At 55.0% G+C, this 54,768-nt stretch carries 28 protein-coding genes and 1 pseudogene; 14 read left to right on the top strand and 15 right to left on the bottom strand.

Annotation, left to right across the window (positions count from 1 at the left end; genetic code table 11):
- Positions 1-215: 215 nt before the first annotated feature.
- The 3 genes from B2R48_RS03875 to wecB all read left to right on the top strand — a co-directional run bounded on the left by B2R48_RS03875 (position 216) and on the right by wecB (position 3,563).
- Positions 216-1,091 (top strand): LysR substrate-binding domain-containing protein, encoded by an 876-nt coding sequence (locus tag B2R48_RS03875; protein WP_296998021.1) that lies wholly within the window; start codon positions 216-218, stop codon positions 1,089-1,091.
- Positions 1,092-1,223: 132 nt separating this feature from the next.
- Positions 1,224-2,408 carry a glycosyltransferase family 4 protein gene (locus B2R48_RS03870; RefSeq protein WP_213473490.1) on the top strand — a complete coding sequence of 395 codons (1,185 nt, stop codon included), beginning with the start codon at positions 1,224-1,226 and terminating at the stop codon, positions 2,406-2,408.
- Complete coding sequence (gene wecB, locus B2R48_RS03865; RefSeq protein WP_296998017.1) at positions 2,409-3,563, top strand: non-hydrolyzing UDP-N-acetylglucosamine 2-epimerase; 1,155 nt, start codon at positions 2,409-2,411, stop codon at positions 3,561-3,563.
- Here wecB and B2R48_RS03860 read toward each other — a convergent pair.
- From B2R48_RS03860 to B2R48_RS03835, 6 genes are read right to left on the bottom strand one after another with little or no spacing between them, the layout of a single operon-like run.
- Positions 3,532-5,013 carry a lipopolysaccharide biosynthesis protein gene (locus B2R48_RS03860; RefSeq protein WP_296998014.1) on the bottom strand — a complete coding sequence of 494 codons (1,482 nt, stop codon included), beginning with the start codon at positions 5,011-5,013 and terminating at the stop codon, positions 3,532-3,534. The two genes, wecB and B2R48_RS03860, sit on opposite strands and share 32 nt — an antisense overlap.
- Positions 5,010-5,759 (bottom strand): class I SAM-dependent methyltransferase, encoded by a 750-nt coding sequence (locus tag B2R48_RS03855; protein ID WP_296998012.1) that lies wholly within the window; start codon positions 5,757-5,759, stop codon positions 5,010-5,012. The genes B2R48_RS03860 and B2R48_RS03855 overlap by 4 nt, the downstream gene beginning before the upstream one ends.
- Positions 5,756-6,826 (bottom strand): GNAT family N-acetyltransferase, encoded by a 1,071-nt coding sequence (locus tag B2R48_RS03850; protein ID WP_296998009.1) that lies wholly within the window; start codon positions 6,824-6,826, stop codon positions 5,756-5,758. The genes B2R48_RS03855 and B2R48_RS03850 overlap by 4 nt, the downstream gene beginning before the upstream one ends.
- The gene (locus B2R48_RS03845) at positions 6,819-8,126 is read right to left on the bottom strand and encodes an O-antigen ligase family protein (protein WP_296998007.1); all 1,308 of its coding nucleotides are present in this window, start codon (positions 8,124-8,126) and stop codon (positions 6,819-6,821) included. The genes B2R48_RS03850 and B2R48_RS03845 overlap by 8 nt, the downstream gene beginning before the upstream one ends.
- Complete coding sequence (locus tag B2R48_RS03840) at positions 8,116-9,351, bottom strand: hypothetical protein (protein ID WP_296998004.1); 1,236 nt, start codon at positions 9,349-9,351, stop codon at positions 8,116-8,118. Before B2R48_RS03840 ends, B2R48_RS03845 begins: the two co-directional genes overlap by 11 nt.
- A 6-nt stretch (positions 9,352-9,357) precedes the next feature.
- A complete protein-coding gene (locus tag B2R48_RS03835) occupies positions 9,358-10,230 on the bottom strand; it encodes a polysaccharide deacetylase family protein (protein WP_296998000.1) in 873 nt (290 codons plus the stop codon).
- 115 nt (positions 10,231-10,345) lie between these two features.
- On the opposite strand from B2R48_RS03835, the pseudogene B2R48_RS03830 reads away from it, so the two are divergent.
- Both B2R48_RS03830 and B2R48_RS03825 read left to right on the top strand, forming a co-directional pair.
- Positions 10,346-10,594: pseudogene (locus B2R48_RS03830) on the top strand (LysR substrate-binding domain-containing protein); the annotation flags it as partial.
- A 68-nt stretch (positions 10,595-10,662) separates the two neighbouring features.
- Positions 10,663-10,845 (top strand): YegP family protein, encoded by a 183-nt coding sequence (locus B2R48_RS03825; protein WP_044829619.1) that lies wholly within the window; start codon positions 10,663-10,665, stop codon positions 10,843-10,845.
- A gap of 77 nt (positions 10,846-10,922) precedes the next feature.
- Here the strand turns inward: B2R48_RS03825 and B2R48_RS03820 are convergent, their stop codons facing one another.
- Positions 10,923-11,705 (bottom strand): 3-hydroxybutyrate dehydrogenase, encoded by a 783-nt coding sequence (locus tag B2R48_RS03820; RefSeq protein ID WP_296997995.1) that lies wholly within the window; start codon positions 11,703-11,705, stop codon positions 10,923-10,925.
- Between the two features lie 105 nt (positions 11,706-11,810).
- Positions 11,811-13,436 carry a sigma 54-interacting transcriptional regulator gene (locus B2R48_RS03815; RefSeq protein WP_296997992.1) on the bottom strand — a complete coding sequence of 542 codons (1,626 nt, stop codon included), beginning with the start codon at positions 13,434-13,436 and terminating at the stop codon, positions 11,811-11,813.
- A gap of 225 nt (positions 13,437-13,661) precedes the next feature.
- Between B2R48_RS03815 and B2R48_RS03810 the strand changes: the two genes are divergently transcribed.
- Positions 13,662-14,888 (top strand): methionine gamma-lyase, encoded by a 1,227-nt coding sequence (locus B2R48_RS03810; protein WP_197146110.1) that lies wholly within the window; start codon positions 13,662-13,664, stop codon positions 14,886-14,888.
- A gap of 12 nt (positions 14,889-14,900) precedes the next feature.
- On the opposite strand, the gene B2R48_RS03805 is transcribed toward B2R48_RS03810, so the two are convergent.
- Positions 14,901-15,857, bottom strand: a complete 957-nt coding sequence (locus B2R48_RS03805) for a hypothetical protein (RefSeq protein ID WP_296997987.1) — start codon at positions 15,855-15,857, stop codon at positions 14,901-14,903.
- A gap of 475 nt (positions 15,858-16,332) precedes the next feature.
- Here B2R48_RS03805 and B2R48_RS03800 point away from each other — a divergent pair, with 475 nt between their 5' ends.
- The 3 genes from B2R48_RS03800 to B2R48_RS03790 all read left to right on the top strand — a co-directional run bounded on the left by B2R48_RS03800 (position 16,333) and on the right by B2R48_RS03790 (position 20,958).
- The gene (locus B2R48_RS03800) at positions 16,333-18,717 is read left to right on the top strand and encodes a transketolase (protein ID WP_296997984.1); all 2,385 of its coding nucleotides are present in this window, start codon (positions 16,333-16,335) and stop codon (positions 18,715-18,717) included.
- 148 nt (positions 18,718-18,865) lie between these two features.
- Positions 18,866-19,885 carry an Ldh family oxidoreductase gene (locus B2R48_RS03795; RefSeq protein ID WP_296997982.1) on the top strand — a complete coding sequence of 340 codons (1,020 nt, stop codon included), beginning with the start codon at positions 18,866-18,868 and terminating at the stop codon, positions 19,883-19,885.
- 155 nt (positions 19,886-20,040) lie between these two features.
- Positions 20,041-20,958, top strand: coding sequence for a calcium/sodium antiporter (locus tag B2R48_RS03790; RefSeq protein ID WP_296997979.1), 918 nt, complete (start codon positions 20,041-20,043; stop codon positions 20,956-20,958).
- Between the two features lie 37 nt (positions 20,959-20,995).
- On the opposite strand, the gene B2R48_RS03785 is transcribed toward B2R48_RS03790, so the two are convergent.
- The 3 genes from B2R48_RS03785 to B2R48_RS03775 form a co-directional block, all read right to left on the bottom strand.
- Entirely contained in the window at positions 20,996-21,712 is a 717-nt protein-coding gene (locus tag B2R48_RS03785; RefSeq protein WP_296997976.1) for a MarC family protein, read from the bottom strand.
- 389 nt (positions 21,713-22,101) lie between these two features.
- Positions 22,102-22,437 (bottom strand): HNH endonuclease, encoded by a 336-nt coding sequence (locus B2R48_RS03780; RefSeq protein ID WP_296997973.1) that lies wholly within the window; start codon positions 22,435-22,437, stop codon positions 22,102-22,104.
- Between the two features lie 6 nt (positions 22,438-22,443).
- Positions 22,444-23,337, bottom strand: a complete 894-nt coding sequence (locus B2R48_RS03775; protein ID WP_062956761.1) for a M48 family metalloprotease — start codon at positions 23,335-23,337, stop codon at positions 22,444-22,446.
- Between the two features lie 442 nt (positions 23,338-23,779).
- On the opposite strand from B2R48_RS03775, the gene B2R48_RS03770 reads away from it, so the two are divergent.
- The 3 genes from B2R48_RS03770 to B2R48_RS03760 all read left to right on the top strand — a co-directional run bounded on the left by B2R48_RS03770 (position 23,780) and on the right by B2R48_RS03760 (position 50,092).
- Positions 23,780-26,278 carry a type I secretion system permease/ATPase gene (locus B2R48_RS03770; RefSeq protein WP_296997968.1) on the top strand — a complete coding sequence of 833 codons (2,499 nt, stop codon included), beginning with the start codon at positions 23,780-23,782 and terminating at the stop codon, positions 26,276-26,278.
- On the top strand, positions 26,278-27,585 hold the full coding sequence (locus tag B2R48_RS03765) for an HlyD family type I secretion periplasmic adaptor subunit (RefSeq protein WP_296997965.1): 1,308 nt from the start codon (positions 26,278-26,280) through the stop codon (positions 27,583-27,585). The genes B2R48_RS03770 and B2R48_RS03765 overlap by 1 nt, the downstream gene beginning before the upstream one ends.
- A 244-nt stretch (positions 27,586-27,829) precedes the next feature.
- Positions 27,830-50,092, top strand: coding sequence for a hypothetical protein (locus B2R48_RS03760; protein WP_296997962.1), 22,263 nt, complete (start codon positions 27,830-27,832; stop codon positions 50,090-50,092).
- A gap of 86 nt (positions 50,093-50,178) precedes the next feature.
- Here the strand turns inward: B2R48_RS03760 and B2R48_RS03755 are convergent, their stop codons facing one another.
- Positions 50,179-51,177 (bottom strand): tRNA dihydrouridine synthase, encoded by a 999-nt coding sequence (locus tag B2R48_RS03755; RefSeq protein ID WP_296997959.1) that lies wholly within the window; start codon positions 51,175-51,177, stop codon positions 50,179-50,181.
- Between the two features lie 205 nt (positions 51,178-51,382).
- On the opposite strand from B2R48_RS03755, the gene B2R48_RS03750 reads away from it, so the two are divergent.
- On the top strand, positions 51,383-51,532 hold the full coding sequence (locus tag B2R48_RS03750; RefSeq protein WP_157088464.1) for a hypothetical protein: 150 nt from the start codon (positions 51,383-51,385) through the stop codon (positions 51,530-51,532).
- Positions 51,533-51,676: 144 nt separating this feature from the next.
- A complete protein-coding gene (locus B2R48_RS03745; RefSeq protein WP_157088462.1) occupies positions 51,677-51,829 on the top strand; it encodes a hypothetical protein in 153 nt (50 codons plus the stop codon).
- A 56-nt stretch (positions 51,830-51,885) separates the two neighbouring features.
- Here the strand turns inward: B2R48_RS03745 and meaB are convergent, their stop codons facing one another.
- Positions 51,886-52,941 (bottom strand): methylmalonyl Co-A mutase-associated GTPase MeaB, encoded by a 1,056-nt coding sequence (gene meaB, locus B2R48_RS03740; protein WP_296997955.1) that lies wholly within the window; start codon positions 52,939-52,941, stop codon positions 51,886-51,888.
- A gap of 69 nt (positions 52,942-53,010) precedes the next feature.
- On the bottom strand, positions 53,011-54,768 hold a 1,758-nt coding region (scpA, locus tag B2R48_RS03735), incomplete at its 5' end, for a methylmalonyl-CoA mutase (RefSeq protein ID WP_296997952.1).

The raw sequence follows: 54,768 nt of genomic DNA, 5'->3' as shown, positions 1-54,768 counted from the left end.
GCTTTCGGCGGGGCGACCTGAACTTCTTCGATCGACAGCGGTTTGCCCGCTTCCCAGGCGATGGCGGCTTTGCAGGTGATGGTTTCGGCGGTCATTACGCGTCTCCGATAGATTAAATGAACTGTAGCCAGTGTATTTATTTCATCCAGAATGATAATCCGCTATTTTGGTAATTCACTTTTACGCATGTGTAATAATCAAGATGGGGTCGGGCAATGAATGCCTGGGACGGGATCAGCGAATTTATCGCCGTGGCCGAACGGCAAAACTTTACCCATGCTGCCAGGCAGCTCGGTATCTCGGTCGCCCAGGTCAGCCGACAGGTCACAGCGCTTGAAGAAAAGCTCGGCACACAATTGTTTTACCGCACCACGCGCAAGGTCAGCGTGACCGAGGCCGGGCAGATTTACTATCAGCATTGCCGGCAGTTGTTGGACGGGCTGGATGAGGCAGAGCGCGCGATTGGCAACCTGACGGAACTGCCGCGCGGCAAGCTGAAACTCACCGCGCCGACGACCTATGGCGAGACGGTGATTGCGCCGTTGGTCAATGATTTCGTCACCCGCTATCCCGACCTCGAAGTGCAATGCCGCTTTACCAACCAGAAGCTTGATCTGGTGCTTGAAGGCTATGACATGGCGATCCGCCTTGGCCGGTTGGAAGGTACCACGGGCAGTCTGATGACCCAGCAGCTTTCAACGCGCCGCCTGTATGCCTGTGCCGCGCCCAGCTACATCGCCAAACGCGGGGAGCCCTATTCGCTTTCGGAGCTGCACCACCATAATTGTCTGGTCGGCACGCTCGATTACTGGCGCTTTGAAGAAGATGGCCGCGAACGCACCGTGCGCATTCATGGCTCCATCCACGCCAATAGCGGCCAGGCGCTGCTCGATGCGGCGCGCAAGGGCATCGGCATCGTGCAATTGCCCGACTATTACGTCGATCCCTGGATTGCCAGTGGCGACCTTGTGCCGGTCCTGACCAAATACCAACCATCCGATGAAGGCATCTGGGCGATCTATCCGACCAACCGACACCTCAGCCCGAAGATACGGATGCTGGTGGAGCATTTGGGAAGGTATTTGGGGTAAATGCTCGTGTTGCTTGCTTGATAAGCAGGCGAGCTCAGGTCAATATGTCTCCTAGCCTACTAGGAGATTTGAGCGAAAAGATTCTCGCAGTTTCTTGTTAATTTCAAATATCCCCTTATTCGAGTTCATGTTTTGACGAATACTTTGATTGTTGTCGTTGCAGCCAGAATATCTGAGTGGATCCAGAAGGGGGAGATTTCGTCCGGATACTTCAATCCTGACGACAGGTTCAAAAAAATACTGGTGGTATCTTTGCTGCCCGATCAGCCCGATAATGCAGCTGTTGGTGTGTTGTGTGGGACGCGAGAAGTTTCGTTCATATCATTAAACTTGCTGACGGCTTCTGGTTTGGTCTGTTCAGCCGGCTTTTCGCCTTGGTTCGTTGAAAGGTTGATCCAACGATCACTGCTTCCGCTTTTGCCCAGAGGTGAGAGCTTTGTAGTGCGCTCGTATGGTGACAGTTTTGCGGGAATGGTTGCTGCAATACTGGGGAAAGTGTTGGGCTGTCGCTCGATCGCAAGCATACACACAACTCATACACATATCCCGGATGGTGAACCAATATCACTCAAAGGCAGGCTGCTTGGATGGCTCGAAAACAAGAGCAGAACGTTTGCACACGAGCATATCGACGCTTTGGCACCTGTATACAGCCCGATTATGGCAGCTATTCCCAAGAAATATCATGGCAAAACGTATGTAATTGCAAACGCCGTGGCAATTGGGCCAGACAACATCAAATCTGACTACGGCAGATCAGGGGCGCTGAAAATCATTTCTGTTGGCCGCCTGGTCGTTGGTAAAAGTGTGATGCCCTTGTTGGAGGCGCTCAAGGATCTCGGGGGTTGGGAGCTTACGATCATCGGAGATGGACCATGTCGCGAGGAGATCAGAAATTGGCTCAGGCGTCAGGGTAAAGAGTCTCAGGTCCGGCTTATTCCTACAATGCGAAACGTTGAACTGGTGAGCTTTCTTCAACAGTTCGATGTTTTTGCTACTCACACGGCTTACGCTGAGATACCGAAGACGGTAATTGAAGCGGGCTTGGTCGGGTTGCCGATTGTTTTGAACGAACCTTCATCATTTTTTGCTCATGAATACAAAGGTGCGCCAGTTTGTTGGGTGAAAGGTGATGTGACAAGCTACCGAGAAGCTTTTCGAAAGCTTGGTTCAGATTCTGTTGACCTGCAAGAATTAGGAACTACAACAAGAAGTCACTTTGAAACGGTGTTCAGTCCTGATTCTTCTGGAAAAAAGATGGCTGACCTAATATCGCGGACCCCAAATGAAAACTTGCGTCCGTGGAACAAGGATTGAATGTTTGTGACTCACAGCCCGACAAAACAGATTGCAGTCGTAGCGGGAACGCGACCGGAATTTATCAAGATGGCCCCCGTTATTAGGGCGCTGAGATCCTTGGCAGGTGAGAACGCTGTTAAAGTTTACTCAACTGGACAGCACCGTAGTTTGATGGATCAGGCTATTCATAGCTTGCACCTCAAGGTCGACGTTGATTTCGACCTCATGACACATGCTCAGCCCGCTGCAGAAATTCAACGACGGGTAATTTCTGCACTAGACCGCGAGTTTAAGGCCAGAAGGCCAGACGTCGTTATCGTTCAAGGAGATACAGTTTCTGCGTTTGGCGGGGCGATGGCCGGTTTCCTTAACAATATCCCTGTTGCGCATGTTGAGGCAGGTCTTAGAAGTCACGATATCGGCAATCCCTGGCCGGAAGAGGGATTGCGGCAGATGATCGCTCGCATCGCCTCGGTGCACTTTGCTCCCACCGAGATTGCAAAGAACAATCTGATCAGCGAGGGAATTACAGAGGAGCGTATCCTCATTGTCGGAAATCCTGGTATCGACAGTCTGGTGGCTACCCAAGCCGAAAAAGCCGAAACATCAGTTCATCATGATAGCTACGACTTCGAAAGTGGTCGGCCGTTCGCCCTGATAACCATGCATCGCCGCGAAGCGTTGCATGGGGCACTGGATGTGTTCTGCGAGAATCTCAAGCACATCATTAGTGAGCACATGGAACTTGATTTTGTTTGGCCATTGCATCCTAATCCCGTGGTCCGGGAGATCGTCGAGCGGCATTTTATGACGGTTCCAAAGAACCTGCATTTTGTAGCACCGTTGCCCTATGACGAGATGGCTAAGGTTTTGCCTAAAACACGTATCGTCATAAGTGATTCAGGCGGCATGCAAGAAGAAGCCCCCTATTGTGGTGTTCCGATAATCGTCATGCGGGATGTTACGGAGCGACCTGAAATCATTGATCTTGGGCTGGGCAAGCTTGCGGGCGCGAATGGATGTTCACTCGTGTCAGATTTCAAAACCTTGATCACGGGCGGTATTGATGAGGCGGCCGTTGAAAAGTGGCGAGACATTCAGGGGCGGGGCTTTGCCGCGGTCAAGATTTCTGAGGCTCTCCTCAAATACTTGAATGGCGACCAGCTAACTTGAGCAGATATCGTCCTGTTCCGTATAGTGACAGGAATATCAGGGCGGGTATCACAATCTGGCCTATTGTCGACGTGCTGTAGGACAAGTAGTGCACACCTGCGTAAGTGATAGATACTGAAATTGCGTTGACCACGCAGAGAAGTGCAAGGTGCTTGGTGTGCCAGACTGCGCCGCCGAAACCATTGCGGTTTGCGCTGATGGCGTAGAATAGTCCCAGACCCAACTTTCCAGAGAGCATTCCGAAAGTAACACCGATCAATCCCCACTCTGGTGCAAAATGCCAAGCCACTGCAAACCCTGCGAGTGAACACGTAACCGTTGCAGTCATTAATCGCTTACCGGACGAGATGGTGACCAAATAGTACTCCCAGCCAGTCGTAATCTGCGAAGTGATGATGGCGCAACCAGCGATCAGAACCACTACTGTCATGTTCTCCGCTGGGCTATTTAGCAACAGCGATATAGCGGGATTGGCTGTAAGAACTACAAGTGCGAGTACTGGAAAAGCCAACTCTGCAAACAACATTGTATAATGTTTGATTGCGTCTTGGCATGCCTTCAAGTTTTGGTTTTTGATATGTTTGGCGACTGTCGGAAACAGCATCCACCAAACTGGAGCCCCCAATGCTGCAATGACTGACAACATCATAATGCCAGCTCCATAATGGGCGACTGCTTCAGCCCCTAGAAAGCGACCAACAATGAGTCTGTCGCCCAAGTTCGCTGCCCACTCTGCGAGGCCAGCCAGCATGAATGGTAAGCCGCCAAGCACGGTTTTAAGGGAAAGAGGTGTTGATCTCTGTTTGTCATTGCCCTGCAGGCGCAAAAACACGGGGCAAAGAACAAATCCAATAATAACCAGCTTTGAAATGGCAATCGATAGGAGCGCTGTTTCGAGCGAAAGTTCGTAAAGCCAGAGTACTCCACCCAGGCCAGCCATATGGAGCCCGAAACTGGCAATCTGAACGTACAACGATGCGCGGGCCTTTATCTGGGCCCGCAAATATTCCCCGACCAATGCTTCTGTTGCGAAGATCCAAGCCAGCACCGGGATGGTCCAGACAAGCCAGCTACTGTCTTCAAACATCGACAAAGCAAAATAGCTCACGATGTTATCTGCGAGTAGGCCAAGAACAGTCGCCAATAGTACGCAGAGCGTACTGATAATTCCTATGGAGATCGCCAGTAACTGTGGGGCTTTGGTGTCATTTCGCTGACCGGCCAGTTGCCTGATTACCGTGAAGCCCAAGCCAGCAGAAACCAGTGGAACGAAAGCAAAAGACAGACTCATGATCTGCAAATAGCCACCAAATACACTGGCACCTAATGACCACGATAACAAAGGTGTGATAATAAACGCACTGGAGCGCACAGCGCCCTCGGCAATGAAACGAATGCCAAGGTCACTTTTGAAGAACTGAACGAGGCTTCTGACTGTTTTGCCTCTCAAAGGCGATTGTCCTTCCTAAGAACAATGTATTCACGGTTTGCAAGGAGTGGAACTTTACCTGTGATTCTGCCGTCAAGATCAGGTGACTGTCCAGCAGCGTGTATAAACTCACGTAATTTGGTTCTACTTTCAACACGCGGAAGAAACAAAAGTTGACTGAGAAACCCTGTGGCGACTTTTTCCTCCAAGTGACACTTTAAGCCGCGAAATAATGTGTTTGTCCGCTTGAATGAGAGCGGATATATGCCGGGAAAGCCATGCTTTTTGTAATGGCGGCGCCAATAAATCCATCCAAGGTTCCAAGGGCGTGCTATGTCCAGAATTACGTATCCGCCAGGTCTTACGATCCGGACAAGTTCCGAGATTGCCTTTTCCTGATCAGGCATAAGCAACAGGGTAGCAAAGCAATACGACATATCTACCGAATTGCTTGAGATTGGAAGTTGTTGTGCTCTTGAAACGACCGGTCGGGGGCGTTGCTTTTGTGGTAAAGCTCGAAATTCATCTCTCTTTCGCATCTGCAGAAGCATGCTGGGGCTTAAATCCACACAAGTCACCTCACGTCGAAGCCCGGCAAGGTCCACGGCGTGTCTGCCGTTAGCGCCGCCAACATCAACCACTGTATTGCCAGGCTGGGAGTACTTCTCGATCAGTTGCCACTTGAGAGCTTGTGGGTAGTCCTGCCCTATGTCCGTCTCGTAGCTTGATGCGCGGAGATCAAAGTGCATTTGCTCCTTGGATGTCATTTGTCGTTCCTGCTGCCGCGCAACTCTTTGGTGATCTTCATAAGGCATTCAGTTATCGGCCGATGAACTATTTGTCCCCTGTAGTAGGGGTATAAAGATCCACCGAAAGATCTTTTGAAATCATTCAGTCCTTTTAGCTTCCCTTGTGATGCCCCTGGGAAGGCCTCACCGGACTCGAAGAACTGAATTCCAATCGATTTCATGTAACAAAGTGCTTCCCATATTCCAAAATCATTTGCGCACAGTTTCAGGGCAGCATCACTTCCGGCAGTGGTCCAGTATAACGCGCAGTTTTTGTATATAAGAAAATTGTGAATTGAAAGGACTTCTTCGCCTTTTGAGACCACGCAGGCCTTGCACATGCCAGCATTCGAGACTTGTGAGTAAATGACTTCAAAGTATTTGCGTGGATGAGGTCGAATACCGTTTCGCTGGCAGGTTTGTAAATGCAACTCGTAGTATTTTTCCAGTAGCGTCAAGTCCGGTGTAACAACTTGGGTGGTCAGCATATTCCGTTGAGCTTTTTTTATCTGCTTGCGGCAACGGTGCTCTATTGTCATCCAGAGTTCTTCTTCGTTGCACTTCGCGATGTCGAGGATCCACGACTGTGTGGAGGTGTCTGAACTCCCGAAGTGGCATAAGGGATTTGGCTCAGGGCCCGTGACCTGAAGAAGTTTGGGTGCCAGCGGTGGGCAGGAGATATCCGTTCGCCGCACGCCATGTTGCTGTGCTAACCGATGAATCTCCTGACAAACTGAATCTTTTATTCTTTCAAATGTCCGACGAGGCAACTGTGATGAAATAGCTGGCCCACCAGTGCTCTCCAGATGCGGTCCAAATGCAGCAGCAATACCTTTTGGCCGTACGAGTACGAGCGGTACTAGTGCAACTAGATCACCAGGATCGTCGGACGAGGTGACGGCGAAACTAAGATCGGTTGTTCGGTGCCAGGTATCACGGGCTTCAAGTAATTCCCATCGATGCCAAGCCCAAGCGCGATCAATCACGTCGCTCGCGTGATTCCATTTGCTTTGCAAGACTGATTGGCGTGTCAGTACATTAAACATTATTTAAGGCCGTGTCTTTTGAGGTGCGCCCCATAGCTGACCAAGTACCAAGTAGAAAGAAGAAAATTAGATGAATGTAATGAAAGCGCATAACACTTAAATCAAATGCCTCGGCAAAAAAAAGTCCAAACAAAATGGCAGCGATAATATCGCGTTCATGTGCTGTATTGTTGTTTGCGTCTCGCCTGGATTTCGTAGCAAATATTGGTAAAAGCCAGATTGCCAGTAAAAAAGTTATGCCTAGTATACCGGTTTCAAGGGCCGTATTGATAAATACCGAATGGACCGCGAGAGTGTCCGCATTGTCGGGAAAAAGGTACTCTGCACCCACACCAAAGCCAACACCAAGTGGCCAATTCTCCAAAAAGCCTAGCCAAGCTTGCGACATCAAATGTGCCCGGTCTCTTAGCTGGAAGAGCTCTTGATTGCCCAATGAGTTGTAATGACTGGTTAGTTCGGTTGATCCTTCAGAGGAGACTGTAAAAAATAGAAATGAAAACAGTCCTGTAATCATTGCCGCGCATGTAACGCGCCTCATAACCGTATTGTTGACGGTGTAGTAAATGAAACTTGCTGTAAATAGTAGTAATCCCATGCGGGACAGCGATAGAAATAGTCCTATAATAAAGAGAGTTTGAAGGGTATATTTGATCTTTTTCCCTGAGATAAACAAAGAAGATAGGGCAAATGATATTGCAGACATTAACCCCAAGCCATTTGGGTTGGGGAAAATCCCTGCATAACGTTGTATGTAATATGTTGAGCCGTCATAAATGTACGCGCGATGAGCAATGGTTTGTTGTATTTCCAATCCAAAGATATTGATTGCTACAAGCTCATAGGGTTGTTGATTGATAAAGTTGAAGTCGATAGCGGCTGCGACCAAACTGTATAGCACCGATATAGCGGTTACTGTGGTTATGCCGGTTGAAACCCCTAAAAGAAGCTTCTTTGGGTTGATTGTGCAATTAGCAATTAGAAAAGTAATCAGCGCTACGCTGAAAATCATTGTCAGCCTTTTTGCGCTTGTTAGAGTATCCGCCGTGTTTAATATTGAAAGTGAGCTCGCTACAAATAAGCCAAAAATTAGCAGTAAACCTTTTGATATTTTAAGGTTTGAGAATATTTTCTTATGTTCTTTTGCGAAAAAAAACAAAATTATTGATATTATAAATAGATACTGCGTGTACCCATTAAATGACAAGTCGATTGATTGCGTCGATATTTGGCAAAATGCAACTATCGCTGCTATTGAAGCTGAGGTGCCAGATAAAAATATCTTGCGTTCATCAGCGTTCATTGTGAAGTCCGTCTATGGTTCTCTGAATCAAAGATCGAAATTTAGTGCCTACAGCCGCGGCTGAGAAACCCGATGTGCTATTGAGTTCAGGGTTGCCTTTGTGGCTTCTTGAGAGTGCGCTTTCCATGGCTTTGCAAATGGAATCAAGGCAATCAATATCTGCAACAATATCACCCCTTCCCTCAGTAATGTTTTTTACAGTTCCGGGGCGACAAATAGACAGAATAGGCTTGCCACTGCCAAAATAGTCGATGATTTTGGACGGTAGGTAAAAACTCTCTTGATTATCGGTGCTGTCGATAACAATCAAAAGGTCAGAATCCTGCATCAAGGATAATGCTCTCTTGTGAGAGATTTGGCCACCATAGGTAATTTTTCGGTCCTCATGAGCGTGGTTGAAATCTGTTAAATTCCCATATTTCTCATGGTTGGAGCCGAATATTTCAATGGTTAGGTTCGTATTCTTGGGGATTTTGATCTTGCTGAGCGATTGCAGCAGGATGTCAGGTTGTCGATTGCCGTAGAATGATCCGAATATTCGCCAAGTGCATTCATGCGGAATCTGGCTCGCTTTTGATGCTTGAGAACTGTCTTCATACAGATCTGGATCAAAACAGTGGGGAACGACGCTCGACTTGAGTGAGGCCTGACCTTTGTCGTTGGTCATGTGCTTGAGCAGGCCCTCAGTTGGAAATACCAGATGATCAGCATGTTTTATGACCTTTTGCTCTTGTTTACGACTGAAATAAGAGAACAGAGGTACGTGAGCTTGATGATCTGCTTCTGACCATGGATCCGAGAAGCAGGCAATCCATGGCAGTTCCGGCATCATTGCTTTGATCTTAAGTCCAACTAGATGTGCCGAGTGATATTGAGAGCGTGTCACAAGAAGGTCGTATTTTTCGGTCAACAGTCTTAGAGCGTGTTTGCGAACACTATGGTTAGCTAAAATCCAACGATCTGGGCGCAACGGTAGGCGTGGCAAACGGCATAGCCACTTGATCAGTTGGGGCGGAGAAACCTTGATGACATCACCGTTAATGTCGGATCCGTACTCACCCATTTCGGTGTCGCAAAAGTCACTGACCAGCCCATCTTCCAGTGTCAGAACATCAATTTTGCAATCAGGAATATTGCGCAGAAGTTTTGCGCTTACGAACGCTTCCGGGCTGGCTGTGGGTGGATAGCAATATCCAATCACAAGAATTCGCGGGACGTGAGTCATATCTGTTTAATTGCTCATCTCAGAACCAAGATATTTATCGTATCCCGGGTGGCAGTAAGGCTTAAAGCGAACAAGCAAATCAAGTACTTCTTCGTCATTTACGATGTCAGCAGGATCAAAGTATATGTTTGTAAACGGTATTTCGCCTAAGGAAAAGTGCGTAAGGTAACGCTCTAGTTCCGCAATCAGTGCGCCGCGACCCAAGGCATCGGGCGCGGCTATATAGCCCCAGCTATCAACAAGCTGTGTGGGTTTAACCAAAGAACCACTTAACGGGAATTCAATCAGTCCATTTGGCTGTGTCTGAACTGAGCCGTTCAAAAAACCAAAAACCGGTGTCGTTGAAGACGATAGCCTGTATCCATTCTTTGCGAGAAAGCGATACAGTTTTTTCAGCTGACGCGGTGTGTTGAACTCTCCAAAGTGAGGGGTGCGAAAAATCCTTGGTTCATTCCCAGTGAGTTCTGCGATGGTATTGTGGCCATCAATGATGTCCTGTTGCCAAACTTCATCATCGACATCTCGATAACTGAACGTTGAGTAAAGTCGTCCAGAGGCGGAATCGATTGCCGCGTGTTCGCGGTAGCCGTGATTTATCAGATACCCGCCGATCGTGAGGAGTTTCTGATAGTCATCCCAGTGGTCCCGCAACAGCTCGCCCGGTATTGCGTAGCCAGCTCTCATCCCAGCCTGATGCAGTCGATGTTGAATTTTCAAAGCTGCTTTTGCATCGCGACCGGTGTCGCAGTCGAACGTCAGGAAGAAGGTTTGGTCACTTATTGCATGGGATTGCGCCCATTGGAGTTGTCTTCGCAGGTACAGACCAGGAAGTAGTCGGAGGACAAGTTTGCCCAAATTTATTTGCGCTTTTCCAACCATCTTCTAAGGTCACACAACAAGGAAACATATTTCGTATGTACCTACCATGCGTCTAAATTTGTGCATAGTGGAAATAGGCTCCCGCTAAGTGCGATAGAGGTGTGGGCTTGTCGCGAATGCCTGCATTCATGCCAGTAGCGGTCAGGTGCTTCTAGGTGCCGCGCGCAAGGGCATCGGCTGCGTGCAGTTACCCGACTATTACGTCGATCCCTGGATTGCCAGTGGCGACCTTGTGCCGGTACTGACCAAATACCAACCATCCGATGAAGGCATTTGGGCAATCTACCCGACCAACCAGCATCTGAGCCCGAAGATACGGATGCTGGTGGAGCATTTGGGACGGTATTTGGGGCAATCATCCTAATTTTTTGTCACAACCGGCTTGCGCCAGCGTCGAACCCTCAATGAATTTCGGTTTGAAGGAGGCGAGCGATGTCAAAGTGTACAGGGTCGAAAGGTGATCTGTGGGAGCTTTACGAAGCAAAGGATGGCTGGCGGTGGCGGCGGACGGCCAGCAATGGCAATATCGTCGGGGCTTCGACGCAAGGTTATTCGAACAAATCCGACTGCATCGCCAATGCCAAGCGCAACGGATGTGATTGCGATCTGAGCTAGGTGCGGAGCGATCTGTGCAAAAAAAAAAGCCCCGCGGCATGTTGCCTGCGGGGCTTTGATGTTTTCGGGTGTGTGCGTTACTGCGCTGTCCAGCCGCCATCGACCGAAAGATGCGTGCCGGTCATTTGTGATGCCGCGTCCGAGCACAGATAAAGTGCTGTCTGGCCGATTTGTTCGGGGCTGACGAACTGCTTGGACGGGTGTTTGTCCGAGACAAGGCGGGTTGCGGATTCTTCGACTGAGATATTGTTTTCCTTCGCGCGCGCTTCGATCTGGCGTTCGACCAGTTCGGTGCGCACCCAGCCCGGGCAGATGGCATTGGCTGTGATGCCGGTTTCGGCGGTTTCAAGGGCTGTGACCTTGGTCAATCCGATCACGCCGTGCTTGGCGGCGACATAGGCTGCCTTCTGGACGGATGCGACAAGACCGTGGGCGGAGGCCGTGTTGATGATGCGGCCCCAGTTTTGTTTGCGCATATAAGGCACGGCAAGGCGCGTGGTGTGGAAGACAGATGACAGGTTGATCGCAATCACCGCATCCCACTTTTCGGGCGGGAAATCTTCGACATTGGCGGTGTATTGGATGCCGGCATTGTTGATCAGGATGTCGACGCCGCCAAATTTGGCCTCGGCGTCCTTCATCATTGTTTCGATTTCATCGGGTTTGGACAGGTCGGCCCCGTTATAGTGCGCTGTAACGCCATACTCGGTTTCAAGGCTTTTGCGGGTTGCCTCGATTTCATCAGCGTCGCCAAAGCCATTGAGCATCACATCCGCACCGGCGCCCGCAAGCGCCTTGGCCATGGCAAGGCCGATCCCGCTGGTGGAGCCGGTTACGAGTGCGCGTTTACCTGTCAGCATTCTGTCTTCTCCCTGTGAAATGGGCTTTCTGCCCTTTGATTTAGGAAGATCATGCCGCAGTGCAATGTAAGTGGCAAGAAATGCTGTTGTCGGGTGGATGGCTTTTTAGGTGCCAATCCCGTATTTGCGCAGCTTGTTGGCGATAGAGGTGTGCGAAACGCCAAGCCGATCAGCCAGTTTGCGCGAGCTTGGGTAGTCCGGATACAGGCGCGCCAGCATTTCACGTTCGAGCAAATCCATGCCGCTGTTGAAATCGCTTTGTGCAAGGGCGGTGGCGATCAGGTCTGTTTGCTGCGTTGGGGGTGTGGCCGTGTCTTGCGCCGTTTCGGCTGCGTTGTGTGGCTGAGGGGCGGCCACGCTTGCCGTGCCGCTGGCAGCATCGGCAAGATCGCGCGCCCCAAGGGTCTTGCCATCCAGAAGGGCGACGGCGCGAAACAGGGTGTTTTCAAGTTCGCGCACATTGCCCGGCCAGTCATGGGCGCAAAGCCAATCAAGGCCATCACGGGCCAGACGTGGTGTGCTGCGTTCCGTCTGTTGGGCGGTGCGGTCGATGAAAAAGGCCGCCAGATCGGCAATGTCTTCGATCCGGTCGCGCAAGGGGGGCAGGGTGATGCCAAGAACGTTAAGGCGGAAATAAAGATCCTCGCGAAATGTGCCGTCATGGGACATGGCTTCGAGGTCGCGGTTGGTCGCACTGATGATGCGGACATCAACCGTGATTTCATCAGTGCCGCCGACACGTCGGAAACTGCCATCCTGAAGCACGCGCAAAAGCTTCGCCTGCAGATAGGGTGTCAGTTCGCCGATTTCATCCAAAAACAGGGTGCCACCATCAGCAAGCTCCAAAAGCCCCGGCTTGCCGCCTCGCCGGGCGCTGGTAAAGGCCCCTGCGGCATAACCAAACAATTCGCTTTCGGCCAGGCCTTCGGGCAGGGCCGCGCAATTAAGGGCCAGAAATGGCTGATCAGCCCGCGTACTGGCACGGTGGCAGGCGCGTGCAAACAGCTCCTTGCCGGTTCCGGTCTCGCCAAGGATCAGGAGCGGCGCATCAATGGCTGCCAGTCGCTCTGCCTGTGACTTGACGCGCAGCATGGCGCGGCTGGTGCCGATAATGTCGTCAAAGCCGGTATGGCTGCGATCCTGAAGGGCTGTGATCACGCGCCCCAGTCGCGCCGGGCGGTGAAAGACCATCACGCCACCCCATGGGGCATCATCGGCACTATCGGATCCGTCATCCACATGGCCAATCGGTTCGACCTGCAAAAGATAGGTTTGCCCGCCCAAGGCAACCTCGCGCTCTGGCAGGTGGAACCCGCCTTGGCGTAAATCTTCAATGGATGGTTCATTCAAAATGCTGGATATACCCTGATCACGCAGGGGAATTTCAGGGGTTGCGGAAATCGCCTGTGCGGCCGGGTTGGCCTGCGCGATCAGGCCACTGGCATCAACTGCAATAACCGGGTCGCCGAGCGCAGCAAGCGTTGCATGTAATTGCGCGCGGCGGCGTTCGGTTGGCAGTCGGTCAATCTCGGTGATGTCAAAGATGCCGGGAATTTGTTTGAGCGCCTTTGCCAATGCAGGAAACCGTTCCGGGCGAACGGCGGGGATATCGGCATAGATGTGATGGGTGGTGACTTCAAACGCACGGATGTCGAGCCCTTGATCTGTCAGGACATTGATCACGTCGCGCGTAATGCCAAGCCTGTTTTCACCACGAATTTCAAACCGCATATCTGTACCGATAAATTTACACTGTAAGGAAAATTGTACATCCCCAAGCTTCAGGAATCCAGTGTCTTTGCGGTTCCCGGAACTGCTTTCTGCGAGTGTGTAAAATATTATTTACACCTCTGAGTGGGGCAATTCTGCCAAGCCCTTGAAAACAGGGGATTTTCAAATCTGGCACGGTGCTTGCGCTGTGGAGGGCAGAATAAACGCATTTCAAGGAGCCTTCCGATGTCTGCCAATGACAAACATAACAGTGCCAAAACCGGCTTTGCCACCCGTGCGATCCACCACGGTTACGATCCGCAAAGCCACAATGGTGCGCTGAACCAGCCGGTTTACATGTCTTCGACCTTTGCGTTCGAAACGGCCGAGCAGGGCGGGCGGTTCTTTGCCGGCGACGAGCAGGGCTTTATCTATTCCCGTATTGCCAACCCGACGCTGGATCTTCTCGAAAAGCGCTTGGCTGTTCTTGAAGGCGGTGAAGCCGCGGTTGCGACCGCATCGGGCATGGGTGCGATTACATCTGTCTTCTGGACCTTTATTGCGCCGGGCGACGAGATCATTGTCGATCGTACGCTGTATGGCTGCACATTTGCCTACTTCCGCCACGGTCTGGAAAAATTTGGCATCAAGCATACCCATGTCGATCTGACCGATCCGGCAGAACTGGAAAAGGCGATTTCGGACAAGACCAAGATTGTCTATTTCGAAACCCCGGCCAACCCGAACATGCGTCTGGTCGATATCGAAGCGGTTTCGGACATCGCGCACAAGCATGGTGCCAAGGTCGTTGTCGATAATACCTATTGCACGCCGTATCTGCAGCGTCCGATTGAACTCGGTGCCGACATCGTTGTTCATTCTGCGACCAAATATCTGGGTGGCCATGGTGATCTGATGGCCGGTGCAGTGATCGGAACGCTTGAGGACATGACGCAGGTGCGCTTGGTGGGGCTTAAGGACATGACCGGTGCAGTGCTTTCCGCGCAGGATGCCAACCTTGTGATGCGTGGCCTTAAAACGCTTGAGCTTCGTATGGAACGCCATTGCGACAATGCCGAAAAGATCGCCGATTTCCTGGCCAAACACCCGAAGGTCGAGAAGGTCTTTTACCCGGGACTTGAAAGCGACCCGCATCACAAACTGGCCAAAAAACAGATGGACCGGTTTGGTGGCATGATCGCGTTCGAGCTTAAGGGCGGGATTGAGGAAGGCCGTAAACTGATGAACGGGCTAAATATGATTACGCGCGCAGTCAGCCTTGGCGATGCCGAAACCCTGATCCAGCACCCGGCATCCATGACTCATTCAACCTATACCGCTGAAGAACGTGCCGAATATCAGATCACCGACGGGCTGATTCGCCTGTCGGCCGGGCTTGAAAGCATCGATGATATTCTGGCTGATCTGTCCAACGCACTAGATGGCGATCAGATGGCGATTGCAGCGGAGTAAGGCGAAGGGCTGCTAATCCAGAAGGCCGTAAGTGCGCAATGCTTCGTGCGATCTTGCAGACAGTTGACTGTTTGGAATTCGCAGGACGTGCAGATCGGACAAGGAAATCTGGTTAAAGGATGGTGCGGTCTGAAAATGAGAATGGATCAGATCAAGCATCATGCCGTTTGAATGGGCCCGTTTCAGGCCGGTCTCTATGGCTTCGTGTAACTCGGGATAGTTCGGGCTTATGAAAAAATAGATTGGTAGCGGGTAATAAAGAGCGATACCGGGGTGAATAACGATCCCCGGTGCCTGCTCATGCATCCAGCTCCATTCCCCGGCGATTTGCCAATAGGCCCGCGGGTAAAGATCAAAGCGTTCAGCCGACAGCATGCGATGAAGTGTCTTGTAGCGGCCAAGGATTATATTGAAGCCATTGTTTATCAGGATTTCGCTGTCGGGCCATCCCAGGCCCTGACCCATCGAAAACGTACGGAGGTGGTCAAGCGTTCTGACGCTATCAAGCGCGTCAATTGACTGGGCGCGAAGCATGAAAAGTCGCAAACCGGTTGTGCCAAGATAGATCGGGACATAGGCAGCCAGAAGCTTCTCTTCTCGTTCGTTATTGGCACCAAAGAAGACCGTGTTGATCTGATCGCCAGTCTGCAGCATCGAAATCCGTCGCGCTTCGGTCGGGTAATCCATGCAGACCGGTGTGATCTTGGTGTTCGCGTTGCTCAGGCGGACAGCAAGGCGCAAAAGATCCATATGGTATTCCGAATAATCTTCCCAGCTTACGCGGCCTTTGCAGAATTTGGACGACGTATCCATCGGAACGCGGATGTCAGGCAGCGCAGATGTTTTGATTTGATCTGTTTGGGATCGACTGTTGGCAGGCGAAACGTTCGGGACTGATTGGGCATGGGTGCCTATGGCGCCAAACAGGACTGAGATGACAAAGACAACAAGCATTCTTGCATTTGCCATCGCTGTATTCCTGCTTGTGATCAAAACCAAACAACGTCCGTTAGAGAAAGCGGGGTGGAAAATGGGAGTTTCGCGTGTTCGCTGTTGCGAGAGCCCAACTTTTGGGTGGGGCGTACTATATATTGGTATGGTTTATTGCGACGCAATTACTTTAGCGCATCGTGTCAGCGGTGGAAATACCGTCATCTTGCATAATGCTTCGGTTGGATCGAATCGCGCGAAAACATCACAGGTCGGGCAATTTATCGGACTTTTCAGCCGAAGGGAAATTCGAGGATCTTTGCAGAATCGTCGTAGCAGATTCCAACAATTCGGCAAAATTGCCGAATCTTGTGTGAATTGCAGCGCAGCTATCTTGATTTCCCCATCGCGCGCTTAAAAATCGGCATCACAATACCGGTTTGTCGACCCGCTGCGGCGAACCAAACCAATTAAAACAACCGTCATAACGGATAACACAAAAGGCCATCAGGAAATGTCAGCACAAGAAACCGCACCGGAAATCGGTGAAATCATCGAAGCAAGCAGCACGGCCGATATCAATGCCAAGGATCTTGAGATGCTTGGTCTGCTTGAAAAGAAAGTGCGCTGGCTTTCAAGCTGGACGATCCATCATGCCAACCATCTGCGTCCCAAGCGTGATGGCATCAAGGTCGGTGGTCATCAGGCCAGCTGTGCGTCGATGACGACCCTGATGACAGCCCTTTATTTCAATGTTCTGCGCCCGCAGGACCGGGTTGCCGTCAAGCCACATGCAAGCCCGGTATTTCACGCGATCAATTACCTGTTTGGCCGCCAGACTAGGGAAAAGCTTGAAAGCTTCCGGTCCTTTGGTGGTGCGCAATCCTATCCGTCGCGCACCAAGGATGGTGATCAGGTTGATTTCTCGACCGGCTCCGTCGGCCTGGGTGCCGCGGTGACGAACTTTGCCGCCCTGACGCAGGATTACCTGCGCTACAAGGACATGCTGCCCAAGGATGAAACGCCCGGCCGCATGGTCGCCCTTGTTGGCGATGCCGAACTTGACGAAGGCAACATCTATGAGGCGCTGCTTGATACCTGGAAGCATGACATTCGCAATGTCTGGTGGGTGATCGACTATAACCGTCAAAGCCTTGATGGCATGATCGATGCGCATCTGTTCCGCGTGATTGGCCGGTTCTTCCGCGCGGTTGGCTGGAACGTGATTACCATCAAATATGGCCGCAAGCTGCATGACGCCTTTGCCAAGCCGGGCGGGAAATCGCTTAAGAAGTGGCTGAATGATGTGCCCAACGACATCTATTCGGCGCTGACCTTCCAGGGCGGCGCAGCATGGCGCAAACAGATAACATCGGACATGGAAGGCGACAATGCGCTGGCAAGCTTGCTGGGTGAGTATGACGATGACCAGCTTCATGACCTGATGACCAATCTGGGCGGGCATTGCATGGAAGCAGTTCTAAGCGCCTTTGAGTCTGTGCCCAATGACAAGCCGACCGTGTTTATTGCCTATACTGTCAAGGGCTATGGTACCCCGCTTCAGGGGCACAAGGACAACCATGCGGGACTGATGAATGTGCCGCAAATGGATGCCTTCAAGCTGCAAAACAAGGTCGCCGACGGGCAGGAATGGGATATCGCGGCTGGCCTTGATATCAGTGCCGATGCGCTTCGCGACTATATCGCCAGCGCACCGTTTAATGATGATGCCCCGCGCAACAAGTCGGCCAAACACATCACCATCCCTGAAATGCCCTATGCACGTGCGGAAACATCCAGCACGCAGGAAGTCTTTGGCAAGATTTTGAACGAGCTGGCCAAAATGAAGGAAAGCGACCTGTCGGACCGGATCGTTACCACGTCCCCCGATGTGACGGTGTCGACCAACCTTGGCGGGTTTGTGAACCAGCGCGGTCTGTTTGGCCGCGAAGAACTGGCCGATCAGTTCAAGGAACGCAAGGTCCCCTCGGCCCAGAAATGGATCAGATCGCCGAGCGGCCAGCATGTTGAGCTTGGCATTGCCGAAAACAACCTGTTCCTGAACCTGGCTGCACTCGGCCTGTCGCACAGTCTGTTTGGGGAGCGCCTGTTCCCGATTGGCACCCTTTATGATCCGTTCATTGCCCGTGGTCTCGACGCACTGAACTATGCCTGCTATCAGGATGCGCGTTTTATGGTCGTGGCAACACCAAGCGGCATAACGCTGGCACCGGAAGGCGGGGCGCATCAGTCGATCAGCACGCCGATGATTGGCATGGGCCAACCCGGCCTGACCAGCTTTGAGCCAAGCTTTGGCGACGAACTGGCCGCGATCATGGGCTGGTCGTTCGAACATATGCAGGATCGGGAAGGCGGCTCTATCTACCTGCGTTTGTCAACCAAACCGCTGTCACAGCCGGAACGTGACCTGTCGGATTCTGAAAAGACCGAAATTATTTCGGGTGGTTACTGGCTGCGCAAGCCGGGTGCGGATTGCAAGATGGCGATTGCCTATTGCGGTGCCATGGCACCCGAAGCAATTGCCGCATGGGAAAAGCTGTCTGAAGATCATCCGGGGCTTGGCCTGCTTGCCGTGACATCGACAGACCGCCTGTATAACGAATGGCAGGATCTTGAACGTGCCCGCCTTGAAGGCAAGGCGGATGGCAAAATGGCCCATGTTGAAAACCTGCTTAAACCTCTGGCCGATGATGCCCGCCTTGTGACGGTAATTGATGGTCATCCGGCCGCCCTTGCGTGGCTTGGCGGTGTGCGTGGTCACGCGGTTGCGCCGCTTGGCGTGAACGCCTTTGGCCAGTGCGGGGACAGCATCGCGCTTTATGATCATTACCAGATCGGAACCGAGGCCATCCTGCGCGCCGCAAAGCGTTGGGATTAATCGTTAATTCCCAAAACATCAGACTTTAAATCAAGGAGGGCAAACTGCCCTCCTTATTTGTATGAGTTTTTGCAAGGTGGGGCAGGATCGGATAGAGCTTTCAGTCAATAAAATACAAAACTGTTTGCCTTGAAGGAACGTCCGACCGATGCAAGAAACCGTCACGCTGACAATCAAAGACGCCGAAAAACTGAGCCTTGCTGTGCTTGAAAATAACGGCTTTGGCAAAGAGCATGCTGGCGCGATCATGCGCAGTGTCGTGGCCGCCCAGATCGATGAATGTCATTCGCACGGGCTTTACCGCCTGATGGGGTGTGTGCAGACCGCGCGGAATGGCGGGCTTGATACCCATGCGATGCCAGAAATTATTGATCAGGCGCCAGCCATTACGCGGGTTAATGCGCACAAGGGATGCTCGCTGCTTTCCTTTGAAAAAGCATTGCCGATGTTTGTCAAAAAAACCCGCCATTGCGGTATTTCGGTTCTGGCGATCAATAACTGCTTCCATTTTTCGGCCCTGTGGCCAGAGGTCGAGCAGATTTCTGCCCACGGTCTGGTCGGGATGGCGATGACACCGACCTATGCCTTTGTCGCGCCAGCAGGCGGAACCAAACCGCTCCTGGGCACCAACCCGATTGCCTTTTCATGGCCGCGTCCGGGCAAAACGCCCTACACGTTTGATTTTGCCACCAGCATGATCGCGCGCGGCGAAATCGAATTGCACCGTCGCGCGGGCAAGCCGATTCCCGAAGGCTGGGCGATTGATGAAAACGGTGATCCCACCTCCGATCCGACCAAGGCGCTCGAAGGGGCGATGCTGACCTTTGGCGGGCACAAGGGATCAGCACTTTCGACCATGATCGGTTTGATAGCGGGGCCGTTGATCGGTGATGTGCTTGGGCATGAAACCCATGCCGCATCCGAAGATGCGCCGGGTAATCCGCATCATGGGGAAATCATCATCGCGTTTTGTCCGGAAACATTCCTTGGTGCTGATGCGCAAAAGCATCTTGATCACGCCGAAGACTTGTTTGAAGAGATCGTCAAACAGGGCGCGCGCCTGCCATCGCAACGCCGGTTTGAAGCCCGCGAACGCAGTCAGACAAAAGGCGTGACGATCCCCAAGGCCCTGCATGACGAGCTGTTGGCCTTGACGGAGCAGCAATAACACAGGGCGTGATGCTTGGATCAGATTTTATGACCCAATCTTTTTTCAATGGGTACGTCGTGATGGGCTTGCAATGTCCCCAATTGTCGTACAACTCACGCAGCATGCATCCAAAAGCGTGATTTGATGCAATGTAAGCTGGAAGGGCGTTGGTTATGGAATATCTGATGTTGCTCGGCGGTCTGGCCGGGCTTTTCTTTGGGGGTGAATCCCTGGTGCGCGGTAGTGTTGGTATCGCCCGCAAGCTTTCCATGTCATCGCTTCTGATTGGTTTGACGGTGGTTGGGTTCGGGACATCGACGCCGGAGCTTCTTGTGTCACTGGATGCTGCTTTGCGCGGTGTACCTGATATCGCACTTGGCAATGTGATCGGGTCCAATATTGCGAACATCTTGCTGATTGTTGGTGTCTCTGCGGTGGTTTGGCCCATTGCGGTATCTGGCGGCACGCTTGTTCGCGATACCGCTGTGATGCTTGGTGCTGCTGTTGTGCTGGTGCCGTTCTTTGCGCTTGGTGACCTTGGCCGTGTCGCCGGCGGGTTTATGTTTGCGGCATTGATTGGTTATTTGGTGTTTGCCTATCGCCAGTCGCGTTCTGGACCCGCGTCATCGACGGATCTGCCCGAAGCGGTTTCAAATGTCTGGCTGTCAATCGTCTGGGTTGTCGCGGGGCTGGCCATGCTGATGGTTGGCGCCCATTACCTCGTGGACGGGGCGGTGACAATCGCGCGCACATTTGGTGTGTCCGAAGCCTTTATCGGGCTTACGATTGTTGCGGTTGGTACGTCCTTGCCGGAACTTGCGACATCGCTGATCGCCGCATTGAAGAAGCAATCCGAAATCGCGATTGGCAATATTATTGGTTCGAACATTTTCAACATCCTGGGGATTCTTGGCCTGACGGCGGTTGTGTCCCCGATTCCGGTCGCGGAACGGTTCCTGATGTTTGATCTGCCGGTGATGATTGCGGTTTCGATTGGCCTGACGCTGATGCTTCGCCGTCCGCAGATTGGTCGGATACCCGGCATCATCATGCTGCTGCTATACGCAGGTTATGTCTGGGCGGCACAGTAAGGATTGTCAGCGCAAGGCCGACTTCTTTTCTGGGGCCCTAGAAAAACGCCTGCTTTATGCCATCGATGATGAACTGAACCGCAAGGGCGGCCAGGATCATGCCGAGCAGGCGTGATACCACGGTGGCCACCGTCGGGCTGAGACGTTTGGCAACAACGTTTGCCAGCAGGAAGAAGACAAAGGCGATCACCATCACGACGGCGACAACGCCGATGACGCTGGCCTGCATGGCGATGTTGTCTTCGAACTTGCCCATCAGGAGCATCACGGACGCAATCGCACCGGGGCCTGACAGGAACGGGATCGACATCGGGAAGATGGAGATATCATCGGCCTCGTCATCGGGGATCGTGACATCACCGTTTGAGGTGGCCGCGCTGGCTTTGGTTTTTGTCTTTGGCTTTGGCTTTTCTGTCTCGTGGTCTTCTTCGAGTTCCTGATGGACCTGTTCAGCGCGCTCATTGCGTTTCTGGCTGCGCTTTTCAAACAGCATTTCAAGCGCGATCAAAAACAGCAACGTGCCCCCGGCAATGCGGAAGGCGGGCATGTGAATGCCAAACACACCAAGCAATCCTTCGCCGATCAGGGCAAAGGCCGCAAGAATGAAGAAGCTGGTCAAGCACGCACGGATCGCCATGCGCCGGCGGTGCGCAGCACTGGTGCCTTGGGTCAGGACGATGAAGACCGGCACCAGACCCAACGGGTCGATGATCACAAACAACGTGACAAAGACCGGGATCAGATCATTGAGCATATTTAGGGTCCGGACCTATTAATTTGGTTTGAATGGTCGCGCAGCTTTGTGCGGATACGCGGAGCGAAACCGCCGGAAGATATTTATCTTTCAAGGTTTTGCGACAAAGTAGACCGTGCAAAGCTGCGCGATCCTAAGGACAGAGTTTATATTTGCGAACTCCCGTGTCAAACCCCTTGCGCGGGATGCCGACCTGCTCGGCGGGATTTTCCTTGGATTTCACAAATATAAGCTCTGCCATTCAAATCAAATTAATAGGTCCGGACCCTGAGCTTGGCATCGGTTCTTCCTGCTTTCGGCGACTGCGCGATGGATGCGTATATTGCGTCTATCTTGGCAGGTAAATGGCTAAATGGGCAGTTCTTTTGCCGTTTTGGGCAAGGCTGCCCTTATCGGCGCCTGCCACGATTGCGCCCGTAACGCCCGGCACTTTCCGGCCAGTCGACATAATCAACCGGTTTCTTGCGCACCCATTTCACGAACTTGATGATATCGGGATGGGCAAGCAGCTTGTCTGGGCTGTTAAAGTCGCGTGCAAGGGTGGCTTCATCAAACAGGCGGTGGATCATGCGATGGCAAACGCGATGGAGCCATTCGGTTTCAGTGCCGCCCTGTGATTTCGGGTGCCAGTGATGGCGATCGACACTGGGACCTGCGACCATCACACGTCCGCAAATCGCGCACTTTCCAAGTTCAGGACTATCGGAATTATCCGGTATTGCCATGGTCGATTATTGCGGCGGCATCCGCCGGTTTTCAAAGAATTTTTGCCAGGTCCCGGGTTTGAGGGCGCGGAGGGCCTTGATCCGCGCCCCAACCGATGGATGAGTATCAAGCAAGCTTGGCGGCTGGGTGCTGCGGTAGGGCACAAGACCCAGACGTTTGCGATTGATCTGATCAATATGCAAAAGCGCATCAATCATGTCTTCCGGGCCATTGAGCAAATCACTTGCTCCGTGATCGGCGGCGAATTCGCGGTCGCGGATGACAGCACGCTGAAACAGGAAGCTGATGGTCGGCACCGCACCAAACAGGACAATCATCCAGGCGGGTGGATTGAAATCACCAAAGATAAAGATCGCCAAACCAAACAGCGCAATCGTCCATGTTGCGCGATACAGCACATCGGTAATCAGCAAGATACGGGTATCGCCATGCCAGGCATGGGCGACTTCGTGGGCAAGAATGGCGCGCATTTGACGTGGCGACAGGCCATGAACCGCATCGCTTGAAATGGCGATGGTGGTGTTGTCATTGGTGCCGGTCGTGATGGCATTCACCCCCTTGCCCGGCAACAGGAACAGTTTTGGTTTGTGGCCAAGTTCTGCGCGTTCGGAAAGCAGGCGGCTCATTTCATGGATCGCGTGATAGTCTTCACCGGAAAGCGGACTGGCGCGCAGCATTTTCATCAGCACCTCTGGCGAGATCATCGGCGAAAGTGCCAGCATCAGGGCAACCGCAATGCCAGCGGAAATCATCATTGATACCCCGCCCAGCATCCATGCGCAGGCGGCAAGCACGCCGATCATGCAGGCCATCAGGCCCCCCGCATGCGAAGCTCCGCCCGGTTGAATGGCGAGAAATCGTTGAATGAAGCCCGGAATCTGCGGGGTGTTTTCAGCCATAAAGTGTTTGCCTGTCGGGGTTTGGTGTGTGCGTCTTGTTCAAAGATAGGGATGATGAACAGACATTCGCAAACGCAACCTTCGTTGCGATCTGAAAAGTCTATATCAAACAACCTGTTAACGACATTGATTCAGAACAGATTACATCGGACAGGAAGCGGTCAGGATTCTATGCCCAGTTTTGGGCCAGGTTCTGGGCCTGATTTATGACAGAATTACGTGATCCGATTGCGCGGTAAGGCAATGAAATAAAGGGTTTTGCGGCGAAATCTTAACACATCCTTATATATTCGACTAGAATAGTGGGAGTATGCCATTGGCTAGGTTGCCCGTTGTAGCTTCGTTGCGCGGGTGGTTTGTCATGCGTGATTGGCAATTGGTCAACGGCACCAAATATAAGGGTTCTGCCCGATTTTTCGGGCAGTTGTAGCGGAAGGAAAGAATGGGCCTGTTGGATAGAATCCGGCCAACCCGCAAGACGGATGCGGGACGCGAGGGGGATCGTACCCCGCTGGAACGGTTGTTCTGGCGGTCGATTGCGCTTGTCGGCGGATTCTCGATGGTGATCAACCTGCTTAACATGGTGATCCCGATCTATTCCATGCAGGTATTTGACCGTGTTCTTTCCAGCCGGTCGGTGGATACGCTCGCCCTTCTCACGCTTGGTATCGGTCTTGTTCTGGTCTTCATTGCATCGATGGAGCAACTCCGCTCACGGGTTTTGATCCGGGTTGGGACCGCGCTTGATCTGCGACTGGGTGGGGAGCTGTTTGCCCATGTCGTCCAGCAATCCGCACGCGGCAGTCAGATGCGCCAGCGACCTTTGCGCGATTTGTATGGCTTGCGCGGTTTTCTGACGGGCAGTGGTCCGTTTGCCCTGATCGATTTCATGTGGGCCCCGGTCTATATCGGGGTTGTGTTCATTTTCGATACCCGTCTTGGCATGGTGGCATGCGGCGGGGCGTTGCTTTTGATCGTCATTGCGATTGCCAACGAGGCAGCCGCGAAAATCTCTGTCGACCGATCCGAAGAAAGCCAGAACCGCGGCATTGCGCAGGAAGAAACCTATGTCCGCAATGCCGAGGCGATGGAAGCCATGGGCATGACCCAGTCTGCCCGCCAACGCTGGCAGGCGGATCAGTCGGATTCGCTTTATTGGGAAGGACAGGCCAGCCGTCGCGTTGGGACATCGACCACGTTATCGCATTTTGTCCGGCTTGCCATGCAGGTCTGCTTTATCGGTGTCGGGGCCTATCTGGTTCTGTCCGAAAGCATCACGATCGGTATCATGGTGGCATCCATGATCCTTGGCATGCGCGGACTTGCCCCGTTTGACGGTGCGGTGACTGCATGGCGCAGCTGGAACGCTGCGCGCAGTTCGTTTGAGCGCCTTAATAAGATCCTGCTTGAAAAACGCCAGACGGTCCCGGCACCCATGCCGCGCGGTCGTGGCATGGCGGTCAGTGTCGACCGGCTTGTCTTTGCGCCGCCCAACAGCCGCAACGTTCTTTTCAAGGGTTTTTCGTTTAAGGCCGGGCCGGGGCAGATTATTGCAATTGCCGGGTTTAACGGGGTCGGCAAGACCGCCCTTTTGAAGCTGATCATGGGCATCTGGTTGCCCGGTTCCGGGTCGGTGAAACTTGATGATGTCGAAGCGTCACGGGTGGATCGTGCCGAAATGGGGGCGCAGATCGGGTATCTGGCGCAAAACCCCTTCCTGTTCCCGGGCACGATTGCCGAAAATATTGCACGTCTTGGCAATGCGGAAATGCGCGACATCATTCAGGCCGCTGAACTGGCTGGTGCACATCAGTTCATCCTTGATCTGCCAGATGGTTATGACACGCGGGTAGATCGTGGTGGGCGCAATTTGTCGGGTGGGCAGCGCCAATTGATTGCCTTGGCGGCCGCGCTGTTTTCGCGCCCGCGCTTGTTGCTGCTTGATGAACCGACAACTGCCCTTGATGACAGCGGTGTTGCCCATATCAGCGAATTGATCGAAGTGCTGCGGCGCAATGGCATCACGACCTTCATCGTCAGTCACGAGCGCGGCATTCTTGCACGCGCAGATGCCATCCTTGCCCTTGCCGATGGACAGATTCAGGTGGTTCCGGTCAAGGGCGGCAGTAAACCGGAGGTGACAAGACCCGCACCCGAGAATGACGAAATCGCCCGTGGTTTGCCACCGGCGGCGCGTTCGACCGAGGCCGCACCGGATGGCCCGCCATCTGATGGCCAAATGCGCATCACGCCCAAACGGATCGAGGTTCCCAATCCCGATGCGCCGCGTCCGATCGTTGAAAAAAACAGCGCACCAAACAGTCATCCGGCCACGGCCATGAGCGCGCCAGAGGCGGATACTTCGCCTGAGCCAGAAATTGAAGAGCTGCCCGAGATTGCCGATTTCGGGTCGACTGGCGAAACCGGTTCGGGTCGGGCCCAGGCCGCCAAGCAGGCAGCCGGGATTGCAAAAGCAGAACTGAAGCCGCAACCGACCCCGGGAGGCACGATGATGACCATGCGCCCGGTCAGCAAAAAGGCGGATGCGACCAAGGGTTCTGCGCGCAAGGATCCAGCAGCACGGCCGTCACGTGAAGCGCGTCCGGCAAGTGCTGCGGATCTTGCATCCAAACGCCCGGCAACAAAGCCAAAAGCACAGCCTGAACGCAGCGCGCAACCCGCCCGCAAACCCGCAGCACAACGCAAAATGAGCGAGGCCGAAGCAATTGCCAAGGCCCGCGAGGAAGCCGCGATGCGCATGCGCAAGGTGCGTGAGGATGCCGAACGTGCTGCGGCCGCGCGTGCGCCGCGCCGTAGGCCATCTGAAGCAACCGAACGTCCGGCAGAACGTGAACCGGCCCACGCGCAAACGGCCCGTCGTGGACGCCCGCAATTGCGTGTGGTTGAAGGATCGGCCGAGCGCCGACAAGGTGGTGCCTGATGTCTGGTGGTGTGCAACTTCCAAACGCGCGCGAGCTTAGCACCGATGTCAAACCGTTGGTGCGGATCGGCTTTTTAATCCTTTTTCTGGGATTTGGTTCGGTCTTGCTATGGGCAGGAACCGCCGAGGTTAATTCGGCCGCAACGGCCAGTGGGGTTGTCGCGCCATTTTCCGGACGCCAAAGTGTTCAGCACCTCGAAGGCGGTATCATTCGTGAAATTCTGGTGCGCAACGGCACACGGGTTAAGGCCGGTGAGGTTCTGGTACGCCTTGATGATACCCGGTCGCGCGCCAGCTATGATCTGCTCAACAACCGCTATCTCAATGCGCTGGCGACCCAGACGCGCCTGGTTGCTGAACGCGCGCAGGAAGATTATCTAACCTTCCCGCCGCCGCTTGAAGATCCGCGCTATTTCTCGATCACCGATGCGCAGCGGACCTTGTTTGAAAGCCGCCGGAACGCATTTCAGGGTGAGCTTGAGCTGTATGACGAGCGCATCAAGGAATTGCGCCGCGAGATTGTCGGAACGCGCGAACAAAAGATCGCCGCCGAACAGCAGGTCGGGATCGTCAAGGAAGAGCTTGCCATGGTCAAGCCGATGGTGGAGCTCGGCTATGCCAGGCGCACCCGGTTGCTGCAGCTTGAAAGCCGTTTGGTCGAAACCCTTGGCAATATCGGGCGGTTTTCTGCTGATATTGCGCGGATCGAACAACAGATCCAGCAGGTCAAGGCCAGCCAGTCCCAGTTGATGCGTGATCATTTGCAGTCGATCAACACTGAACTGCGGGATGTCCAAAGCGAGATTTCCGATCTGAATGAACGCCTGCGTTCGGCTGAGGATATTCTGGTGCGATCCGACATCAAGGCACCGCGCAATGGTACGGTGACCAATATGCAATTTACCACGGTCGGTGGTGTCATTCCGCCCGGTGCACAGGTGCTTGAAATCGTGCCGGCCGATGATCGTCTTGTGATCGAAGCCCGCGTGTCACCAAACGACATCGACGTCGTTTCGGCCGGGCTTCCAGTTAACATCCGCGTGACTTCGTTCAGCCAGCGTTGGTTTGCACCGGTTAAGGGAACGGTTACTGACGTTTCGCCTGACCGTCTGACAGACTCAGAAGGCCGATCATATTTCCAGGCCATGGTTGAGATTGATGCGGAAAGTCTGGCAGAGCACGAAGGCATGATTCTCTCGCCCGGTATGCCCGCGCAGCTGGAAATCGTAACCGGGGCCAGAACGATTCTGGCGTACCTGTTTTCACCGATCACTACCAGCTTTGATCGCGCATTCCGCGAACAGTGATCGCCTAAAGAACGTATAGGTCATATCGGGCTGCTCTATACAACCTGACAGATTCTGACAGGCTGGGCTTTTCCCTTCCAACACGCGGGAAAACATGAGAAAAAGCGCATTAATCACGCCGGAACGAGTCATTTACTATTGATGATTCGTAGAAATCTAATTTATACTACGGTATAAATTAATTCTGGGGTGGATGTCCGCCGCAGTTACGGTAAAAACAATTCCCATGTAGGGAGTACGCGCTTTGGTCTCGCCCGCCAACCAAGACGATGGTGTTGGAGTAACCGACACCGACATTGATCAGGTACTTGATGACCGCTCGGAAGGTGATTCTGACGCGGTCAAAAATGATTCTGGGTCTGGCTCTTCGGGCGAAGGCAATCCGCAATCCGCAGCAACGCAGGTCTTCACCAACATTCAGAACGTCATCGGCAGTGCTTATGACGATGTTCTGGTGGGCGATGGTGGCGACAACACCCTGGTTGGTGGCGAAGGCGACGACATTCTCGAATCGGGCGAGGGTGAGGATGTTGTTACCGGCGGTGATGGGCGCGATACCTTTGTGCTCAAAAGCGGGTTTGAGCAAACCACGATTACCGATTTCAACGTTAACGAAGACGAATTGGCGCTGAGCGATCTTGGCGTTGATAGTGTCAGCGAGCTGATGGCGCTGGTCGACGAGGATGCGGCGGGCAACGCGTTTATCGTCTTTTCAACCGGCGACAAGGTCGTTTTCGAAGGCGTTTCGAAGGCAGAGCTTGCCAATGTAACGCTGGTTGACGTTCCGCGAATCAACGAAGTGTCTGTCGCGTCCGAGGGCGAGGATGCGACTTCGGCTGCGGGTGAAGCCAATGTCATCGAAGGCGGCGAAGGTGATGACACCATCGTTGGTTCTGATGGTGATGATGTCATTTCATCGGGCGGCGGAACGGACAACATCGATGGCGGTGCGGGTGAAGATACCCTGTCATTCGATGGGGCTTCAGATGGCGTGCGCGCTGATATTTCGCAGGGATCCTCGACGGATGCCACTGGCGCAAATCGTACTTCCTTTGAAAATATTGAAAACCTGCGCGGCACATCAGGCAATGATGTTCTGACCGGCGACTCGGGCGACAACAGCCTTTCTGGCGGCGACGGTGACGATACCTTTGCTGTCAGTGACGGATCGGACGTTATTGACGGTGGTGCTGGCGAAAACACCCTTGATTACAGCGGGTCTGATCAGGGTGTTGAAGTCAATCTCGACTCCGGTGCCGGTCGCACCAGTGGTGCAGAGGATACGTCTACGCAAAGTGATTCCGGTTCGACAACCGATGACTCTGCAGGCAGTGACACGACAGGTAGTTCTGGCACGGGCGAAACGGAAACCGGCAGTGCAGAAAGTGGTTCCGATGGATCTGACGGAACCGGCACGACGGATTCTACGGATTCTGATGCGACGACCGGTGAAACGTCAGGGGATGCCACCACAGGTGCCTCGGACAGCGAAACTAGCGGTCAGACAGACAGCAGCAGTGGCAGCGACGCAACGGGTTCCGGTGAAACCACTTCCGGTGATTCTGGAACCGACAGCGGCTCAACAGGCTCATCTGAAACTGCGGAAGATAGCGCCGCAGGTGACACCACTTCTGGTGGCGCGGACGACACCACCAACAGCGGCGACACCGGCGATGCTGGCTCTGAGACCGAAACCGGCACCGGCACGGGATCCGGTGATGCAACCGGGACCGATGAGACCAGTGGGCAGACAGATGGTTCAGATGGTGAAACCACCGGTGCGTCGAACGGTACGGACAGCACCAGCGATGAAACTGCATCCGGGTCGGAATCCACCGATGAATCCGGTTCTGACGCCACTTCTGGCGGTGAAGAAACATCAGGAACCGAGGGTGGCGAAACCCTAACCGGTTCAGAGACCGAAACCGATACGGGCACGGAAAGCGGATCGGAATCAACTTCCGGAAGCGAAACCACCGGCGGCGATGCTACTGGTGGCGAGACCACGGGCGGCAGCGGTTCTGACAGCACATCGGGTGCCAGCGGTGAAGATACCCTTGGTACAGGTGATCCGGCTTCCGACACATCCGGTGGCGATGCTGAGGCCGGCGGAACAGATACTGGCAGCACTGACACCAGTGAAACCGACGGTGAAGTCTCCGGGCAGCCGGTAGACAGTACGTCTGGTGACGAGACGACCGGTGGTGAAACTTCCGGTGCGGGCGGCACCGGCACTTCTGGCGCGGAAACTGGCGGTGAAGAAACGTCTTCGGGCGACACGACCTCGGGTGAAAGCGGCGCAGAAACCACCGGTGAAGCAGGTGGTACAGAAACCCAGACGGGTGAAACCAGCCAGACCGAAGAAGAAAACACGACGTCCGGTGCCCAGGCTGGTGCCGGGACCGGTTCAGATACGACCACGTCTTCGGAAAGCGAACAGACGACTGGCGAAACCACTGATGAAACGACCGGGGAAACCGGTGGCACATCCGGTGAAGGGTCGACAGATTCCGGTTCGCAAACCACCGATTCTGGTAGTGAAACAACATCCGGCTCTGATGCCGGCAGCGCGGATTCCTCCGGCGAAGACGCCACGGCTGACAGCGAAACCGATGCGGGTGCAGAAGCTGGCGCCCCTGCTGGTGAAACAACCGGGGATTCTTCTGGCGAAACCACCGCAGGCGATGACGCGACGGATGCGAACGCGACCGGCGAAGGCGATGCTGAAACCGGGTCTGGCGTAACCGATGCCGATGATGGTGACGCAACTGCGTACGACAATACCCCGACTGCCGGTGCCGATGTGGTGCAGGGCGGCGATGACGCTGACGTTCTGGGCGGTGGTGCAGGTGATGACACCCTTCAGGGCAATGGTGGCGATGACACGCTGGAAGGCAACGTTGGCAACGATCTGTTGCAGGGTGGTGCCGGTAATGACGTTCTGCGTGGTGAAAACGGTCAGGATATCCTGCAGGGCGGTGACGGCAGCGACAGCCTGTTTGGCGGCGCCGATGATGACGTTTTGCAGGGCGGTGCCGACGACGATCTTCTGGTTGGCGGTGACGGCAATGATGTCATGGCTGGCGGATCGGGCGACGATTTCATGCGTGGTGGTCAGGGTGATGACCACATTCAGGGCGGTAGCGGCATTGATACTGCCAGCTATAGTGACGCAGAAAGCGGTGTTACGGTCGACCTGTCCAATGAAACCGCGACAGGTGGTGCTGGTAACGACGTCGTCCAGATGGTCGAAAACGTTATCGGCTCCGACTATGACGATTATATTACCGGTGATGATGCCGATAACGTTCTTGAAGGTGGGGCTGGCATTGACACCCTGACCGGTGGTGCGGGTGATGATACCCTGACCGGTGGCGCGGGCGATGATGATTTCGAGCTGACCGAGAATTTCGGCAACGATACGATTACCGACTTTACCGGTTCAGAAGACATTGTTGATCTGTCGAAGCTTGGCATTCAGGACTTTGCAACCCTGCAAACCATGATGTCCGATGACGGTAACGGCAATACTGTTATCGATTTCGGTGACCAAGGCACCCTGACCCTTGAAGGTGTTAGCAGCGATAGCCTGACGGCGGATGATTTCCGTGGCTTTGGCCGCATCTTTGAAAGCGAAGACGACGATGTCGGTACCGGGACTTCCGGCAACGACGCAGTCTATGGCTATGGCGGCAACGACACCCTTGATGGTGGCGATGGCGATGACGTTGTTTCGGGTGGCTATGGCGACGATACGGTTTCGGGCGGTGCTGGTAACGATACTCTACGCGGTCAGGAAGGCATTGATACGGTCGATTATTCCGGCGCCAATGGCGGTGTTCAGGTCGATCTTGAAGCCGGAACAGCGACGGGCGCCGATGGCGACGATGTCCTTGATCGCATCGAAAACGCGACGGGTTCGGGCTATGACGACGAACTTTACGGCGACAACGGCGTCAATGTCCTGAGTGGCGGCGCCGGAGATGACACGCTTGTCGGGCGCGGTGGCAATGACATCCTTGATGGCGGTGCCGGCGATGACCTGTTCCTCGGTGAAGATGGCGAAGACATCATCATTGGTGGCGAAGGCAGCGATACCCTTGATCTGAGTGCGCGCGAAGGCGGACAGGAAGTCATTCTGGGTAGCGGCACAGCGCGTGACAGTGATTCCGGCGAAACTGATACCCTGCGAAGTGTCGAAAACGTCATTACCGGTGCTGGCGACGATACGGTTTTTGCCTCTGCAGATGACAACGTCATTTCGACCGGTGCTGGCGACGACATTGTGCGTGGTGTTGGTGGCAACGATACAGTCGACGGCGGCGAAGGCACTGATACGATCGGCTTCGGCGATGTGACGGGCCTGAATGTCGATCTTGCAAACGGCACGGCGACGTCCGATTCCGGTACGGCGCGGATTTCCAACTTTGAAAATGTCGCTGGTTCCGCGAATAACGATGTAATTTCCGGTGATGACGCCGCCAATACCCTTTCGGGTCTGGGGGGTGATGACATCCTTTCAGGCGGCGGTGGTAATGACGTGCTGTCAGGTGGCGCTGGCAATGACACCATTTCCGGTGGCAGCGGCGATGACGTGATGTCGGGCGGCGAAGGCAATGACACCGTCGACTACACCAACGTTGATGGCGGTGTTACCGTTGACCTTGCCGGTGGCACAGCGACCGGTGATGGTGATGACACCATTTCAGGATTTGAAAACGTAGTTTCCGGCACCGGCGATGATGTCGTCTATGGCAATAATGACGACAACATCATTGATACCGGTGCGGGCAACGATACTGTCTTTGGCAGTGACGGTGATGACACCCTTATCGGTGGCGAAGGCAATGATACGCTAAGCTATAATTCCGGTGCGGAGGATCCTGGTGCAGGTGTCACAGTCGATCTTGAAAAAGGAACGGTCACTGGCAACAACTTCACCGACCAGATTTCCGGTTTCGAGGAAATAGAGGGTAGTGCGGCCGCCGACACCATGCTCGGCAGCAGCGGCAATGATAGTTTTGCCGCTGGCGCAGGCGATGACACCATTGATGGTCGTGGCGGTGACGACACGCTCAGCGGTGGTTCCGGCGCAGATACCTTTGTGGTCACCTCCGATAGCGGCAATGATCTGGTTACCGATTTTGACCCGGCCAATGATATCATTGATATTCAGGGTATTGATGGTCTTGAGCTGTTCTCTGACATCGCCGATTTCATCGGTGAAGATGCAGCAGGCAATGCCACGATCACGGTTGGCGATGCTGTCATCACGCTTGAAGGTGTGAATCCCGATAGCCTGACCTTTGCCAACTTCAAGGGCATCCGTTCGCTTGAAGGTACCGAAAACAAGGACATTCTTTTCGGTACAGACCGCAGCGATGCGATCACCGCCAAGGAAGGCGCCGACACGGTTTCCGGCGGCGCAGGCAATGACACGATTGATGGTGGTGACGGCAACGACTTCATCTCCGGCGGAACGGGCACGGATACCATCACCGGTGGCGCCGGCGATGACGTGGTCAATGGTGGTGCGGGAAGCGATGACCTTGATGGTGGCGAAGGCAACGATACGCTGAGCTATCAGGGGGCTGCGGGTGGCGTCGAAGTCGATCTTGAAACCGGTCAGGCAACAACGGGTGCAGACTCCGATACGATTGCCAATTTCGAAAATGTCACTGGCTCGACCTCCGACGATATTTTGTCAGGCGACGACAATGCCAACATCCTGAATGGCGGCAGCGGCAACGACGTTCTATCTGGCCGTGGCGGAGATGACGTGCTCAACGGTGGTGCCGGCAACGACACCATGTCGGGTGGTGCAGGTGATGATGTGCTTTCCGGTGGTTCCGGCTCGGATACCGTTACCTATTCCGACGCGTCTGGTGGTGTTGAGGTTGACCTTGCTTCTGGTGCCGTATCGGGTGCGGAGGGCAATGATACCCTAAACTCGATTGAAAACGTCATCGGTACGGAATTCGACGATATTCTTACCGGTTCCGACGCCAACAACACCATCCAGGCTGGTGCAGGCGATGACACCATCAACGCTGGCTCAGGTAATGATGTTGTTTCTGGCGGCGAGGGTGCTGATACCTTTATCTTCGGCGATGAAGGCGGCCAAACAGTCATCACAGATTTCGATCCGTCAGAGGACAAGATCGATCTTTCTGGCTTTGATGTTCCGAACTTCGAAGCGCTCAAGAAAATGCTTGGCACCGATGACAGCGGCAATACGGTCATCACGGCCAACAACAAAACGATTGTTCTTGAGGGTGTCTCTCCGGAAGATCTTACGGCGGATAACTTCATTGATATCGACTCCCTCGGTGCAACCGATGGCGACGATATCTTGCAGGGGTCTGACGCCGCCGAAATCATTGACGGTCTGGCAGGCAATGACACCATCAATGGTGGTGCTGGCGAAGACACCATCTTCGGTAACAGCGGCGACGACACGATAAGCGGTGGCGCCGGTCAGGATGTGATCGATGGCGGCGACGGCGAAGATACAGTTGATTACTCTGCCGGTGGTGGTGTTTCAGTCAATCTGGAAACCGGTATCGGCGGCGAAGATACCCTGAGCAATATCGAAAACGTCATTGGTTCCGATCAGAACGACACGCTCATCGGGGATAGCGGTGCGAACACCCTGTCCGGCGGTGCCGGTCGTGATGTTATTTCCGGTGGTGACGGTGACGACGCATTGCTTGGTGGTGATGGTGACGACACCCTGTCGGGCGGTGACGGCGATGATGCCGTACTCGGTGGCGCTGGCAATGACACACTGTCCGGTGGCTTGGGGAATGACGCCATTGTGGGTGGTGATGGCTTTGATACGGCCGATTACAGCGATGCGGGCGGTTCGGTTACTGCTGATCTGTCGGCAGGGACTGCAAGCGGTGCTGCGGGCAACGATACGCTCGAAGGCATTGAAAGCATCCGCGGCTCTGATCACGCTGATACCCTGATCGGGGATGACGCGAACAACACCCTTTCTGGTGGTGCTGGTGACGACATCCTTGACGGCGGTGCCGGTGACGATCTGCTGGTTGGTGGTGCGGGAAGTAACACTATTGAAGGCGGCGCTGGCAATGACACCGTCACTTACGAGGGTGGCAGTGCGATCAATATTGACCTGTCGGAAGGAACGGCAACCGATGCCGATGGCACCGACAGCATCAGCGGTGTTGAAAACGTTATCGGGTCTGGCCAGTCCGACACCATCACGGGCGACGCTGGCGACAACATCATCAATGCCGGTGCCGGTGCAGACACCATCACCGGTGGCGGTGGCGACGATACGCTGACCGGTGGTTCCGGTGCGGACGTCTATGTCGTCGGACCAGATGATGGCACCGATACCATCACCGACTTTGCGGTTGGCGAAGACCAGATTGATATCCGTGCTCTGGGTATCGATACCTATGGCGAACTCTACGAGAACATGTCCGAAAACGAAAACGGTGACCTTGTCATTGATTTCGGTGAAGGCACGTCGATGGTGCTCGAAGGTGTCAGCCTTGATGAGATCACCGCAGACAGCTTTATCGGTGTGCGTGACATTGTTGGCACCTCAGGTGATGACACCATTTCGGGTACCGATGGCCAGGACACCATTTCGGGCCTTGATGGTAACGATACCATTTACGGTCTCGAAGAAAATGACAGCATCTTTGGTGGGGCTGGCGACGACACCCTGAACGGTGGTTCGGGCGTTGACATCCTTGATGGTGGCGACGGCGTTGATACGGTCGACTATTCCGATGAGACCGGTGACATCGCGGTCAACCTTCAGGAAGGAACAGCATTCGCCGCAAGCGGCAATGATACAATCCGCAATGTTGAAAACATTGTGGCCGGGGCGGGCAATGATACGTTGACCGGTTCTGACGCGGACAACATTCTTGTCGGCGGCGAGGGCGACGATATCCTTGAAGGGCTTGGTGGGGACGACACCCTGTCAGGTGGCGACGGTAGCGACACTGCAAGTTACGCAAATGCCACGGGTGGTGTGACGGTTGATCTTGCTGCACAAACCGCAAGTGGTGCAGCGGGTGAAGATACCTTTGAAAGCATCGAAAACGTTACCGGTTCAGCCCATGCCGATACACTGTCTGGCGATGACGGCGACAATATAATTGATGGTGGCGTCGGCAACGACAGCCTGATTGCCACCGAAGGCGATGATGTTCTGCGCGGTGGTTCCGGTATTGATACCGTTGACTACGGCAATGCGACCGGCGGCATTACAGCCGATCTCGCGGCCGGTACGGTTTCTGGGCTTGGCAATGATCAGATCCAAGGCATCGAGAACCTGAACGGGTCTGACTATGACGATACCATCACTGGTGGTCAGGGGAATAACATCCTGTCGGGTGAGGATGGCGATGACATCCTGTCGGGCGGTGGCGGCAATGACATACTGCTGGGTGGTGCGGGTGACGATACCCTGAGCGGCGGATCGGGTAGTGACCTGATTGATGGCGGCGATGGCATTGATACCGTTGACTATTCTGGCGCGGAAGACGGTGTCACTCTTGATCTTGGAACTGGCAAAACGGACTCGGCAACCGGTGACACGGTTCTGAATGTCGAAAATGCCATCGGTTCGGGGCTGGATGATACGATTACCGGTTCGGATGCGGACAACACCATTCTGACTGGTGCCGGCGACGATACCATCAACGGCAGTGCTGGCGACGATGTCATTGACGGTGGTGCCGGGCAGGACGTTGTTGATTACAGCAACAGCGAAACCGGTGTTGATGTCGACCTTGAAGCCGGTTCGACTGACAAGGCCGACGGTACGGATCTGTTGAGCAACATCGAAGATGTGATCGGCTCGGATGCCAATGACAGCATCGGTGGTTCGGATGCAGCCAATACCCTGTCGGGCGGGGCTGGTGACGATACGATTGATGGCCGCGCTGGCGATGACGTAATTGCCGGTGGTGCGGGTGATGATACCCTGTCGGGTGGTGAGGGGACCGATACCCTTGATTATTCCGAGGCAACCGGGGCGCAGAACATTGATCTTGCTGCCGGGACCGCAACCGGTGCCGATGGCAACGATACCCTTTCCGGTTTCGAAAATGTCACCGGTACAGAATATGACGACACCATCACCGGTAACGAAGCCGATAACGTAATCGATGGCGGTGCCGGGAACGACATGCTGACCGGTGGTGCCGGCAATGACGTTCTGGACGGCGGCAAAGGGGATGACAGCTTTGTCGGTGAACTGGGCGATGACACCTATGTTGGTGGTACTGGTGCCGACACGCTTGATTATTCTGATGCGGCATCGGGTCTTGATATCAACCTGGAAACCAATACTGCCTCTGGCGAAGACACAGGCACAGATACCTTTAGCGGTATCGAACAGATCATTGCATCCGACCATGATGATGTAATCACCGGTGGTAGTAGCAACGATACCGTTCTTGCTGGCGACGGCGACGACATCGTCACCGGCGGTGGTGGTGACGACGTGATCGAAGGCGGCGCTGGTAACGATACGATTTCTGGTGGTGCGGGCATTGATAACCTTGATGGTGGCGAAGGCGAAGATACCGTCTCGTTCGCTGGCGAATCAGGTGTATCGGTCGACCTGCAGACAGGTGTCACCAGTACCGGCGATACGATTTCGAACTTCGAAAACGTTTCTGGTTCTGCCAATGCAGACACCCTGCGTGGCGATAGTGGTCGCAACACGCTTTCGGGTGAGGCCGGCGATGACATCCTTGATGGGCGTGCAGGTGATGACGTTCTTCTGGGCGGCGCTGGTAATGACACACTGCGCGGCGGTGCAGGTAGCGACACCATCGATGGTGGCGCGGGTGAAGATACCCTTGATCTGTCCGACCTTGCCAGTGATCAGACCGTTGATTTCACCAACGGCACAGCCACCGATGGCACTGATACCGATACCTTTACCAATATTGAAAATGTCACGACCGGTGACGGTGATGACCTGATCATTGGCGATGACACGGGCAACGTGATTGATGCCGGTAACGGTGACAACACCGTCAATGCTGGCGAAGGCAATGACGTCATCACCACCGGCGAAGGTGCCGACATCGTCGATGGCGGTGCAGGCGATGATATTATCGAGACCGGCGATGGCGCCGATACTATTACGGGCGGCGAAGGCAACGACGTCATTTCGTCGGGCAGCGGCGATGACCTTGTCGAAGGTGGCGCTGGCAATGACACCATTTCCGCCGGTGCGGGTTCCGATACGCTTGATGGTGGTGCGGGGAATGACACCCTTCTGTCGGGCGAGGGCGATGACCATCTGATCGGTGGCGAAGGTGTCGATACTGCAAGTTATATCGACTCCGAGGCCGCGGTCACGGTTGATACAAGCAACAATACCGTTTCGGGCACAGCAACCGGTACCGATACCCTTGAAGGCATCGAGGCCATCCGTGGTTCCGAGTTCAGCGATACCTTTATCGGTGGCGGACAGAGCGACACCTTTATCGGTGGCGCAGGCGACGACACCTTCGATGCCGGTGCGGGCAATGATACGCTGACCCTGGGCCAAGGCGCCGATCAGGTGGTCTTCAATCCGGGTGACGGCAAAGACACGGTCACTGATTTCAATCCTGCGGTCGATACCATCGACCTTACCAGCTTCAATATTGCCGGTTATGGCGCGCTCGAAAACATGTTCGGGACGGATGCCAATGGCGATCTGACCATCACGTTTGACAGCGGCGATACCATCACGCTTCAGGGCGTTACCCCGTCAGAGCTGACTGCAGATAACTTCGTTGGTGTTGATGTCCGCCTTGGATCTGAAAACACCGATGAAATGATCGGCGGCAGTGGCGATGACATCATCAACGCGCTTGGTGGCGATGACACGGTCGACGGTGGTGCGGGTAATGACCGCCTGATCGGTGGCGAAGGTAACGATACGCTTGATGGCGGAACCGGCGATGACACGCTGGTTGGCAATGCCGGATCGGATGTTTTGCGTGGCGGTGATGGCAACGATACCGCCGACTACTCGACCGAGGGTTCCGGCATTGCTGCCGATCTTGCGGCGGGCACGGTCACCGGTGGTGACGGCGATGATGTCCTTGAAGGCGTCGAAAACGTCACCGGTACCCTGTTTGACGATACCCTGTCGGGCAATGACGAAAACAACACCCTGACCGGCCTTGCCGGTGACGACACCTTTGTCGGTGGCGCGGGCGATGATGTGCTTGATGGCGGCGAAGGTTCCGATACCGCCGACTACAGCAGTGCGGATCAGGGCGTCGATGTCGATCTAGGGGCGGGCACCGCAACCGGTCAGGGCAATGATACGCTGGTCGATATCGAAGACGTTGTTGGTTCTGATTACAACGACCAGATCGTCGGTGATGAAAACGACAACACGATTTCCGGCGGTGCTGGCGGCGACGCGATTGATGGCGGTGCCGGTGCTGATGTGATCGATGGCGGCGAAGGCATTGACGAAATCAGCGGTGGTGCAGGCGACGACATCATCGATGGTGGTGCCGGTGGCGACATCCTTCTGGGTGAAGCTGGCGATGACACCCTCTCTGGCGGCGAAGGCGACGATATTGTCGAAGGCGGCGCTGGCAGCGACTGGGTCTTTGGCGATGCCGGGGATGACATCCTTGATGGCGGCGATGGCGAAGACGACATCGACACTGTCGATTATTCCAACATGGATTCCGGTGTCACGGTCGATCTGGTCAAGGAATACGCGACGGGTGGCGGTGGCGACGATATCGTTCGGAATTTCGAGCGCGTCATTGGTACCGACTACACCGATACCCTTGTTGGCAGCGACGGGGTCAATACCCTTGATGGTGGATCGGGTGACGATACCCTGGTCGGTGGTGCAGGCGATGACGTCCTGATCACTGGCGAAGGCGAAGATCTGATCGTGCTTGCGCCGGGTGGCGGACATGACACCGCGACCGACTTTGACGTCGAAAACGACATCATTGATCTGTCTGCTTATGGCATCGAGGATTATGCCACCCTTCGTGACCAGATGGCCGATGATGAAAACGGCAATGCCGTCATCACCCTTGGCGATGGCGACAGCATCACCCTTGAAGGTGTCTCGGTCGATGATCTTGGTCAGAACAACTTCTTTGGCTATGACGCCATTTTTGGCACCGAGTTCGAAGATGACATCACCGGTAGCCAGATCAGTGACGAAATCCATGCCCTTGAAAGCGATGACATCGTCGACGGTCAGGCTGGCGATGACGACATCTATGGCGACGAGGGCAATGACACGCTGATCGGTGGCGCAGGTGACGATATCCTGCGCGGTGGCGATGGCAGTGATACCGCCGATTATTCCGACACATCTGAAGGTGTCACCGTTGATCTGGGTGCTGGCACCGCGACGGGTGAGGCTGGCAACGATACCCTTGAAAGCATCGAAAACGTCACCGGTGGTGATGGCGATGATGTTCTGATCGGCGATGAAAACGCCAACATCCTGGATGGCGGCGAAGGCAATGACACGGTCTTTGGCAATGGCGGCGATGATACGCTGATCGGCGGCGAGGGCGAAGACATTCTGTCTTATGAAGACGCCGAAAGTGGTGTGAATGCCGACCTTGATGCCGGTACTGCGACCGGTGGTGCAGGCAATGACAGCATTGACGGTTTTGAAACCCTGATCGGCTCCGACCATGATGACACGCTTGCTGGTGGTGAGACTGATAATGTCATTGATGGCGGTGCCGGGAATGACACGCTTTCGGGCGGTGCTGGTAACGACACCCTGATCGGCGGCGAAGGCGACGATATCGTCGATTATTCCGACCAGACCGATGGTGTGGTTGTCGATCTTGAAAGCGGCACCGGTACAGCGACCGATGGCACCGATACCCTTGACGGTATCGAAGGTGCGACCGGTGGTGCGGGTGATGACACCCTGACCGGGTCGACCGGTGACAACATCCTTGCCGGTGGTGCGGGTGACGATACGCTTTCGGGCGGTGCGGGCAATGATACGCTTGCCGGTGGCGAAGGTGCCGACCTGATTGATGGCGGTGCCGGTGATGACGTTCTGTCGTTTGAAGGTGACAATGTTGCCGCAGATGGTGACACCACGGATCATGTCGGCAGCCCAACCACCGACGGAACTGGCGAAGTTGCCGATATCTCGGGCAAGAACCTGTCTGATGACAGTTTCGTTGGCGGCGAAGGCACTGACACGCTGGTTGCCGGTTCTGGTGACGATGCGATCATTCTTGATCGCGATCATGAAAACGGTGCGGCCAACCCGTCCATCGTTGATATCGAAAACATCGATGCTGGCGACGGCAATGACGTCGTCGACCTGACCAGCAACAGCCATTCCTATGGCGATGTCACGGTCGATGGCGGTGCAGGCGATGACACCATCTGGGCAAATGATGGTAATGACGTCCTGCTGGGCGGCGAAGGTGCCGACAACATCAATGGCGGTGCCGGGAACGACACCCTTGATGGCGGTGCGGGTGACGACGTCCTGGATGGCGGCGCAGGTTCTGACACCATTGACGGTGGTGTTGGCAACGACACCATCGCAGCCGGTGCTGGCGACGATATTCTGATCGGTGGTGACGGCGATGACACGCTTGATCTGTCGAGCGCCGATGGTGCGACCATTGATCTTGGCGCAGGCACCGCAAGCAGCGCTGAAACCGGCAGCGACAGCATTTCGGGCTTTGAAAATGTCATTGCGACCGATGGTGATGACACCATCACCGGATCGTCTGGCAATAACACGATTGATGCCGGTGCGGGCAATGACACCGTTTCCCTTGATGGTGGCGACGACGATATCGATGGCGGCGACGGTATTGATACCCTTGATCTGTCTGACACCACGGGTGGTGTGAATGTCGATCTTGCGGCCGGTACGGCAAGTGGTGCCAACACCGGATCGGACACCATTGCGAACTTTGAAAATGTAACCGGCTCGGACAGCGCTGACGTCATTACCGGTTCCGATGATGCCAACATCATTGACGGTGGTGCAGGCAACGACACCCTTGATGGTGGTGCGGGCGACGATGTTCTGTCTGGCGGTGCCGGTGATGACACCATTGCGGCAGGTGCCGGCAACGACACGCTTTCGGGTGGTGGCGGTGCGGATACGTTTGTCTTCGAAGACGGCACGGATACCGACCTTGTTACCGATTTCGACCTGACTTCTGACGCAATTTCACTTCCGGATCTGGGCATCTCGGCCTGGACCGATCTGCAACCCTTGCTGTCTGATGGCCCAGACGGCGCGGTTATTACCCTGCCAGCTGGCGGTACGGTGACCCTGTCGGGTGTGGCTGTGGGCGATCTGACCCCGGATCACTTCACTGGTATCGACAATGTCGGCACGCCGGGTGAAGACACTCTTGGCGGTGGTGACGGCGACGATTCGGTTGATGGCGGCGGCGGCAATGACAGCGTCGATGGCGGCGACGGCAACGATACCGTTGACGGTGGTGACGGTGATGATTCCGTTGGCGGCGGCAGTGGGAACGATTCTGTCGGTGGCGGCAGTGGCAATGATACGGTCGACGGTGGCGATGGTGACGACTCTGTCGACGGTGGTGATGGAAATGACTCCGTTGGTGGTGGCAGCGGCAATGACTCTGTCGGCGGCGGCGGCGGTAATGACACTGTCGATGGCGGTGACGGTGACGACACCGTTGACGGCGGCGATGGTGATGACTCTGTTGGCGGCGGATCAGGCAATGACACCGTTATTGGCGGTGGCGGCAATGATACGCTCGGCGGTGGCGAAGGATCTGACACCCTTGATGGTGGTGACGGTAACGACGTTCTTCAGTTCGAAGCGGACCGTATTGGCCAAGCCGGTGATGAAACCGACCATGCCGGTAGCCCGGGTGTCGATGGCACCGGCGATGTTGCCGACCTTGAGGGCCTTGGTCTAAGCGATGATCAGTTCGATGGCGGCGAAGGTGTCGATACCCTTGTCGGTACGTCAGCTGGCGATGCGATCATTCTTGATAACGATCATGCCGATGGATCGAATGCACCGTCTATTTCCGGTGTCGAAGTCATCGACACAGGCGAAGGCGATGACGTCGTCGATCTGACCAGCCAGACTGAGTCTTATGGCGATGTTTCGGTTGATGCCGGAACGGGTGACGACACCGTCTGGACCAACGAAGGCAATGACAGCATCAGCGGTGGTGATGGCAATGACCACATCAATGCCGGTGCAGGAAATGACATCGTTGATGCCGGTGCGGGCAATGACACAGTGGTCGGCAGTGCTGGCAACGATACCCTTTCGGGGGGTGACGGCTTTGACACGCTCGATATGTCCGATGTCGACGCGGATGTCGCGGTCAATCTGCAGGATGGCACAGCCAACGGCAGCGAAACCGGTGCTGATGTTATTTCCGGCTTTGAAAATGTCGTTACGGGTGCCGGTGATGACACCGTTACCGGCAGCAGTGCTGATGACACCATTTCCACTGGTGCGGGTGCCGACACCATTGATGGTGGCGACGGTATCGATCTGATCGATGGCGGTGCGGGCAACGACGTCATTTCCGATGGCGCTGGCAGTGATCTTGCGCGGGCCGGTGCTGGTGACGATAGGGTCATCGCCGGTGCTGGCAATGACAGCCTTGATGGTGGCGATGGCACTGATACCCTGAATATGTCGAACGCATCGAGTGGTGCGGTTGTCGACCTTGGTGCGGGGACGGCAAGTTCGGCCGAGACCGGCAATGATCAGGTTTCGAACTTTGAAAATGTCACAGGCGGTGCCGGTGATGACCAGCTTACCGGATCGAACGGCGATAACGTTATCGGCGGCGGTGCCGGGGATGACACTATTGACGGTGGCGCGGGTGATGACACGGTTGCCGGTGGTGCCGGTGCGGATACCTTCATCTTTGCCGATGGCACCGATGATGATGTCGTAAGCGACTTCACTCCTGGCGAAGACAAAATCTCGATTGATGATCTTGGCCTCGAAAGCTGGGGTGATCTGGTTCCGCTGCTAAGTGAGAACGGCGACGGTAACGCGGTCCTGACCCTGCCTGCTGGCGGTACGGTGACCTTCGTCAATGTTGCTCTCAGCGACCTGAGTGCTGATGATTTCAACAACATCACTGATGGCGCGACCCCGTACGACGACACCCTAGACGGGACCGATGATGATGACACCATCGATGCCCTTGCCGGTGATGACACGGTTGCCGGTGGTGCGGGTGATGACACCCTGCTTGGCAATGACGGTGCCGACACCCTTGATGGCGGCACGGGCAGTGACAGCCTTGATGGTGGTGCTGGCAACGATACGCTGAGCGGTGGTGAAGGCGACGACGCCCTTTCGGGTGGTGCTGACAATGACGAACTCAGCGGCGGTGCTGGTGACGATACCCTTGATGGCGGTGCGGGCGACGACGTCCTGAACTTCGAAGCAGACGGCACAGCCACCAGCGGTGATACCACCGAAAACACCGGTAGCCCGGGCGTTGATGGTACGGGTGATGTTGCCGATATCAGCGGCAAGAACATCTCTGATGACACCTTCATCGGTGGCGAGGGGAATGACACCCTTGATATGTCCGATGGTGAGGATGCGCTGGTTCTCGATGGCTCGAAACTGGGCGATGGCCAGACGACTACGCCAACGACCGAAACCCGGACCCTTGGCCTGACTGATTCGGCGAGCTCCGCGGATGTCGAGGCGGCCTGGTCGGATGCCAACCTGTATGCCTTTGATTTTGGCACGTCCTATATTGATGGCGATGGCAAGCTGAACCTTGCTGCGGCTGATGACACCGTCACCTTTGACGGTAATGGTATCGGCAATGACGGCGGCACGACTGCCGGTGGTCAGATCAACCACGATGCCCAGTCCGGCGAAAGCGAAGCCATTGTTGTCGATCTTGGTTCGGATGCCTCCACGGCCACGGTTCAGGTTTCCAACCTGATGGCCGGTGAAGGCGGCGGCGAGATCGGTTCCTGGCAGGCCTTTGATGCCGACGGCAACCTTGTTGCATCCGGCACGCTTGATGACAGCACGATTGATTACACCAGCAACGGTGTCGGCACGGCGTCCATAAATGCCACCGATGGCAGTGGCAACCCGGTTGAGTTCCGTTATATCGCGTTCGAAAGCGAACCCTATGCAGACGGTTCTTCCGGTTCTGACAGCAGTGACTTCTTTGTTCGCTCGATCAGCTTCGACACCACGGTTGATGAAACCGCGACCGATGGCGCACGCCTTGACGGGGTTGAGGTCATCAATGCCGGTGCCGGCAATGACGTGGTCGATCTGACCAGCGACACGATTTCGTATGGCGATGTCACCATCAATGGTGGTGCGGGTGCCGATACCCTGTGGGGTAACGAAGGCAACGACACCATCAACGGCGAACTTGGTGATGACAACCTGCATGGTGGTGCGGGCAACGATTATGTCGATGGCAGCTACGGCGATGATATTGTCGAAGGCGGTGCTGGCGATGACACGCTGCAGGGCGGTATCGGTGACGATACCCTGCGCGGTGGCGAAGGCAACGACATCATTGTCGGTGGTGCCGACAATGACACCGTCACATATGACGATGCTTCCGCCGGTGTTGACGTTGATCTGGCGAACTACTCTGCAACGGGTGGTGCCGGGAATGATTCGATCTATCATGTCGAAAACGTTGTCGGTTCGGACCATGACGACACGATTGCTGGCGATGCCAAATCCAATATCCTTGACGGTGGTGCCGGTGACGACACGCTGTCCGGTGGTGCAGGCAATGATACCCTTGCTGGCGGCGAAGGTACCGATACTGCCGATTACAGCGATGCAAGCGGTGCGGTAAATGCCGACCTTGCAACCGGTACGGCAAAAGTCGGTGCGAGTGAAACCGACAAGCTTTCAAGCATCGAGAACCTGATTGGTTCGGATGGCAACGATACGCTCAGCGGTTCGGACGATAACAACACCCTGACCGGTGGCCTGGGCAACGATATCCTTTCGGGCCGCGCTGGCGATGACGTGCTTGAAGGCGGTGCCGGTGACGACACCCTGGATGGCGGTGAAGGCAATGACACCATCAATGGTGGTGACGGCAGCGACATGATTGATGCTGGTGCCGGGGCTGACATCGTCGATGGCGGTGCAGGCAATGATACCGTCATGGCCGGTGCGGGTGATGATACCCTGGCCGGCGGTGAAGGCGATGATACCCTTGATCTTTCCGAAGCCACCAGTGGTGCGACCGTTGATCTTGCGGCCGGTACGGCAAGCAGTTCTGAAACCGGCAATGACACCATTTCCGGCTTTGAAAATGTGATTGGCAGTGCGGCGGCAGATACCATTACCGGTGACGCAGCCAACAACACGATTGTTTCGGGCGATGGTGCGGACGTCATTGACGATGGCGCGGGCAACGACGTCGTCGATGCCGGTGCGGGTGACGATACCCTGATGGCAGCGGCAGGCGACGACACCCTTGATGGTGGTGACGGCGAAGATACGCTTGATATGTCTGCCGCAGACGGTGCGACGGTGGATCTGTCGGCTGGTAGCGCGACCTCGGCAGAAACCGGGACGGATGCGATCAGCAACATCGAAAACGTCATCGGTTCGGATGGCGACGATGTCCTGACCGGGTCAAGCGGTGATAACACCCTGCTGGGTGGTGCCGGTGATGACACCATCGAAGGTGGTGCTGGCGGCGACTACCTTGATGGTGGTGATGGCCGTGACACCATCAGTTACGAAGGATCCGACGAAGGCGTTGAAATCTTCCTTGGTGACACCGACGCCCATACCCACAATCCGGGTGAAGGCGGACGTGCCTTTGGCGGTGATGCGGTCGGCGATATTCTTGCCAACTTCGAAAAGGTCATCGCATCCGCCCATGACGACTATGTCTATGGCAACAGCCAGGACAACGAGGTTGATCTGGGTGCGGGCAATGACACCTTTGACAATGTCGAAGCCGACATCAGCGAAGACACCGTTGATGGTGGTGAAGGAAATGACACGATCTGGACCGGCGATGGTGCCGATACCCTGATCGGTGGCGAAGGCAACGATACGCTGCATGGCGAACCCGGTGATGACTACCTTGATGGTGGTGCGGGCAATGACAAGCTGTATGGCGGTCATGGCAACGACACCCTTGATGGTGGCGAAGGCGATGATGAAATCCACACCGGATCGGGTGCGGACGTTGTGCAGGTCACCAGCCTGATCGGCGACAAGGTCGTTACAGACTTCAACACCAGCGAAGATCAGATCTCGCTTGATGCGCTTGATATCAGCACCTGGTCGGAACTGGCCCCGCTTCTGTCCGAAGTGAATGGCAACACGGTCATTGATCTTGGTGATCAGGGATCTGTCACGCTGCGCGGTGTGCGCCTGAATGATGTGTCTTCCGATATGTTCATCGGCATCGAAAATGACGGTGGCGCGACCCCGTTTGACGATGTCCTGCTGGGCACCAGCGAAGATGACTATATTGATGCGCTGGCTGGTGATGACACTGTCGATGGCGGTGCCGGTAATGACACCATCAACGGCATGGAAGGCAATGACAGCCTGTCGGGTGGTGATGGCGATGACACCATCACGGGCGGCAGCGGCGATGACGTGATCTCTGGCGGTTCAGGCAATGACAGCCTCGAAGGCAATGAAGGCAATGATGTCATCGAGGGTAATGCCGGTGACGATAGCCTGATCGGCCATGCCGGGAACGACGTCATGGATGGCGGCGGCGGCGATGATTACATCGACGGCATGGACGGTGATGACACCATCTCCGGTGGCGATGACACCGATACCATTTACGGTTCCGCGGGCAGTGACTCGCTTGACGGCGAAGGCGGTGACGACGTTCTGTATGGCGGCGATGACAATGACAGCATCGCCGGTGGTGCGGGCAATGACCTTCTGTCTGGTGATGGCGGTGACGACACCCTTGATGGTGGTATCGGCAATGACACGCTTTTGGGCGGTGACGGTGCCGATACGCTCAGTGGTGGTGACGGTGATGACGTCCTGTCGGGTGGCAGTGGCAACGATCTGATGGATGGTGGTGCCGGGAACGACACGCTGACCGGAACCGATGGTGCGGATACCCTTCTTGGTGGAACGGGCAACGATACCCTTGATGGCGGTGCGGGTGATGACACCTATACCGGTGGTTCCGGCGCGGACGAGATCATTGTTTCCAACAATGCGGGCAACAAGGTTGTTACCGACTTCAACGTCAACGAAGACACGATCAATCTGGCGTCGCTCGACATTGATGACTGGGATGATCTGCAAGACCAGATGACCCAGGTCGGCAATGACACCGTGATTGACCTCAATGGTCAGGGCACGCTGACCCTTGTTGGCGTCTCGCTGAGCCAGCTCAATGCTGACATGTTCGTCGGTGTCGATCAGTCCACAAGCGGGCCGACCCCGTATGATGATCTGCTTTATGGCACCAGCAACAACGACACGATTGCCGCCCTGTCGGGTGATGACACCGTCTATGGCCTGAATGGTCAGGACACCATCACGGGCATGGATGGCAATGACAGCCTGTATGGCGGTGATGGTGACGACACGCTGTCGGGTGATGCGGGCAATGACCTAGTCGAAGGCGGCAGTGGTCAGGACAGCATCACCGGCGGTACCGGTAACGATACCCTTGATGGTGGGTCGGGTGACGACCGCGTTTGGGGTGGTGAAGGTGCTGATACCATCACCGGTGGTCAGGGTCAGGACAAGCTGTATGGCGAAGCTGGCAACGACACCATCAATGGTGGTACGGGCGATGACAGCATCCTTGGTGGTGACGGTAACGACGTTATTGATGGCGGTGAAAACAACGACCGTCTCTATGGCGGCGAAGGCGATGACACCATCGAAGGCGGCAATGGCGACGACAAACTGTATGGCGATGCCGGCAATGACACCCTGATGGGCGGTGCCGGTCATGACAGTCTGGTTGGTGGTGCCGGTCGTGATACCGCAAGCTATGCCAACTCGACCACCGCAGTCGCCGCAAGCCTTGAAAGCGGCACGGCAACCAGCAGCAACGGCAATGACACGCTAAGCTCGATCGAAGATCTGATTGGTTCGGACTTCAACGATTACCTGTTCGGCGACGATGGTGCGAACCTGCTGTCGGGTCTTGATGGCAATGACATCCTTGGCGGTGACGACGGGGATGACACCATCTGGGGTGGCGATGGCAATGACAGCATCAATGGCGGCAAGGGCTCGGACCTGATTGATGCCGGTGCTGGCGACGATTACATCGAATACCAGAAAGATGCGAACTGGACCGGCAGTTATGCCGCGAAGAACGTTGGCGATCCGGGCATGGATGGTACCAACGAACAGATCAATCTTTCGGGTTACAACCGTTCCGAGGACATCATTGATGGTGGTTCGGGCACCGATACGCTGGCCATGACCAGTGGTAACGATGCCCTGTTCCTTGAAGATACCCAAACCGATCCGGGCACCAGCCCGCGCATCTCCAACATCGAAGTCATTGATGCTGGCAATGGGGATGACATCATCGACCTGACCAGTGACACGCTGTCTTACGGTGATGTCACGATCCTGGGCGGCACCGGCGATGACATCGTCTGGAGCAATGCGGGCGATGATGTAATCAACGGCGGTGATGGCAACGATACCCTGTGGGGTGGATCGGGTGCTGACACGATCACCGGTGGTGCTGGGGAAGATGTCCTCAATGGCGGTGCTGGCGATGATGTCTTGCAATATAACGCCGATGGCGTTTGGGATAGCAGCTGGTACGCACTGAATGATGGCTCCCCGAGCGAGGATGGTCATCAGCACGATAACGGCTGGGGACACCATAACCACAACGGCAATGGCTGGGGCCATGACGATGGTGGCGATGAAGGTACCGGCGAATACGTCAATCTGGATGGCTACAACCAGTCCAATGATGTCTTCATCGGTGGCGATGGTGTCGATACCTTGCAGATGACCAGCGGCAATGACGCCCTGTTCATCCGCGACAGTGTCAGTGATGCCCATGACGATGTCCGCATCAGCGGGATCGAGGTGATCGAAGCCGGCGACGGTGATGACATCATCGACCTGACCAGCGATGTCGAAAGCTATGGCGATGTCACCCTTGATGGTGGGTCTGGCAACGATACGCTTTGGGGTAATGCTGGTGATGATCTGCTGCTCGGCGGTTCGGGCAATGACCATCTTTATGGCAGTGCTGGCGATGACACCCTGACCGGTGGGACGGGCTGGGATACCTTCCAGATCGGCAAAACCGATGGTCATGACATCATTACCGACTTCACGCCGGGCGAAGACATCATTGATCTGTCTGAATGGAGCTACAACAACTTCAACCAGATCAAAAATGACATGCATGTCGATACCGACGGCAATGTCGTCATCGAACTTGGCAATGATGCATCTGTCACCCTGATGGGTGTTGATGATCCGGATGATCTGGATGCTGATGACTTTGGCTTTGGTACTTGATCAGGACCCAAAGAGTTGATCGAATAAAAACGGGCGGCCACACTGGCCGCCCGTTCTGTTTTGATGTTTATTTCGGAAATTCCCGGCTATTCCGCAGCCATAAGGTCGTTTGTCCGTTGATTTTCCGGCAAGGCCATGTCGTGGCGAAGCTTGGCGCACAGCTCATCAATTGACCGGATGCGCTTGATCTCGTCAAAGCAGCTTTCGCCTTGCGGATGGCTTTTGCGGATCAACGCCATCCACTGTTTGATACGCCCGGCCTGATGGTTTTCCGACGCGCCATCTGACGCCATAAGATCACAATAGGCGAGCAACATGGACAGAACATCGGCCCAGCTTTCGCGCGGCACACGTGCGCCGTTTTCAAACGCCTTGATGCGGGTGGCCAGATCCGGTGCGGCGATTGCCCCACGGCCCAGCATGAAGCTGTCACAGCCTGAAATGTCGCGGCATTTCTGATAATCCGTCACATCCCAGATTTCGCCATTGCCGGTCATGCCAATTGAAATGGCTTCGCGAATGCGCGCAAGATATTCCCAATGTGCCGGCGGTTTGTAACCTTCCATCTTGGTGCGCGCATGCACTGTCAGGTGCTGCGCGCCACCGGTTTCGACCGCACGTGCAATATCAAGGAACATCTCCTTGTCGGAATAGCCAAGCCGGACCTTGGCGCTGACCGGGATATGATCCGGCACCGCACGCCGTACGGCCGAGACGATTTCATACAGATTTTCCGGGCATTTCAGCAGCGACGCACCGGCTTCGCGCTTGTTCACGGTCTTGGACGGGCAGCCGAAATTGATATCAATGCCCGGCGCGCCAAGCTCTACCGCGACAACGGCATTTTCACCCATCAGTTCCGGATCGTGCCCCATCAGCTGAACCAGAACCGGCACCCCCGAAAGCGTCTTGCCGCCGTTCAAGAGTTCCGGGCAATAGCGATGAAACACGTGTGCCGGAAACAGGTTCTGCGACACCCGGATAAACTCGGTCACGCACAGGTCGAACCCGCCAGTCGCGCTCAGCAATTGCCGAACGCGCCAGTCAACAAGTCCTTCCATCGGTGCCAGCACCAAGTGCGTCATCGTGATCAATTCCGGTTTCAGAAAATCAGTGGGCGGCTTTTACCACAATTGACCCAAACCTGCCGGTGAAAAATCACAGATCAGCCTTGCCGTCCTGCGCGTTCTCACATCGGAATGCGGCAGAAATAGCGCATTGCTGACACGGTTTCAGCGAATTTGGCGGCTAGCTTTGAACCATCAAAAACAACAATGAAAGGGCACATTCATGCTCGATATCTTTGAAAGCGCGCTTGATGAAGTCGAAGCGGTCTCGCGCGAAGCCCGTGAAACACTCTCCGGCCTTGAACAGGTTTTGCAATCAACCTCCGAAAGCATCCGGGTCCTTCAGGAACGTCTTGAACAGACAGCCGGTTGATACTTTCGGATCATTCTTGATCCATGTCTTTGAAATTACACATCGGTTGGTCCATGCTTGGTGCTATGTTAACCAGCGTCGACGTCTGCGGTGGCCTATCCACGCAAATGACGTCGCCGATATCAAAACAAGGAGGATCGCAGGATGCTTTATATCGTAGAGAAAGCCCTGGATGAGCTCGAATCTGTGCCGACCGAAAAGCGCGAAGGCCTCAAGCATCTTGATCAGGAAATCAATGATGCCGTCGAGAAGCTTAAAGTCCTGAAAGAAAAGCTCAAGGCAGCAGAAACCAAGTAAGCCAGCTTTAGCTTGATGTTTTAGAGGTCGCGCATTTTGTGCGGCCTTTTGTTTGCCTATTTCGCAACCGTCTTGATCAGGCCCAGCAATTCCTCGACTGCAGCAGTCGGGTTGGTGGTGCCCGATAAAACATCGGCCTCAAGTGCCTGCAGTCGGCTTGCCACGTCATCACGCGCGGTAAAGGTTTCAAGCAACCGGTCGCGCAGCATTGTCCACATCCAGTCATGTTGCTGGCTGGCGCGTTTGGCGGTGAACTCGCCTTCCTTTTCCATCACTGTGCGGTGCTGATTGATCAGATCCCAGATGTTATCAAGCCCGTCATTGATGAGCGCTGAAACCATCACCGATTGCGGTCGCCAATGCTTGCTGCTGGGTTGCATGATCCGCAAAGCTGAGGAATATTCACGTTTGGCCTCGCGCGCCTTGGCCGGATCGGCATCGGCCTTGTTGACCGCAATCAGATCGGCAATTTCAAGCACACCCTTCTTGATGCCCTGAAGCTCATCGCCCGCACCGGGCAACATCAGAACCAGGAAGAAGTCGGTCATTTGCGCGACCATGGTTTCGCTTTGCCCGGCTCCGACGGTTTCGACCAGAACCACATCAAACCCGGCGGCCTCGCACAGAAGGATGGTTTCGCGCGTCATGCGATTGACCCCGCCCAAATAGCCACTGCTTGGCGATGGGCGGATATAGGCATTGGGATCAATCGAAAGCTCGTTCATCCGGGTTTTGTCACCCAGAATGGACCCGCCCGAACGCGCACTGGTCGGATCAACGGCAAGCACGGCAACCTTTTTTCCGGCCTTGGTCAGGTTCTTGCCAAAGGCCTCGATAAAGGTCGATTTGCCGACACCGGGAACGCCGGTAATGCCGATGCGCTGTGATCCGCCGGTATCGGGCATGAGTTTGGCCAGAACGGCTTGGGCCTGCTCAAAGTGTTTGGGATTGCGGCTTTCAACCAGCGTGATGGCCCGCGACAGAATGGTACGGTCGCCTGCCAGAACCCCTTCGACGATTTCATCGGTCGAAAGCACACGTCTGCGCACGGCCTTGCGCGGGCTGATCGTGCCGCCAGAGCCTGCAGGTATGGTGCGCAGTGTTTCTTTCACCAAGCGTTCCTTGAATTTGGCGCGTTTCACGCCAGCAAAGCGTTACGTCGAGCTGGAAGGAAGCGGCGATCAGGCCGCTTCCTCGCCAGACTGATTAAGCTTTTCTAGCAGGTCGCCAGCTGCTTCGGCAATGACCGTTCCGGGCGGGAAGATCGCCTCGGCCCCGGCTTCGAACAGTTTGTCGAAGTCCTGCGGCGGGATCACGCCCCCGGCAACAATCATGATGTCTTCACGGCCAAGCTTGTCGAGCTCTGCGCGCAACTGCGGCACAAGGGTCAGGTGGCCAGCGGCAAGCGAACTTGCGCCAACGATATGAACATCGTTTTCCACTGCCTGTTTGGCGGCTTCTTCCGGTGTCTGGAACAACGGGCCGATATCAACATCAAAGCCGAGATCGGCAAAGGCAGTCGCGATGACCTTCTGCCCACGGTCATGGCCATCTTGCCCCATCTTGGCGATCAGGATGCGCGGACGGCGGCCTTCATTGGCCTCAAATTCCGTGATCAGGCGATCAACCTTGGCCAGTGCCTCGTTATCAGCACCGACCTCGGTTTTATAAACGCCGGAGATGGATCGGATAACCGCCTGATGACGGCCATAGACCTTTTCAAGCGCATCGGAAATCTCGCCGACCGTACATTTGGCACGCGCCGCCTCGACAGCCAGTTCAAGCAGGTTGCCATTGCCAGCATCGGCGGCATTGGTAAGCGCGGTCAGCGCGCTTTCAACTGCTGCGTTGTCACGCTCGGCCCGCAGGCGTTCAAGTTTCGCGATCTGCTGACGGCGGACTTCGGCGTTATCGACCTGAAGCACATCAACCGGGCGATCATCGGTGACGCGGTATTTGTTCACACCCACCAAAGTTTGACGGCCACTATCAATCCGGGCCTGTGTGCGGGCAGCTGCTTCTTCGATGCGCATTTTTGGAATGCCGGCTTCAATCGCCTTGGCCATGCCGCCCTGTTCTTCGACCTCGGCGATATGCGCCCATGCCTTTTCCGCCAAATCGCGGGTCAGGCGTTCGACATAGTATGAACCACCCCACGGATCGATGACGTTCGTCGTGCCGCTTTCCTGTTGCAGGAACAGCTGGGTATTACGTGCAATCCGGGCCGAGAAATCGGTCGGCAAGGCCAGTGCCTCGTCCAGTGCATTGGTATGCAGTGACTGGGTGTGGCCTTGGGTGGATGCCATGGCTTCAACACAGGTTCGGATGACGTTGTTAAATACGTCTTGGGCGGTCAATGACCAACCCGATGTCTGGCTATGCGTACGCAGCGACAGCGATTTGGGGTTTTGCGGATCGAACTGTTTGATCAGCTTGGCCCAGATCATGCGGGCCGCACGCATCTTGGCGATTTCCATGAAGAAGTTCATGCCAATCGCCCAGAAGAACGAAAGACGCGGCGCGAATTTATCAATCGGAAGGCCCGCCGCCTGACCGGCGCGCGCATATTCGATGCCATCCGCCAGCGTATAGGCGAGTTCAAGATCGGCCGTCGCACCGGCTTCCTGCATGTGATAGCCGGAAATCGAGATCGAGTTGAATTTCGGCATGTTTTGCGAGGTAAAGGCAAAGATGTCCGAAATGATGCGCATCGATGGTTTTGGCGGATAGATATAGGTGTTGCGCACCATGAACTCTTTCAGAATATCGTTCTGAATGGTGCCAGAAAGCTGTTCGTGCGCAACGCCCTGTTCTTCGGCGGCCGCAATATAAAGCGCCATGACCGGCAGAACCGCACCATTCATGGTCATGGAAACCGACATCTGATCAAGCGGGATGCCATCAAAAAGGGTGCGCATGTCATAGATGCTGTCAATCGC

The sequence above is a fragment of the Thalassospira sp. UBA848 genome, from assembly GCF_002295455.1.
Classification (GTDB): domain Bacteria; phylum Pseudomonadota; class Alphaproteobacteria; order Rhodospirillales; family Thalassospiraceae; genus Thalassospira.
This window is presented reverse-complemented; position numbering and strand designations above follow the sequence as displayed.

Coding starts and splice junctions, on each gene's coding strand:
- B2R48_RS03855 (WP_296998012.1), bottom strand. CDS start 5,759: ATGACATCCAAGGAGCAAATGCACTTTGATCTCCGCGCATCAAGCTAC.
- B2R48_RS03790 (WP_296997979.1), top strand. CDS start 20,041: ATGGAATATCTGATGTTGCTCGGCGGTCTGGCCGGGCTTTTCTTTGGG.
- B2R48_RS03770 (WP_296997968.1), top strand. CDS start 23,780: ATGGGCCTGTTGGATAGAATCCGGCCAACCCGCAAGACGGATGCGGGA.
- B2R48_RS03820 (WP_296997995.1), bottom strand. CDS start 11,705: ATGCTGACAGGTAAACGCGCACTCGTAACCGGCTCCACCAGCGGGATC.
- B2R48_RS03850 (WP_296998009.1), bottom strand. CDS start 6,826: ATGTTTAATGTACTGACACGCCAATCAGTCTTGCAAAGCAAATGGAAT.
- B2R48_RS03765 (WP_296997965.1), top strand. CDS start 26,278: ATGTCTGGTGGTGTGCAACTTCCAAACGCGCGCGAGCTTAGCACCGAT.
- B2R48_RS03805 (WP_296997987.1), bottom strand. CDS start 15,857: ATGGCAAATGCAAGAATGCTTGTTGTCTTTGTCATCTCAGTCCTGTTT.
- B2R48_RS03775 (WP_062956761.1), bottom strand. CDS start 23,337: ATGGCTGAAAACACCCCGCAGATTCCGGGCTTCATTCAACGATTTCTC.
- B2R48_RS03750 (WP_157088464.1), top strand. CDS start 51,383: ATGCTCGATATCTTTGAAAGCGCGCTTGATGAAGTCGAAGCGGTCTCG.
- B2R48_RS03795 (WP_296997982.1), top strand. CDS start 18,866: ATGCAAGAAACCGTCACGCTGACAATCAAAGACGCCGAAAAACTGAGC.
- B2R48_RS03800 (WP_296997984.1), top strand. CDS start 16,333: ATGTCAGCACAAGAAACCGCACCGGAAATCGGTGAAATCATCGAAGCA.
- B2R48_RS03875 (WP_296998021.1), top strand. CDS start 216: ATGAATGCCTGGGACGGGATCAGCGAATTTATCGCCGTGGCCGAACGG.
- B2R48_RS03815 (WP_296997992.1), bottom strand. CDS start 13,436: ATGCGGTTTGAAATTCGTGGTGAAAACAGGCTTGGCATTACGCGCGAC.
- wecB (WP_296998017.1), top strand. CDS start 2,409: ATGTTTGTGACTCACAGCCCGACAAAACAGATTGCAGTCGTAGCGGGA.
- B2R48_RS03755 (WP_296997959.1), bottom strand. CDS start 51,177: ATGACGCACTTGGTGCTGGCACCGATGGAAGGACTTGTTGACTGGCGC.
- B2R48_RS03745 (WP_157088462.1), top strand. CDS start 51,677: ATGCTTTATATCGTAGAGAAAGCCCTGGATGAGCTCGAATCTGTGCCG.
- B2R48_RS03780 (WP_296997973.1), bottom strand. CDS start 22,437: ATGGCAATACCGGATAATTCCGATAGTCCTGAACTTGGAAAGTGCGCG.
- B2R48_RS03810 (WP_197146110.1), top strand. CDS start 13,662: ATGTCTGCCAATGACAAACATAACAGTGCCAAAACCGGCTTTGCCACC.
- B2R48_RS03835 (WP_296998000.1), bottom strand. CDS start 10,230: ATGGTTGGAAAAGCGCAAATAAATTTGGGCAAACTTGTCCTCCGACTA.
- B2R48_RS03825 (WP_044829619.1), top strand. CDS start 10,663: ATGTCAAAGTGTACAGGGTCGAAAGGTGATCTGTGGGAGCTTTACGAA.
- B2R48_RS03840 (WP_296998004.1), bottom strand. CDS start 9,351: ATGACTCACGTCCCGCGAATTCTTGTGATTGGATATTGCTATCCACCC.
- B2R48_RS03845 (WP_296998007.1), bottom strand. CDS start 8,126: ATGAACGCTGATGAACGCAAGATATTTTTATCTGGCACCTCAGCTTCA.
- B2R48_RS03785 (WP_296997976.1), bottom strand. CDS start 21,712: ATGCTCAATGATCTGATCCCGGTCTTTGTCACGTTGTTTGTGATCATC.